This window comes from Streptomyces sp. NPDC002734, assembly GCF_040295685.1.
In the GTDB taxonomy this organism is placed as follows: domain Bacteria; phylum Actinomycetota; class Actinomycetes; order Streptomycetales; family Streptomycetaceae; genus Streptomyces.
The window spans coordinates 25,236-78,481 of the sequence record NZ_JBEOVU010000011.1; the positions used below are offsets into that span (position 1 = coordinate 25,236).

General features: G+C 72.8%; 60 protein-coding genes and 3 pseudogenes (1 of these 63 only partly in view). 26 read left to right on the forward strand and 37 right to left on the reverse strand.

Annotated elements, in window-relative coordinates:
- Both ABT026_RS12120 and glxA read left to right on the forward strand, forming a co-directional pair.
- Positions 1-360, forward strand: a pseudogene (locus tag ABT026_RS12120) (hypothetical protein); the annotation flags it as partial.
- Positions 357-2,321: a radical copper oxidase GlxA gene (glxA, locus tag ABT026_RS12125; protein WP_351114100.1), complete on the forward strand. Its 1,965-nt coding sequence runs from the start codon at positions 357-359 to the stop codon at positions 2,319-2,321. The pseudogene ABT026_RS12120 and the gene glxA, both read left to right, overlap by 4 nt.
- 128 nt (positions 2,322-2,449) lie before the next feature.
- Here glxA and ABT026_RS12130 read toward each other — a convergent pair whose 3' ends face one another.
- The 5 genes from ABT026_RS12130 to ABT026_RS12150 all read right to left on the reverse strand — a co-directional run bounded on the left by ABT026_RS12130 (position 2,450) and on the right by ABT026_RS12150 (position 6,691).
- Entirely contained in the window at positions 2,450-3,472 is a 1,023-nt protein-coding gene (locus tag ABT026_RS12130; RefSeq protein WP_351114102.1) for a glycoside hydrolase family 6 protein, read from the reverse strand.
- Between the two features lie 114 nt (positions 3,473-3,586).
- A complete protein-coding gene (locus tag ABT026_RS12135; RefSeq protein ID WP_351114103.1) occupies positions 3,587-4,249 on the reverse strand; it encodes a class F sortase in 663 nt (220 codons plus the stop codon).
- Positions 4,246-4,839 carry a hypothetical protein gene (locus ABT026_RS12140; RefSeq protein ID WP_351114105.1) on the reverse strand — a complete coding sequence of 198 codons (594 nt, stop codon included), beginning with the start codon at positions 4,837-4,839 and terminating at the stop codon, positions 4,246-4,248. The genes ABT026_RS12135 and ABT026_RS12140 overlap by 4 nt, the downstream gene beginning before the upstream one ends.
- A gap of 126 nt (positions 4,840-4,965) precedes the next feature.
- Positions 4,966-5,745, reverse strand: coding sequence for an HAD-IIA family hydrolase (locus tag ABT026_RS12145; protein ID WP_351114107.1), 780 nt, complete (start codon positions 5,743-5,745; stop codon positions 4,966-4,968).
- A gap of 214 nt (positions 5,746-5,959) precedes the next feature.
- Positions 5,960-6,691 carry a hypothetical protein gene (locus ABT026_RS12150; RefSeq protein ID WP_351114108.1) on the reverse strand — a complete coding sequence of 244 codons (732 nt, stop codon included), beginning with the start codon at positions 6,689-6,691 and terminating at the stop codon, positions 5,960-5,962.
- Positions 6,692-6,832: 141 nt separating this feature from the next.
- Between ABT026_RS12150 and ABT026_RS12155 the strand changes: the two genes are divergently transcribed.
- Both ABT026_RS12155 and ABT026_RS12160 read left to right on the forward strand, forming a co-directional pair.
- Positions 6,833-7,912, forward strand: a complete 1,080-nt coding sequence (locus tag ABT026_RS12155) for a Gfo/Idh/MocA family protein (protein WP_351114109.1) — start codon at positions 6,833-6,835, stop codon at positions 7,910-7,912.
- The gene (locus ABT026_RS12160; RefSeq protein ID WP_351114110.1) at positions 7,909-8,400 is read left to right on the forward strand and encodes a heme-degrading domain-containing protein; all 492 of its coding nucleotides are present in this window, start codon (positions 7,909-7,911) and stop codon (positions 8,398-8,400) included. Before ABT026_RS12155 ends, ABT026_RS12160 begins: the two co-directional genes overlap by 4 nt.
- 74 nt (positions 8,401-8,474) lie before the next feature.
- Here the strand turns inward: ABT026_RS12160 and ABT026_RS12165 are convergent, their stop codons facing one another.
- On the reverse strand, positions 8,475-9,401 hold the full coding sequence (locus ABT026_RS12165) for a hypothetical protein (RefSeq protein WP_351114112.1): 927 nt from the start codon (positions 9,399-9,401) through the stop codon (positions 8,475-8,477).
- Positions 9,402-9,629: 228 nt separating this feature from the next.
- On the opposite strand from ABT026_RS12165, the gene ABT026_RS12170 reads away from it, so the two are divergent.
- The 3 genes from ABT026_RS12170 (at position 9,630) to ABT026_RS12180 (ending at position 12,073) form a co-directional block, all read left to right on the forward strand.
- On the forward strand, positions 9,630-10,229 hold the full coding sequence (locus ABT026_RS12170; RefSeq protein WP_351114113.1) for a hypothetical protein: 600 nt from the start codon (positions 9,630-9,632) through the stop codon (positions 10,227-10,229).
- A 221-nt stretch (positions 10,230-10,450) separates the two neighbouring features.
- The gene (locus tag ABT026_RS12175; protein WP_351114114.1) at positions 10,451-11,476 is read left to right on the forward strand and encodes an SEC-C domain-containing protein; all 1,026 of its coding nucleotides are present in this window, start codon (positions 10,451-10,453) and stop codon (positions 11,474-11,476) included.
- A 93-nt stretch (positions 11,477-11,569) separates the two neighbouring features.
- Positions 11,570-12,073 (forward strand): lamin tail domain-containing protein, encoded by a 504-nt coding sequence (locus ABT026_RS12180; protein ID WP_351114115.1) that lies wholly within the window; start codon positions 11,570-11,572, stop codon positions 12,071-12,073.
- Positions 12,074-12,130: 57 nt separating this feature from the next.
- Here ABT026_RS12180 and ABT026_RS12185 read toward each other — a convergent pair whose 3' ends face one another.
- The 3 genes from ABT026_RS12185 to ABT026_RS12195 all read right to left on the reverse strand — a co-directional run bounded on the left by ABT026_RS12185 (position 12,131) and on the right by ABT026_RS12195 (position 13,989).
- Positions 12,131-12,709, reverse strand: coding sequence for a L,D-transpeptidase family protein (locus ABT026_RS12185; protein WP_351114117.1), 579 nt, complete (start codon positions 12,707-12,709; stop codon positions 12,131-12,133).
- Positions 12,710-12,974: 265 nt separating this feature from the next.
- On the reverse strand, positions 12,975-13,445 hold the full coding sequence (locus ABT026_RS12190; protein ID WP_351114118.1) for a lamin tail domain-containing protein: 471 nt from the start codon (positions 13,443-13,445) through the stop codon (positions 12,975-12,977).
- A 418-nt stretch (positions 13,446-13,863) separates the two neighbouring features.
- The gene (locus ABT026_RS12195; protein WP_351114119.1) at positions 13,864-13,989 is read right to left on the reverse strand and encodes a hypothetical protein; all 126 of its coding nucleotides are present in this window, start codon (positions 13,987-13,989) and stop codon (positions 13,864-13,866) included.
- A 273-nt stretch (positions 13,990-14,262) separates the two neighbouring features.
- Here ABT026_RS12195 and ABT026_RS12200 point away from each other — a divergent pair, with 273 nt between their 5' ends.
- Positions 14,263-14,877 (forward strand): TetR/AcrR family transcriptional regulator, encoded by a 615-nt coding sequence (locus ABT026_RS12200; RefSeq protein ID WP_351114120.1) that lies wholly within the window; start codon positions 14,263-14,265, stop codon positions 14,875-14,877.
- A gap of 38 nt (positions 14,878-14,915) precedes the next feature.
- Complete coding sequence (locus tag ABT026_RS12205; protein WP_351114274.1) at positions 14,916-15,935, forward strand: DMT family transporter; 1,020 nt, start codon at positions 14,916-14,918, stop codon at positions 15,933-15,935.
- A gap of 30 nt (positions 15,936-15,965) precedes the next feature.
- Here ABT026_RS12205 and ABT026_RS12210 read toward each other — a convergent pair whose 3' ends face one another.
- Entirely contained in the window at positions 15,966-16,607 is a 642-nt protein-coding gene (locus tag ABT026_RS12210; RefSeq protein ID WP_351114121.1) for an HAD-IA family hydrolase, read from the reverse strand.
- A gap of 355 nt (positions 16,608-16,962) precedes the next feature.
- Here ABT026_RS12210 and ABT026_RS12215 point away from each other — a divergent pair, with 355 nt between their 5' ends.
- Positions 16,963-17,145 (forward strand): hypothetical protein, encoded by a 183-nt coding sequence (locus tag ABT026_RS12215; protein ID WP_351114122.1) that lies wholly within the window; start codon positions 16,963-16,965, stop codon positions 17,143-17,145.
- 289 nt (positions 17,146-17,434) lie between these two features.
- Positions 17,435-17,782, forward strand: a complete 348-nt coding sequence (locus tag ABT026_RS12220; RefSeq protein WP_351114123.1) for an alpha-amylase inhibitor — start codon at positions 17,435-17,437, stop codon at positions 17,780-17,782.
- A 183-nt stretch (positions 17,783-17,965) separates the two neighbouring features.
- Here ABT026_RS12220 and ABT026_RS12225 read toward each other — a convergent pair whose 3' ends face one another.
- The gene (locus tag ABT026_RS12225) at positions 17,966-19,144 is read right to left on the reverse strand and encodes a CDP-alcohol phosphatidyltransferase family protein (RefSeq protein ID WP_351114124.1); all 1,179 of its coding nucleotides are present in this window, start codon (positions 19,142-19,144) and stop codon (positions 17,966-17,968) included.
- 644 nt (positions 19,145-19,788) lie between these two features.
- Positions 19,789-20,911 (reverse strand): annotated as a pseudogene (locus ABT026_RS32150) (helix-turn-helix transcriptional regulator).
- Positions 20,912-21,076: 165 nt separating this feature from the next.
- On the opposite strand from ABT026_RS32150, the gene ABT026_RS12240 reads away from it, so the two are divergent.
- On the forward strand, positions 21,077-21,583 hold the full coding sequence (locus tag ABT026_RS12240) for a hypothetical protein (protein WP_351114126.1): 507 nt from the start codon (positions 21,077-21,079) through the stop codon (positions 21,581-21,583).
- A 45-nt stretch (positions 21,584-21,628) separates the two neighbouring features.
- On the opposite strand, the gene ABT026_RS12245 is transcribed toward ABT026_RS12240, so the two are convergent.
- Positions 21,629-22,786: an NADP-dependent oxidoreductase gene (locus ABT026_RS12245; RefSeq protein ID WP_351114127.1), complete on the reverse strand. Its 1,158-nt coding sequence runs from the start codon at positions 22,784-22,786 to the stop codon at positions 21,629-21,631.
- An 80-nt stretch (positions 22,787-22,866) separates the two neighbouring features.
- On the opposite strand from ABT026_RS12245, the gene ABT026_RS12250 reads away from it, so the two are divergent.
- On the forward strand, positions 22,867-23,823 hold the full coding sequence (locus ABT026_RS12250; RefSeq protein ID WP_502967958.1) for a LysR family transcriptional regulator: 957 nt from the start codon (positions 22,867-22,869) through the stop codon (positions 23,821-23,823).
- 72 nt (positions 23,824-23,895) lie between these two features.
- Here the strand turns inward: ABT026_RS12250 and ABT026_RS12255 are convergent, their stop codons facing one another.
- The 3 genes from ABT026_RS12255 to ABT026_RS12265 form a co-directional block, all read right to left on the reverse strand.
- Positions 23,896-24,267: a hypothetical protein gene (locus ABT026_RS12255; RefSeq protein ID WP_351114129.1), complete on the reverse strand. Its 372-nt coding sequence runs from the start codon at positions 24,265-24,267 to the stop codon at positions 23,896-23,898.
- 1 nt (position 24,268) lies between these two features.
- Complete coding sequence (locus ABT026_RS12260; protein ID WP_351114130.1) at positions 24,269-24,754, reverse strand: TetR/AcrR family transcriptional regulator; 486 nt, start codon at positions 24,752-24,754, stop codon at positions 24,269-24,271.
- Positions 24,755-24,832: 78 nt separating this feature from the next.
- Positions 24,833-25,882: a zinc-binding dehydrogenase gene (locus ABT026_RS12265; protein WP_351114131.1), complete on the reverse strand. Its 1,050-nt coding sequence runs from the start codon at positions 25,880-25,882 to the stop codon at positions 24,833-24,835.
- A 277-nt stretch (positions 25,883-26,159) separates the two neighbouring features.
- On the opposite strand from ABT026_RS12265, the gene ABT026_RS12270 reads away from it, so the two are divergent.
- Together ABT026_RS12270 and ABT026_RS12275 are read left to right on the forward strand one after the other, a co-directional pair.
- The gene (locus tag ABT026_RS12270) at positions 26,160-26,612 is read left to right on the forward strand and encodes a DUF5958 family protein (RefSeq protein ID WP_351114132.1); all 453 of its coding nucleotides are present in this window, start codon (positions 26,160-26,162) and stop codon (positions 26,610-26,612) included.
- Between the two features lie 107 nt (positions 26,613-26,719).
- Entirely contained in the window at positions 26,720-26,983 is a 264-nt protein-coding gene (locus ABT026_RS12275; protein ID WP_351114133.1) for a hypothetical protein, read from the forward strand.
- A gap of 102 nt (positions 26,984-27,085) precedes the next feature.
- Here the strand turns inward: ABT026_RS12275 and ABT026_RS12280 are convergent, their stop codons facing one another.
- From ABT026_RS12280 to ABT026_RS12290, 3 genes are all read right to left on the reverse strand, one after another.
- Complete coding sequence (locus tag ABT026_RS12280) at positions 27,086-27,436, reverse strand: SCO0607 family lipoprotein (RefSeq protein WP_351114135.1); 351 nt, start codon at positions 27,434-27,436, stop codon at positions 27,086-27,088.
- A gap of 130 nt (positions 27,437-27,566) precedes the next feature.
- The gene (locus ABT026_RS12285) at positions 27,567-28,079 is read right to left on the reverse strand and encodes a DUF6584 family protein (protein WP_351114136.1); all 513 of its coding nucleotides are present in this window, start codon (positions 28,077-28,079) and stop codon (positions 27,567-27,569) included.
- Between the two features lie 126 nt (positions 28,080-28,205).
- A complete protein-coding gene (locus ABT026_RS12290; RefSeq protein WP_351114137.1) occupies positions 28,206-28,550 on the reverse strand; it encodes an SCO4225 family membrane protein in 345 nt (114 codons plus the stop codon).
- A gap of 285 nt (positions 28,551-28,835) precedes the next feature.
- Here ABT026_RS12290 and ABT026_RS12295 point away from each other — a divergent pair, with 285 nt between their 5' ends.
- Positions 28,836-29,636 carry a GNAT family N-acetyltransferase gene (locus ABT026_RS12295; RefSeq protein WP_351114138.1) on the forward strand — a complete coding sequence of 267 codons (801 nt, stop codon included), beginning with the start codon at positions 28,836-28,838 and terminating at the stop codon, positions 29,634-29,636.
- Between the two features lie 25 nt (positions 29,637-29,661).
- Here ABT026_RS12295 and ABT026_RS12300 read toward each other — a convergent pair whose 3' ends face one another.
- The 3 genes from ABT026_RS12300 to ABT026_RS12310 all read right to left on the reverse strand — a co-directional run bounded on the left by ABT026_RS12300 (position 29,662) and on the right by ABT026_RS12310 (position 31,953).
- The gene (locus tag ABT026_RS12300; protein ID WP_351114139.1) at positions 29,662-30,066 is read right to left on the reverse strand and encodes a hypothetical protein; all 405 of its coding nucleotides are present in this window, start codon (positions 30,064-30,066) and stop codon (positions 29,662-29,664) included.
- 78 nt (positions 30,067-30,144) lie between these two features.
- Positions 30,145-31,125 carry a DMT family transporter gene (locus ABT026_RS12305; RefSeq protein ID WP_351114140.1) on the reverse strand — a complete coding sequence of 327 codons (981 nt, stop codon included), beginning with the start codon at positions 31,123-31,125 and terminating at the stop codon, positions 30,145-30,147.
- A 351-nt stretch (positions 31,126-31,476) separates the two neighbouring features.
- On the reverse strand, positions 31,477-31,953 hold the full coding sequence (locus ABT026_RS12310; RefSeq protein WP_351114275.1) for a macro domain-containing protein: 477 nt from the start codon (positions 31,951-31,953) through the stop codon (positions 31,477-31,479).
- A gap of 77 nt (positions 31,954-32,030) precedes the next feature.
- Here ABT026_RS12310 and ABT026_RS12315 point away from each other — a divergent pair, with 77 nt between their 5' ends.
- Positions 32,031-32,909 carry a GNAT family N-acetyltransferase gene (locus ABT026_RS12315; RefSeq protein WP_351114141.1) on the forward strand — a complete coding sequence of 293 codons (879 nt, stop codon included), beginning with the start codon at positions 32,031-32,033 and terminating at the stop codon, positions 32,907-32,909.
- A 117-nt stretch (positions 32,910-33,026) separates the two neighbouring features.
- Here the strand turns inward: ABT026_RS12315 and ABT026_RS12320 are convergent, their stop codons facing one another.
- A complete protein-coding gene (locus ABT026_RS12320; RefSeq protein WP_351114142.1) occupies positions 33,027-33,404 on the reverse strand; it encodes an ASCH domain-containing protein in 378 nt (125 codons plus the stop codon).
- Positions 33,405-33,828: 424 nt separating this feature from the next.
- On the opposite strand from ABT026_RS12320, the gene ABT026_RS12325 reads away from it, so the two are divergent.
- The 3 genes from ABT026_RS12325 (at position 33,829) to ABT026_RS12335 (ending at position 35,920) form a co-directional block, all read left to right on the forward strand.
- Positions 33,829-35,013, forward strand: a complete 1,185-nt coding sequence (locus tag ABT026_RS12325) for a winged helix DNA-binding domain-containing protein (RefSeq protein WP_351114144.1) — start codon at positions 33,829-33,831, stop codon at positions 35,011-35,013.
- A 161-nt stretch (positions 35,014-35,174) separates the two neighbouring features.
- Positions 35,175-35,510, forward strand: coding sequence for a hypothetical protein (locus ABT026_RS12330; protein ID WP_351114145.1), 336 nt, complete (start codon positions 35,175-35,177; stop codon positions 35,508-35,510).
- Complete coding sequence (locus ABT026_RS12335) at positions 35,507-35,920, forward strand: hypothetical protein (RefSeq protein ID WP_351114146.1); 414 nt, start codon at positions 35,507-35,509, stop codon at positions 35,918-35,920. Before ABT026_RS12330 ends, ABT026_RS12335 begins: the two co-directional genes overlap by 4 nt.
- A gap of 33 nt (positions 35,921-35,953) precedes the next feature.
- Here the strand turns inward: ABT026_RS12335 and ABT026_RS12340 are convergent, their stop codons facing one another.
- Together ABT026_RS12340 and ABT026_RS12345 are read right to left on the reverse strand one after the other, a co-directional pair.
- Complete coding sequence (locus ABT026_RS12340; RefSeq protein ID WP_351114147.1) at positions 35,954-36,631, reverse strand: class I SAM-dependent methyltransferase; 678 nt, start codon at positions 36,629-36,631, stop codon at positions 35,954-35,956.
- 138 nt (positions 36,632-36,769) lie between these two features.
- On the reverse strand, positions 36,770-37,597 hold the full coding sequence (locus ABT026_RS12345; RefSeq protein WP_351114148.1) for a helix-turn-helix domain-containing protein: 828 nt from the start codon (positions 37,595-37,597) through the stop codon (positions 36,770-36,772).
- Positions 37,598-37,842: 245 nt separating this feature from the next.
- On the opposite strand from ABT026_RS12345, the gene ABT026_RS12350 reads away from it, so the two are divergent.
- The 3 genes from ABT026_RS12350 to ABT026_RS12360 all read left to right on the forward strand — a co-directional run bounded on the left by ABT026_RS12350 (position 37,843) and on the right by ABT026_RS12360 (position 39,396).
- Positions 37,843-38,304 carry a nuclear transport factor 2 family protein gene (locus tag ABT026_RS12350; protein WP_351114149.1) on the forward strand — a complete coding sequence of 154 codons (462 nt, stop codon included), beginning with the start codon at positions 37,843-37,845 and terminating at the stop codon, positions 38,302-38,304.
- Between the two features lie 98 nt (positions 38,305-38,402).
- Complete coding sequence (locus ABT026_RS12355) at positions 38,403-38,861, forward strand: hypothetical protein (RefSeq protein WP_351114150.1); 459 nt, start codon at positions 38,403-38,405, stop codon at positions 38,859-38,861.
- 154 nt (positions 38,862-39,015) lie between these two features.
- On the forward strand, positions 39,016-39,396 hold the full coding sequence (locus tag ABT026_RS12360; protein ID WP_351114151.1) for an antibiotic biosynthesis monooxygenase family protein: 381 nt from the start codon (positions 39,016-39,018) through the stop codon (positions 39,394-39,396).
- Here the strand turns inward: ABT026_RS12360 and ABT026_RS12365 are convergent.
- The 12 genes and pseudogenes from ABT026_RS12365 to ABT026_RS12420 all read right to left on the reverse strand — a co-directional run bounded on the left by ABT026_RS12365 (position 39,385) and on the right by ABT026_RS12420 (position 51,137).
- Complete coding sequence (locus ABT026_RS12365) at positions 39,385-40,401, reverse strand: RNA-binding protein (RefSeq protein ID WP_351114152.1); 1,017 nt, start codon at positions 40,399-40,401, stop codon at positions 39,385-39,387. The two genes, ABT026_RS12360 and ABT026_RS12365, sit on opposite strands and share 12 nt — an antisense overlap.
- Positions 40,402-40,434: 33 nt before the next feature.
- Positions 40,435-41,430, reverse strand: a complete 996-nt coding sequence (locus ABT026_RS12370) for a hypothetical protein (protein ID WP_351114154.1) — start codon at positions 41,428-41,430, stop codon at positions 40,435-40,437.
- Between the two features lie 95 nt (positions 41,431-41,525).
- Positions 41,526-41,906: a hypothetical protein gene (locus ABT026_RS12375; protein ID WP_351114155.1), complete on the reverse strand. Its 381-nt coding sequence runs from the start codon at positions 41,904-41,906 to the stop codon at positions 41,526-41,528.
- Positions 41,907-42,102: 196 nt separating this feature from the next.
- The gene (locus tag ABT026_RS12380; RefSeq protein WP_351114156.1) at positions 42,103-42,732 is read right to left on the reverse strand and encodes a hypothetical protein; all 630 of its coding nucleotides are present in this window, start codon (positions 42,730-42,732) and stop codon (positions 42,103-42,105) included.
- Positions 42,733-42,812: 80 nt separating this feature from the next.
- Positions 42,813-45,170: a hypothetical protein gene (locus tag ABT026_RS12385; protein ID WP_351114157.1), complete on the reverse strand. Its 2,358-nt coding sequence runs from the start codon at positions 45,168-45,170 to the stop codon at positions 42,813-42,815.
- A 20-nt stretch (positions 45,171-45,190) separates the two neighbouring features.
- A complete protein-coding gene (locus ABT026_RS12390) occupies positions 45,191-45,634 on the reverse strand; it encodes a hypothetical protein (protein ID WP_351114158.1) in 444 nt (147 codons plus the stop codon).
- Between the two features lie 360 nt (positions 45,635-45,994).
- The gene (locus ABT026_RS12395; protein ID WP_351114159.1) at positions 45,995-46,867 is read right to left on the reverse strand and encodes a hypothetical protein; all 873 of its coding nucleotides are present in this window, start codon (positions 46,865-46,867) and stop codon (positions 45,995-45,997) included.
- Positions 46,864-48,093, reverse strand: coding sequence for a hypothetical protein (locus ABT026_RS12400; RefSeq protein ID WP_351114160.1), 1,230 nt, complete (start codon positions 48,091-48,093; stop codon positions 46,864-46,866). The genes ABT026_RS12395 and ABT026_RS12400 overlap by 4 nt, the downstream gene beginning before the upstream one ends.
- Positions 48,090-48,368, reverse strand: coding sequence for a hypothetical protein (locus tag ABT026_RS12405; RefSeq protein ID WP_351114161.1), 279 nt, complete (start codon positions 48,366-48,368; stop codon positions 48,090-48,092). Before ABT026_RS12405 ends, ABT026_RS12400 begins: the two co-directional genes overlap by 4 nt.
- 534 nt (positions 48,369-48,902) lie before the next feature.
- Positions 48,903-49,460: pseudogene (locus tag ABT026_RS12410) on the reverse strand (DUF1963 domain-containing protein); the annotation flags it as partial.
- Between the two features lie 282 nt (positions 49,461-49,742).
- Complete coding sequence (locus ABT026_RS12415) at positions 49,743-50,375, reverse strand: MBL fold metallo-hydrolase (RefSeq protein WP_351114162.1); 633 nt, start codon at positions 50,373-50,375, stop codon at positions 49,743-49,745.
- A gap of 204 nt (positions 50,376-50,579) precedes the next feature.
- Entirely contained in the window at positions 50,580-51,137 is a 558-nt protein-coding gene (locus ABT026_RS12420; protein ID WP_351114163.1) for a hypothetical protein, read from the reverse strand.
- A gap of 277 nt (positions 51,138-51,414) precedes the next feature.
- Here ABT026_RS12420 and ABT026_RS12425 point away from each other — a divergent pair, with 277 nt between their 5' ends.
- The 3 genes from ABT026_RS12425 to ABT026_RS12435 all read left to right on the forward strand — a co-directional run.
- Positions 51,415-51,798, forward strand: a complete 384-nt coding sequence (locus ABT026_RS12425; protein WP_351114276.1) for a very short patch repair endonuclease — start codon at positions 51,415-51,417, stop codon at positions 51,796-51,798.
- A 77-nt stretch (positions 51,799-51,875) separates the two neighbouring features.
- Entirely contained in the window at positions 51,876-52,847 is a 972-nt protein-coding gene (locus ABT026_RS12430; RefSeq protein WP_351114165.1) for a DNA cytosine methyltransferase, read from the forward strand.
- Positions 52,848-52,904: 57 nt separating this feature from the next.
- On the forward strand, positions 52,905-53,246 hold the 5' end (the start) of the coding sequence (locus ABT026_RS12435) for a DNA cytosine methyltransferase (protein ID WP_351114166.1). The gene runs 993 nt beyond the window's last position; only the first 342 of its 1,335 coding nucleotides appear in the window; it begins with the start codon at positions 52,905-52,907; the stop codon falls past the right edge of the window.

The window sequence follows — 53,246 nt, forward strand, 5'->3', positions numbered from 1 at the left end:
GACGCGGAGCCTGTGGACGCGAAGCCCACCGACGCCAAGCCCGCGAACGCCGGTCCCGCCGGTGTCGAGCCCGAGGACGCGGAGCCCAGGGACGCGGAACCTGTGGACGCGGAGCCTGTGGACGCGAAGCCCACCGACGCCAAGCCCGCGAACGCCGGTCCCGCCGGTGTCGAGCCCGAGGACGCGGAGCCCAGGGACGCGAAGCCGAGGGACACGGAACCCGCGGACGCGAAGCCCACCCGCGCGCGGACCGTCCGCGCGGAGGCCGCCGGCCGTGGTGAAGCGGACGCGGGGCTCGGCCACGCCGCACCCGTCGGCACCGGTCACGCGGCCACCGCCGAGGAGGGACCGCGGGCATGACGCCTCGTCGGACGAGCCCTTCGCGGCGCAAGGCCCGCCGCATCGCCCTGGTGACGGCCGTGGTGCTGGCCCTGGCCGGCGCCAACGGCCCCTGGCTGTACCGCTTCGGCACGGAGAAGTACCACGCCTACGCGATCGACCGCCCCGAGTACAAGGCGGGCAACGGCCGCTGGGAGATCGTCGAGTTCCCCGAGGGGTACCGGCAGAACACCATCCACGCCGCCCTGCTCCGCACCGGCAAGGTGCTGCTGGTCGCCGGTTCCGGCAACGACCGGAGGAACTTCGACGCCAAGCGGTTCGACACCCGCGTGTGGGACCCGGTGAAGGGGACGATCAAGAAGGTCCCCACGCCCAGCGACCTGTTCTGCACCGGCCACACCCAGCTCGCCGACGGCAACCTGCTCGTCGCCGGCGGCACCCAGCGCTACGAGCGGCTGAAGGGCGACGTCACCAAGGCGGGCGGCCTGATGGTCGTCCACAACGAGAACCCCGACAAGCCGATGACCATCAAGGAGGGGACCCGCTTCACCGGGAAGAAGAACGGAAAGACCTTCGTCGCCCAGGACCCGGTGCTGGTCCCGCGGGCCACCAAGAAGTTCGACCCGGCGACCGGCAAGTTCCTCGGCAACGACGCCGGTCTGGGCCGCGTGTACGTCGAGGCGGCCCGGAACGGTGCCCGCTACCGGACCGGCGCCGAGGACAACTACCGCATCGAGGGTCTGAAGGGCGCGGACGCCCGCAACACCTACGGCATCGCGCAGAAGCTCGCGCTGGACAAGCGGGACTTCCAGGGGATCCGCGACGCCTACGAGTTCGACCCGGTGGCCGAGCGGTACATCAAGGTCGACCCGATGAACGAGGCGCGCTGGTACCCGACGCTCACCACGCTCTCCGACGGCAAGGTGCTGTCCGTCTCGGGCCTGGACGAGGTCGGCCAGCTGGTGCCGGGCAAGAACGAGGTGTACGACCCGCGGACCAGGAAGTGGTCGTACACCCGGAAGGAGCGTCAGTTCCCCACCTACCCGGCCCTGTTCCTCACACAGAGCGGCAAGGTCTTCTACTCGGGTTCCAACGCCGGGTACGGACCCGCGGACGTGGGCCGCGACCCGGGGATCTGGGACGTGGAGACCGACCGGTTCACCCGCATCCCCGGGATGAGCGACCCCGACCGGCTGGAGACCTCGGGCACCGTGCTGCTGCCGCCGGCGCAGGAGGAGAAGTACCTGGTGATCGGCGGCGGCGGCATCGGCGAGTCGCGCCGGTCGAGCGAGCGGACGCGGCTGGTCGACCTGAAGGCGAAGAAGCCGCGCTTCACCGACGGCCCGTCGCTCGGGCGCGGCACCCGGTACCCGCAGGCGTCGATCCTGCCGGACGACACCGTGCTGGTGTCGGGCGGCTCGCAGGACTACCGGGGGCGGTCCGGCTCCGACATCCTCGAGGCGCGCCTGTACGACCCGGAGAAGAACTCCTTCCGCCGCGTCGCCGACCCGCTGGTGGGCCGCAACTACCACTCCGGGTCGCTGCTGCTGCCCGACGGACGGGTGATGTTCTTCGGCTCCGACCCGCTCTACGCCGACCCGGCCAACTCCACACCGGGCGTGTTCGAGCAGCGCATCGAGATCTACACCCCGCCGTACCTGTTCCGCGGCGAGCGGCCGGTGGTGGAGGACGGGCCCGGGACCCTTCGCCGGGGCGGTGAAGCCACCTTCCGCACCCCGGACGCCGGCCGTCTCGCGACGGCGCGGCTGATCCGGCCCAGCGCCTCCACCCATGTCACGGACGTGGACCAGCGCTCGATCGCCCTCGGGCTGAGGAGGACGCCGGGCAGGGCGGGCAAGGCCGGTGCGGTGACGGTGACCGTTCCGGAGAACCGGAACCTGGTGCAGCCGGGCTGGTACATGCTCTTCCTCACCGACCGGGACGGGGTGCCCGCGACGGCACGGTGGGTGAAGGTCTCCTGAGCCCGCCCGGGTGGGTGGCGGTCCGGGTCACCGGACCGCCACCCGCGTACCTCGGCCCGACGCCTACGCCGCCGTCACCACCGCCGCCGCCGTCACCACCACGGCCGCCGTCGCCGCTTCCCGCACCGTCACCGGGAGGCCCGTGCGAGCTCCAGGGCGTACTCCGGCCACCACTCGCCGGCCTTGGGGCCGCCCTTGCAGGTGCCGTCGGACTCCCCGGGCCGCTTGGCCCACACGTAGGCGTCGACGAGCGGGTCGGCCGTCCGCGTCGTCGGCCTCTCGCCCAGCGCGCGGCCCGGCGGGTTGCACCACCGCTCGCCCGGGTCGCCCTCCTGGTAGGGCCCGTTGCCGTTGCGGCTGGTGTCGACGACGAAGTGCTTGCCGCCGATCTTCTCGGAGAGCGTCCTGCCGTAGGCGATGGAGTCCTCGGTGGAGTAGAAGTTGGAGACGTTGACGGCGAAGCCGTCGGCCTTCTCCACCCCGGCCCGCCGCAGCGGCTCCCAGATCTGCTCCGGCCGGCCCCAGCCCGCGTTCCCCGCGTCGACGTACACCCGGGTGTTCTTCAGCTGCTTCAGCCGGGCCACCGCCTCGCCGAGCAGCGCGTAGCGCTCCTCGTGGAACTCGGCTGGCGTGCACCCGTCGACCAGGTGCAGCACGGCGTCGGGCTCGAGGACGACCGTCGCCGGGCGGTCGCCGATGCCGCGGGTCACGCCTTCCAGCCAGGCCCGGTAGGCGTCGCCGTCCGCGGCGCCGCCGCCGCTGTAGTTGCCGCAGTCGCGGTGCGGGATGTTGTAGAGCACCAGCAGCGCCCTGCGGCCGTCCGCGACGGCGGCCTCGGTGAGCCCGCGGGCCTCGCCCTCAGGGTTCTCGGTGCCGATCCACTCCCCCACCGGCTGTTCCGCTATGCGCCGGATCGCCTCGGCCTCGGCCTCCCGGCCCTCCTGTTCGTAGGCATGGACCTGCCGGGCCGCGTTGCCGTCCGGGTTGACCCAGAACGGCGCCCCCTTCGCGGCCGGCGCGCCTCGCTCCCTGAGCTTCTGCTGCCGCTCCTCCTTGTCGTCGGAGCAGCCCACGGCGGTGAGCAGCAGTGCCGTGCCGAGCGCCGCCGCGCAGAGCCGTCTGCCGACCCCGGTCCGCCTGTTGACGTCCATCCGTTTCCCCCTCGCTGTCCCCCCTGGGCGCACTGTCGTCCTCATTCTCAGTCCTGACATTTCAGTTGTCACCCACGCGAATGCAACGTGTAGTGACAACACGGAAGTTCCGGATCATCGTCCACCCGATCCGGTGAGGTAGGCGGAGACCACCACGTTGGCGGTGTAGGCCCGCGCCGCCTCGTCCCAGGCCCCGGCGCAGGTGATCAGCCGCAGTTCCGCGCGACCCGGCCGGCGGGGGCCGTAGGCGATGCGGGCGTCGAAGCCGGCGCGGCGCAGGGTCCGCACCTCCTCCACGGTGAAGCGGGCCGCCCGGCCGTCGCTGCGGTAGACGTCGATCGCGTCGCCGGGCCGCAGATCGCCGAGCCGGTGGAAGACGGCGGCCCGGCTGCCGGTGTCCCGGTGGCCGGCCAGCAGGGCCGGGCCCGCGGCTCCGGGGGTGGGGCCCCGCTGCCACCAGCCGACCGCGCCCGCCATCTCCATGGGGGGAGTCCCGGGAGCCCCCGAGGGGTCGAGCGGCCGGGGCACCACCGGGGCGCTCAGCCCGAGCGAGGGCACGTCGATCCGCCGGGGCTCGGCCGCGGGCAGCGGCCGGCGGGCGGGGGGAAGCCGGACGCCCGGGCCGGGAGCGGCGGGCGGGGCGGCGTTCGCCGGGGGGTGCCGGCGCTGCTCGGCCGGCGGGTCGAGGTCGGTGATTTCCGCGGCCCAGACGAGGGTCGCCGCGAACAGCGTCAGCCAGGTCAGGGCGGGCAGCAGGCGGGAGCCGCGGGCCGTCATCGTCGCCCCGCACGTCGCCTCCGGGCGGTCCGGGCGGTCCGCGGCAGGAACACCACCACGGCGGCGGCCACCCCCGCCAGCACCACTCCGGTGACCGTCTGCGCGGCGCCCGGGGCGGCCGCCTCGGCCTCGGCCTCCGCACGGGCCCTCGCCTCGGCCTCCGCACGGGCGAGCCCGCCGCCGCCGGCCGGGACCGGGGCGGTCGGCGAGGCGGGGCGGCCCGGGACGACGGCGTCGCCGCGGGAGTCGGCGACCCGCACCTCGGTGAAGCGTTCGGGCACGCCGTCGCAGCGCACCCGGACCCGGTACGCGCCCGGCCGGACGCCGGTGCGGACGCGGGTCTCGCCGGTGAGCGCGCCGTCGGTCCCGGTGCCGGTCAGCCTGGCCTCGGCCACGAAGGCGTCGGACGCGGCGGTGCCGGTGCGGCCGCCGCAGCCGTTCACGGTCACCCGTACGTCGGTGCCGGGACGCGGCGCGACCGGGGCCACAGCCACGTCGCCGTCCCCCGTGAGGGAGGCGCCGGCCACCGGGGTGAGCGCGACGGCCACCGCGGCGCCCGCACAGCTGAGCGTCGTACGTAGTGCACCCATCACGAACCTCCCGTTACCAGGAGGCTCCCCCGGACCGCGCCGTCCCGCATCGGGGGCGGGCCGGGTATGCCACGAACGAACGGGTGCGCGCCGCCCGTTCGGAGCAGCGCGCGCCCGGCGGCGGCCTCAGACGAGGTCGACGATGTCCGCGATCGAGGCGACGACCTCCGAGGGGCGGAACGGGTAGTTCTCCACCTGGTCCTTGCCGGTCGAGCCGGTGAGCACCAGGAACGTGCGCAGCCCGGCCTCCATGCCGGCCAGCACGTCGGTGTCCATCCGGTCGCCGATCATCGCGGAGCTCTCCGAGTGCGCGCCGAGGCGGTTGAGGCCGGTGCGCATCATCAGCGGGTTGGGCTTGCCGGCGAAGTACGGCTGCTTGCCGGTGGCCCGGGTGATCAGCGCGGCCACCGAGCCGGTGGCGGGCAGCGGGCCCTCGGTGGAGGGGCCGGTCTCGTCGGGGTTGGTGGCGATGAACCGCGCGCCCGCGTTGATCAGCCGGACGGCCTTGGTCATCGCCTCGAAGGAGTAGGTGCGGGTCTCGCCGAGGACCACGTAGTCGGGGTCGTGGTCGGTGAGCACGTAGCCGATGTCGTGCAGCGCCGTGGTCAGGCCGGCCTCGCCGATCGCGTAGGCGGTGCCGCCGGGGCGCTGGTCGTCGAGGAACTGGGCGGTGGCCAGCGCGGACGTCCAGATGTTCTCCACCGGCACGTCCAGGCCCATCCTGCGCAGGCGGGCCTGGAGGTCGCGGGGCGTGTAGATGGAGTTGTTGGTGAGGACCAGGAACGGGCGGTCCTTGTCCTTCAGCCGCTTGATGAACTCCTCGGCACCGGGGATCGGGACGCCCTCATGGATCAGCACGCCGTCCATGTCCGTGAGCCACGACTCGATGGGCTTGCGCTCGGACATCCACAGCCTCCTGAACCTCTCCTGCCACCGGGGCCCCAGCCTATGCGCCCCCTGCCACCCCCAGCCAGGTCCCGGGGCCCTGTATTCCCCCCGGCCCGCACCTGTCCGACCTGCGGACACACCCCGTTCGGGCCGGGGACGTCCGCGGAGCCGTGCCCTCGCCCGGGGGCGGCCGGTGCGGAGGTCCTCGGAGGAGCCGGCAGGCGGGTCGCCCTCAGGAACGGCGGCGGCGGAGGGCCCAGGCCGCGGCGGCGGTGAGGGAGAGCGCGAGCGTGCCGGCGGCGAGCGGCGCCCAGGGGAAGGCGGGGTCGCGTTCGGCCGAGGGGCCGGCGGCCCCGCGCACGGGGGGCGCGGCCGCCGGGCTGATGCGGAACCGGTAGGGGTCCTCGGACCGCCCCACCCACTCCCCGTCCGCCCCGCCCCGCCCGGTGCGCCGCACCACGACCGCCTCCGCGGCCACCTCGTTGGCGCGGGCGTCGGACGCGACCGCCAGCAGCACCCGCACCCGCAGGGTCTGCCGGGCCTTCACCGTGAACCCCTCGAAGCCGCCCTTACGCCGCTTCCCGTCCTCGCCGAACACGCCCACCAGCTCGTCGCGTTCGGTGCCCTCGAAGTCGACCGCCCGGGGCCGCTCCCCGTCGAAGAAGAACAGGGCCGCCTGCGCGGGCAGCAGCGCACGCCGCTCGTCGGTGAGCACCACCACCGGGTGCAGCCCCGCGCACACCCGCGCCGACCGGTTCGTCAGCTCCAGCGTCCACGCCTGCGGCACGTCACCGGCCCGGTACACCCGCGGCCCCCGCAGCCGGGCCACCACCGGAAAGTCCCGCTTCCCCTTCCCCACCCCCTCGCGCCCCTGCCCCGCCGCGGGCGCCGCGAGGTCCCCGGCCGCCGCCGGGGCCACCCCCGCCGGCGCCGCCGAACCCACCGCGGCCGCGGCCAGAGCCACGGCAGCCGCCCACCGTCGCATGCCGGGTGAACTTCCCCGCACCCCGCCCGCGATCCCCGACACGCTGTCGCACCACTCGAACGGCCGCGGGGAACCCCCCGCCCGGACCAGCACGGGAACCCTCCGTGCCAGAGTGTTCGTATGACTACTGCACCGCTGCGTGTGGCCCTGGTCGGCTACGGCCTGGCCGGGTCCGTGTTCCACGCGCCGATGATCGCCGCCGCCGAGGGCCTGACCCTCGACACCGTGGTCACCTCCAACCCCGAGCGGGCCGCCCAGGCCCGCGCCGAGTACCCCGACGTGCGGATCGCCGCCTCGGCGGACGAACTGTGGCCCCGCGCCGGCGAGCTGGACCTGGTGGTCGTCGCCTCCCCCAACCGGACGCACGTCCCGCTGGCCACCGAGGCGCTGCGCCAGGGCCTCCACGTGGTCGTGGACAAGCCGGTCGCCGGCACCGCCGCCGAGGCCCGCGAACTGGCCGCGCTGGCCGAGGAGCGGGGCCTGCTGCTCTCCGTGTTCCAGAACCGCCGCTGGGACGGCGACTTCCTCACCCTGCGCAAGCTGCTCGACGACGGCGCGCTGGGCGAGGTCCAGCGGTTCGAGTCCCGCTTCGAGCGCTGGCGCCCCCGGCCCAAGGGCGGCTGGCGCGAGTCGGCCGACCCGGCGGAGCTCGGCGGGCTCCTGTACGACCTCGGCAGCCACGTCGTCGACCAGGCGCTGCACCTGTTCGGCCCGGCCGAGTCCGTCTACGCGGAGGTCGACACCCGCCGCCAGGGCGCGCAGGTCGACGACGACGTCTTCATCGCCGTCACCCACACCGGTGGCGTCCGCTCCCACCTGTACGCGTCGGCGACGACCGCGCAGCTCGGCCCGCGCTTCCGGGTCCTGGGCTCGAAGGCGGGTTACGTGAAGTACGGCCTGGACCCGCAGGAGAACGCCCTGCGCGAGGGCCTGCGCCCGGCCGCCGAGGGCGAGCGCTGGGGCCACGAGCCCAAGGAGCTGTGGGGCGCGATCGGCGCGGGCGAGTCCCCGCTGACGGGCGGCGGCGAGCCGGTGCCCACGCTGCCCGGCGACTACCCCTCGTACTACCGCGCGGTGGCCGCCGCGGTGAGCGGTGGCGGGCGCAACCCGGTGACCGCGCTGGAGGCGGCGGACGCGCTGGCGGTGCTGGAGGCGGCGGCGGGGTCCGCCCGTGACGGCGGGACGGTGAAGCCGGCATGACCAGGATGACTCCGGAACTCTCCCCCACCGTCGAGGAACTCGAGGCGCAGGAGCGCCGCCTGGTCCTCCCCCGCTTCAGCAACGAGGACGCCTGGGAGCTGGGCTCGCTGCTGGTGGCGCTGGCCCGGGAGCGGCAGGCCCCGGTCGCGGTCGACATCCACCGGGCCGGCCAGCAGCTCTTCCACGCGGCGCTGGAGGGGTCCGCGCCGGAGAACGACGCGTGGATCGACCGCAAGCGCCGCGTGGTGATGCGGTACGGGCACGCCTCCTTCCTGGTCGGCACCCGGTTCCGGGCCAAGGGCCAGAACTTCGACGAGTCCTCCCGCCTCGACCCGGACGTCTACGCGGCGCACGGCGGCTCGTTCCCGCTGCGGGTCGACGGGGTCGGCGTGATCGGCGCGGTCACCGTCTCCGGGCTCCCGCAGGCGCAGGACCACGCCCTGGTCGTCGAGGCACTGGAACGCTTCCTGGGCCTCACCCTCGACTGACCCGCCCCCGCACCGCACCCGGCGCCCGGCGCCCGGCAGGACCCTCACGGTGCTGCCGGGCGTCGCGTCAGGGCTCAGCTCGGGTGGGGTGAGGCGGGGCTGGTCGGGGCGACCGGGCAGACCGGCGGCGCCTGCACCCGCGTGTCCTGTGCGTCCCCGAGCGTCACCGCGGCGGTCAGCACCATCCCCGCCGCCGCGGCCGCCGCGGCGGTGACCGCCGCCGACCAGCGCCGCCACCGCAGATCCTGCTCGGTCACCAGGGGGAGCGGAACGCCCGCCGCCCCCGCCGCCGGGGCGACCCCGGTCACGGCCCCGCGCGCCGGCCCGGTCACCGCTCCGGCCTCCGTCCGGGGACGCGGCACCGGAAGCGGAGCCGGAACCGGGCCCGTGTCCGGGCCCGGCACGGCGGCCGCCGGTGCGAACGGGGCTCCGGCGCCGGCCGTGGCACCCTCCCCGGCACCCGCGGACGCCCTCGTCCCGGCGCCCACCGAGGCCGGGACCGGCTGCGGAGCCGGATGCGGGACCGGATGCGAAGCCGGGGACGCCGCCCCCGCGCTCCCGCCGCCGGAAGCACCGACCGGCCCCGCACCGGTGGCCGCCCCACGGCCTCCGGCCGGACCGAGGCCCGCGCCGGGCCCGGTCCCGGTACCGGTCCCGGTGCCGGTGCCGGTCCCCGCACCGATTCCCGCGTCGTCCCCCCGCGCCGCCGCGAGGAGTTCCAGCGCCTCCTCCAGCTCCGCGTCCCCGCGCTCCAGCACCGCGTGCAGCGCCCGGACGACGTCCGGGCGGGCCACGGTGGGCCGGGTGCGGTGCAGGTACCGCGAGAGCATCTCCTGACTGGTCTTCACTCCCCGCTCGCCCAGCTTCCGCGCCAGCGACGACTGCGTGGCCCGGCCCGGATCCTCCTGCCACCAACTCCGCAGGAGCGCCGCCAGCTTCAGCCGCGCCGCGCTCCCACCCTTCGCGAACTCCTCACAACTCCGGCCGGATTCCTCACGCATTTGATGCGCCTCCCCCACGCTTCCATGCATGATCGCTGGTCAGCCGCGTGCATAGAAGCCGATTTGTGCATGAATCAACTGACCCGCCGGAAGTATAGAACTGGCCGGATTTGCCGGGGCAGGGTTGAGACGTCCAACCCACCCGGTCGAGCGTCTTCGGCCGGGTGAAACCACCGTCGTCAGCGATCCACGACGCGACCACGACGGCAGTCGAAAGGACCCGCATCCGTGCGTAACGCCACCGAGCAGCTCGCCCCGGCCACCGAGGCCGCCTCCTCCGCCACGCCGGCCCGCCGGCGCAAGGGGGCCGTCGCCGCCCTCCTCGCCACCGCCCTGGCCGGCGGCCTGATGGCCTTCGCCCCGGTCGCCTCCGCCGCCCCCACCGCGGCCGACTCCGTCGCCTCGCGGCCCGGTGAGCGCCTCAGCGACCGCCAGGCGGACCGCATCCTCGACCGTGCGGGCGTGCGCCGTGTCTCGCCGGGCGACTGCCACAACGTCAACCGCTCCCGCTGCACCAGTTACCAGGGCATCCAGGAGGACACCGTCCGCGGCCTGGTGAAGCTCAAGCGCGACAGCCGCTGCAACGTGGTCGTCGTCAACGGCACCGAGGTCGGCAACGACTGGGACAACCGCCGCGGGCGCTACACCCACGCGAACGGCTACAAGGTCGACCTGCGTGAGAACCGCTGCCTGGACAGGTACATCCGCGACACCGCGGACCGCGTCCGCGGCTCGCGCGGCGACGTCGTCTACCGCGACAGCCACCGCGGCCGCGCGTACGTCCAGTACGAGTTCGAGCGCGGTGTCCTGGACGTCACCTACTTCTGACGTCCACCGATCGGCAGGCGCCCGGACCCGACCCGGGTACGGCTCCCCGCCCGGGCGCCTGCTCCGGACCGCTCCGCCCCTCACACCCACGCCACCCGGCGGCTCCCTGCGGCCGCCGGGTGGCGTGCGAGCGGCGGGCCTGCGCCTGCTCCACCGTGACGCTGCCGACACCGTGACCCCACTCCCCCCACCGCGTCGGACCCCGGCGCTACCGTGAGGACATGCGTCCCGACATGCCTGCAGAGAACGCCGTCGACCACACCGAAGAAGCGGCCCGCCTGGAGCGCGCCGCCGCTCTCTACCCGGCGGACGCCGAGGCCCTGCTGCTGCGGGCCGCCGCGCACCGCGAGCTGGCCGGTGACCGGCCCGCGGCCACCGCCCTGTACGACCGGCTGCTCGCCGCGCCCGCCGAGCTGGACGACCCGCAGCTGGTCCGCGCGCTGAAGGCGTCCAACCTGTGGCGGTACGACCACGTCGCGGAGGCCCGCGCGATCATCGACGGCGTGCGGGCGGCGGCGCCCCGGACGCCGGAGGCGTGGGTGGTCGTCGCGGAGGCCCTGGAGACCCACGACGAGCTGGCGCTGGCCGAGGAGACGTTCACCGACGGGGCCCGGCTGCTGATCGGCGACTCGCAGGAGCCCACGTCGGCGACCCGCCCGCTCCTCTACGGCCGGCACCGGGTGCGCCGCATGCTCGGCGCCGACCACGACGCCTGGGACTCGCTGGCCGACCGCCTGCACGACTCCTCCTCGGCCGTCCGCCTCGACGAGCTGCACGACCCCAAGCGGGTCTGGTCCCTCGGCTCCTCCGACCCGGGCGAGCTGTCCGCGGAGATCGCCCGCCTGCGGGCCGAGCTCGGAGCCTTCCGCCGCGAGATCTCCCGCCCGTTCCCGGTGGCGGTCCTGCACTGGCCGGAGCGGGAGCTGGAGGAACTGCTGGCCGCCTACCCGGGGCTGTCGGCGGAGTACCCCTCGCACGCCGAGCACGTCGCCGCGATAGAGGCCAGCCTGCGCGAGCTCGCCGCCTCCGGCACCCCCAACCTGGGCATCGTCTCCGGCACGGTCCCCTCCTACGAGGCCTTCGCCGCCTCGGAGGCCGCCTCCCCCGAGGACGCCACCCTGCTCCCGCAGTACGCCACCACCCTCGCCGCCCGGGGCCGGGCCCTGCCCTGGCCGCCGGAGCCCACCGCCGCGTGCTGGTGCGGGTCGGGAAGCCAGTACCACGCCTGCCACGGCCGGCGCTCGTGACAGACCTAAAACATCCATAATCTCGTCACACAATATTCACGGACGTAGACTTCCCCCCTCGCTCCACCCGTACGACCGAGGGGGGAAATCCTCATGCGCAAGTCCACCGTGGGCGCGGCCCTGCTGGCCGCCGTCTCCACCGTCAGCCTGGGCGTTCTGACCGCCGCCCCGGCGCAGGCCGCCGAGTACACGTCCGCGCTCAAGATCCGGGGCGTCCAGTACGACGCGCCGGGCACCGACCGCAACAGCTGCACGTCGGGCAACACCAGCCAGGAGTACCTGACGCTGAAGAACTACTCGAAGACCGCGACGATCAACCTGCGGGGTTACGTCGTGGAGGACGCGGCCGGCAACTCGTTCACCTTCACCGCGTCCCACTCGCTTCAGCCCGGTGACTACATCCGCCTGCGCGGCGGCAACGGCTCGGACTCCGACGCCAAGAACGTGGTCTACCGCGACAACTGCAACTTCCTGTGGAACAACGACCGGGACACCATCTACCTCTACAAGCCGTCCGGGTCGGGCTCGGACACCCACGCGTACAGCAAGTCCGCGAACGACCGCGACGGCAACGGGTACATCGGCTTCCACGGCTGATCACCGCTTCCCGCCACCGCACCTGCGCGCGGGCGCGCTCCCTTCGGGGCGCGCCCGTCACGGGACCACCCGCAGCCGCTCCGGCCAGCCGAGCGCGTCGAGCCTGCGGAAGAGGTCCTTGATGTCCTCCGGCCGCAGCTTCACGCATCCGTCGGAGAGGTAGTCGGCCTCGCCGTCCCAGCGGCGCGGCTCGGTGTCCCCCTGGCTGCCGTCGCGGTGCATCTCGGAGTGGACGAACATGCCGGTCCGCGTCACCTCGCCCCCGGCGCACCTCATGTCGCCCAGCTGGATCCCGTAGCCGCGGACCTTGCCGCCCTTGAACCGCCGGTCCTTGAGCACGATGCGCCACTGTCCGTCCGGCAGCCACCCCCGCCCGGCGGCACAGTCGTCGGTGCTCCCGTCGCCGGAGCCCGCCCGGTAGCGGGCCTGCCGCTCACCGCCGCGGCGCAGGGTCAGGGTGGACCGGTCCGGGTGCTGCGGATTCTTGTCGAACACCAGGGTCACCTCGGGCCGCGCCGCGATCGAGGCCCCCGCCGTCCCCAGCACCCCCGCCGCCACGGCCAGGGCGACCGCCGCCCCGCACGCGCCCCGCGCCCACCACGTTCTCGTCGCCCACCACGTTCTGGTCGCCGCCACCGCGCTCCCGCCTTCCACCCGTTCGGTCCGGCCGGCCGTCCGGCCTTCCGTCGGCAGCATCGACAGCGCGGGGCGGGCCGGGGAAGCCCTGGCCGACAGCAGCCACCCGAACGGCAGGAGCGCACCCTGGTCGCGCGCCCCCCGCGCCCGCGGCGAGCCCTTCGGTTCCGCCGGTCCGGGCACGCCGAGACGCCGGCCTTTCCCCGAGAGGTGCGGTACGGGGAAGGCCGGCGCTTCAGCGTTCAGGACAAGGAGGGGTCACCGCTCAACGGCGGCTCCCACCACGGCCGTAGTGGGCCGCGTCCACGAACTCGCCCCGCGCGTTCCGGAGGGTGGCCGTCTCGCCGTGGTTGTCCCACACGTAGTTGTGGCGGCCCTGGTAGACATGGCCGCGGCCGTCGTAGCCACGTCCGCTGTGCACGAGGACCGACTGACGGGGCGCCAGACGCACGTTGCCCCTGAAGGTGTAGACGTTGTGGTCCTGGTCCCGCAGGGTCCACCCCCGCAGGCTGACGCTGTGACGGCCCTTGTTCGTCACCTGGACCCACTCGCCGTTCAGGGAGCGGTTCGACCGGGTCTCCGGGCCGGGCGAGTCGGCCTGGACGGCGGTGATCTCGACCGAGCCACGGCGGTCACGGTCGCCGTGATGGTGGTCCGCGGAGGCCGGCAGGGCCGTCGCGCCGATGGCGGAGCCGGCGACGAGAGCGGCGGCGATGAAGCGCTTGATGGGAGACATGCGGTCCCTTTCGTGCGGCCCCGACCGGCCCACGTGGGCAGTGGGCCGGCTGAGGCGATGTGCAGGTCCCGGCGGGCTGCCGAGGGGTCGAACTCTGCCGCCGCCGACCCGGCGAAAGGGATGCGAATCAGGCGCTGTTACGAATCACGGACATTGGCGTTACTTCCCTATATGCCGCTCAATGTCACTCACTCGGGTGCAACCCACGGTTAACTTCCATATGCACCCATCCCGGTATTCGGGGCCGGGAGCACCGTCCGCGTCCAAACCTCCCCTCTCCAGAACTCCTTCACATCTCGCCCCGGGGCCGTTACGCATCCGCCACGCCCTGTCGAACGTTCATGCCGGTCAATGCCGTCGGGCGAACATCTGCGCGCCACCACGCCTCGCCGCGACCCCTGGACGCACACCGACACACTCAGCCGTCCCAGACCTCCGAGCGTGGGTTGACCCATGCCGTGGACGTCACCCTCCACCGCCTCGCCCCGAACACCGCGCCCGCCGCCAGCCCGACCGTCAGCCGCAGGAACGTCCCTCGCGTCATCAGCACTGTCCTTCCAGGTGAGGGCCCCTCCGGATCGATCAACAGGGCCCGTTCCCCGCAGGATCAGCACGGCTCGGCGCCCCGCACATACCTCTCTCCGTCCGTTCACCCGGACGGCCGGAGCCCACCTCCTTCGCGCGCCGCCTCTCGGCCCCGTCCTCTCCGGCGAACGCGCCGCGTGAGCCCCGCGCGGGAGGTGTCCAGGAAAGCGGATGCGCTGCCACCCGACCGTATAGGTAGACTGACCTACCTAATTAAGGAAGGAAGGGCCGGATGGGCGAGAGCACCGGACCGGTGGAGGCGGCACGTCCCGGCAGGCGGCGCGGAGCCGCCCGGGAACGGTTGCTGGCCGCGGCGGCCCGCCGTTTCTACGCGGACGGCGTGGCGGCGACCGGCATCGACACGATCACCGCCGAGGCGGGCGTGGCGAAGATGAGCCTGTACAACAACTTCTCCTCCAAGTCCGACCTGGTGATGGCCTACCTCGACGCCCGGCACGAGGAGTGGCTCGGTCTCTACCGGCGGCGGCTGGAGGCGGCCCACGACGCGCGCGGCCGGGTCCTCGCGGTCTTCGACGCCTACGCCGACCATGCCGCCTTCGCCTACGACCGGGGCTTCCGCGGCTGCGGCCTGCTGAACGCGGCCGCCGAGCTGCCCGCCGGGGACGAGGGCCGGGAGGTGGTGCGCCGGCACAAGGAGGAGGTCGAGGGCCTGCTCGCCGGGCATCTCGACGCGTTGCTCCCCGGTCGTCCGGAGCGGGCGCGGGCGACGGCGGAACATCTTTCCTTCCTGCTGGAGGGCGCGATGGCCCGGGCCGGCCTGGAAGGCGCCGGCACCCGGCTGGAGCGGGCCCGGGCGATGGCCTCCGACCTGCTGGACCGGCTGTGAGGCGGCCCGGCGGCCGCGCGGACGGCCCCTCGGAGGGCTTGCGGCAGGGCGTCGGGCGCTCGGCGGGCGTCGGGGCCGTGTGCGTCCTGCTGGCCTCGGTGCTGTGGGGCACCACCGGCACCGCCGCCACCTTCGCCCCGGCGGTGGGACCGCTGGCGATCGGCGCCGTCGCGATGGGCCTGGGCGGCCTGCTCCAGGCGCTCGTCGCCGCGCCTCGCATCCGCCGGGAGTCCGCGGACCTGCGCCGTCACCGGGGGGTGGTGCTGCTCGGGGCGCTCTCGGTCGGGGCCTACCCGCTGGCCTTCTACACCTCCATGCACCTGGCCGGGGTCGCCGTCGGCACCGTGGTGTCGATCGGTTCCGCCCCGCTCGCCTCGGCCCTGGTCGAACGTGTCGCGGACGGCCGCCGCCTGACCCGTCGTTGGACGGCCGCGGCCGCGCTGGGCCTGTCCGGCACGGTCCTGCTCTGCGCCGTCCAGGCCGCCGGTTCCGGTCCCGGCCGCGCGGGGGCGGGTTCCACCGGGGCGACGGTGCTCGGCATCGGTCTCGGCCTGGCCGCCGGTCTCACCTACGCCCTGTACTCCTGGGCCGCCCACCGCCTGATCAGCCGCGGCGTCACCTCGGGCGCGGCCATGGGCGCCGTCTTCGGCCTGGGCGGGCTGCTGCTGATGCCGGTCCTGCTGGCCACCGGCGCCCCGCTGCTGGCCTCCTGGTCCAACGCCGCCGTCGGCACGTACATGGCGCTGGTGCCCATGTTCCTGGGCTACGTCCTCTTCGGCCGGGGTCTCTCCCATGTGCCGGCGAGCACCGCGACCACGCTCTCGCTCCTGGAGCCCGCGGTCGCGGCGCTGCTGGCCGTCCTGGTGGTCGGCGAACGCCTGCCGGCACCGGGCTGGACCGGCATCCTCCTGGTCGTCGCCTGCCTCGCCGTCCTGACCACACCGGCGCGCGCCCCGCGTGGACGCCGGACCGCCCCGGCCGGCCCCGTGGCGGCCGTCGACGCGGAGGATCCGGTCACCGTTCCAGGACCGGGCGGGGGCGTCGGCTCGCGCGGGTGAAGCGGGCTCGTCCCGGGCCGGACGACCGGTTCAGGCGGCCCCGCCGTCGCCGAGCAGGGGTGCGAGCGCCGTGCGCAGGTCGGCGACCCGACGATGGTGCAGCGCGGTCATCCCGGTCTCCCGGGCGGCCAGCACGTGGGCCTCCGTGTCGTCGACGAACAGGCAGCGCCCGACCGGCACGCCGAGTCGCTCGGCGGCATGGCGGACGACGCGCGGGTCGGGCTTCGCCACCCCGATCCGCGCGGTGTTGACCACCACGTCGGCGAGGCCGTCGAGTCCCTGCCGCTCCAGGTCCCGCTCCAGCCGGGTGGTCGCGTTGGTGACCAGGGCGACGGCGGCGACCTCGCGGACCCGCCGGAGCAGGGCGACGACGTCCTCGTCGACCACCGGCAGAACGGCCGACCAGTCCGCGACCAAGGCCTCGGCCCTGCGCCTGGACCCGTGACGCGCGGCGAGGTCGTCGGTGACGGCCGCACGCCACTGCTCGTCGGTGACCTCGCCGGTGACGGCGGGGTGCAGCCGGGCCGGGGCGAAGGCCGCGGCGGCCAGGGCGCCGACGGGAAGGCCGTTGGCCAGCTCCAGGGCGTCGGCGGACGGCCAGTGGCGTATGACGCCGTCGAGGTCGCAGAGCACGGCGTCGAAGGGGCGCGGGCGCGCGGAAGTCGTGGACATGCCGCGCATTCTCGTGCAGTGAGAGGCGCGCTCACCCCTCCGCGTCGGAGGTCGGCGTCTTCGCGCAGCCGTCACGCGCCCGGGGGCTCGCCCCTCGTCACCCTGTCGTCGACCCGTCGTCGCCCGGTCCTGACGGGCCTGCCGGGGACGAGGGCCGGGAAGGGCTCAGGTCGGTGGCGTCACGGGCACACCGGTGGTCCGGTCGCACCTCGGGATGGGTCCGATGGGTGAACGGTGGGCGCGACACGGGGCCGGCGGCGGCTCCGGACGGCTTGCGGCTGGTGCCATGGGTCCACCGGACGCGAAAACCCGCCCGACCGTTCCGCGTCCGGGGACCGATCCCTGAGGAGGAACCATGCGCGTTCGCCGCGCCACCGCCACCGTTCTGGCCGCCTTCGCCATCGCCGCCGCCGGCCTCGGCGCCGGGACGGCCGTCGCCCACGACGACGACGACCACTCGCCGAACATCTTCTCCGGCACCCAGTGGACCTCCGAGGAGGGCAACTACGGCACCGCCAACGCCGGTCACGACGACTGACGGTTCCGGCTGCTCCGCAGGTCCTGCCTGTCTGTTCGACCGTTCTGCCGTGACGTCGCCGACGATGCCGACGTCGCGTCTTCTCCGCCCCGCACCCCCGCGGGCCCCGCGTCCGGCGACGCGACGGCCCCGGGGGTGCGGCGCGTTCCCGCAGGCCCTGTGACGACGGAGGTGTATCCGCAGGTCAGGAGCGTGCGTGTCACCCGTTCCGCCCAGCGCGGATGCCGCCGTCCGGGGGCGGCCGGAGGATGGAGCCACCTCGACCGCCTCCCAGGAAGCGAGCGTGCCCATGTCCCCCACGCAGCCCAGCGAGCGCACCGTGCGGCTGACGGCCCGTCGGACCGCCGTGATCGCCGCCGCCACCCTCACCGTCGGAGCCACCGCCGCCGCCCTCTGGCCCTCCGACCCGGCCGCGGCCGCCGCCCGCACCGCTCCGGCCTGCGTGCAGCCCTACGTCAACCCGACCCACGAGGGGTTCGACGTCGACCTCGCCAACGAGTGCGGGAGCGCGATGCGGGTCAGGGTCGTGGTGGACGACTCCGGCGACAGCCCTTGCTACGCGCTGGCGCCGGGGGCTTCCGTGATCTACGCGCACGAGTCGATCACCGGCGCCTACGAGCGCACGGTCACCTGCTGACCGGGCCGGCGGGCGGGTCGCCCGGACGGCCCCGCGGACGTGCGGGGGGCGGCGCGCGCTGGTGGGATCGTCACGTCGGCCCCGCGCCGTCCAGGCGGCCAGAGCCGAGCGGGGCCGACACTCCCGTCCCCTGGCGCGCCACGGGCCTCGGGCGCCGCGGAACCGGGGTACGGCCCGCCCGGGTCAGGACGCCGAGGTCGGCGACTTCTCCGAGCGGTCCTGCTGCCGCGGCAGCTCGACGGACCCGGCGGGTCCCGCGCCGTCCGCCAGGACCGGTACCGGCGGCACGTAGTTCTTGTACGCCTCCGGCACGATCACGCCGGCGTTGCTGTCCGCGCCGGGGGCCAGCTCGGCCATGACCCGGTCGAAGTCCTTCGTGGAGAGCCAGAACTTGTACATGATCAGCAGCTCGAAGGAGAGCATCAGCGCCGCCGCCACGGCCGTGGTCCACAGGAGCTGACCGATCAGCGGGCCCACGATGAAGACGAACATCTGGAACTCGATGCCGCTGACCAGGTGCGGCCGGACCCGGCGGTCCACCAGCGCCCGGCGGACCCGGGTGTACCAGGGGAACTTGGCGTGGAATCCGGTGTGGAGATCGATGACCTGTCGGTTGTTCGCGCCGAGCACCCCGGCCCGCAGTTCCGCGGCGCGTGCCTCCGACTCGTTCTCCCCCTCGGCCTCGCCCTCGCGGAGCAGGTCCTCCATGAAGACGACGTTCTCGTCCGAGGCGGCCCCGGGGCCGACGGCCGCGGCGGCGGCCAGCGTGTCGGCGACGTCCTCGCCCAGCTCCGCCGCGGCGAGAGCGGACGCGGCGGCCTCGGCACGGGCCTCGGCGGCGCGGCGCGCCTTCAGCGTCTTCCTGATCTTGCCGCGCATCCCGGCGCGCATCTTGTAGATCTGCAGCGCGTCCAGGTACCGGAGGCTGTCCAGGAAGACCACGAGCAGTCCCGCGGCAAGGTACATGCCCTCACCGGTGTGCAGGTACTGACCGCCCATCAGGCCGAAGGCGCAGGCCAGCACGCGGATGCGGTCGAAGACGTAGTCCAGCCAGCCGCCGAACAGCGATCCGTTGTTCTTCAGCCGTGCCAGCTTCCCGTCGATGCAGTCGAGCACGAAGCTGAAGTGGTAGACGACCGCGCCGACGACCAGCAGGACCGGGTCCGCGGTCAGGAAGAGCCCGGCCGACGCCAGACCGAGGACAAGGGCGGCCCAGGTCACCCCGTTGGGGGTGATGAACCGGAACTTCGCCATGACCAGCAGCAGGCGGGTGGCCAGCGGGTCGACGAGGAACACCGTCCACCAGGCGTCCCTCTTCTTACAGGTGAGATGCTGCACGGCTTTCAGCGAAAGTTGGCTCATAACTCCTCGTCACACGGGACGTCTCAACAAATGCGCGTCGCTCCGTCGGCGACCCGACGATCACCCCGACCGAGAAGGCGAAATCAAGATCACGCCTCGTGGGGAATTCGGACTGTAGCAATCCACGACGCGCCGGCCACCCGAACTTCACCTTCCGTATGGGCGGGGTTTGTCACAGACATCGCCCTACAACCTTGCGCCTTCTCAGCCGTCCTTGTCACTGAATGATGAAATCCCGTCACAAGCGGATGGGGCCGTACAACCTTTTTCTCTCTCAGTTGTCCCACCAGTCGCACACGCCGCGGATATCGATTTGATTTCGGCGTACAACCTTCCCTTTTCTCAGCCGTCCTTGTTCCTGTGCGCCGGCGTCCGGGCCTTTGGTTACGGCTCCGTGGAGGAAATGCGCGGTGCCGGGCAGAGTTTCCGGGCGTGAATGCCGTGGCGCACCATCGTCGGGTGAGCAGCCACTGGATGTCCTCCGAGCAGGCGGCCGCGGCCCTGCGGGTGCGGCTGTCGACGCTGTACGCCTACGTGTCGCGCGGGTTGATCGCAAGCCCTCTTCGTGGCCGCCCTCGACGGCACTCCCTTAGCCCTGGCCGACGGCCACTGCACCGTCCTGGCCCTCCCCTGACCCGGCCGCCTCATCCCCCGGGCGTGCGTGCGGTGTCCGCGCCGCCGGAGGCCCGGTAGACGTCCGCCAGGGCGGTGACCGTCCGGACCATGCGGGCCCGCAGGTCAGGGGGCGACACGACTTCGGCCCCGGCGCCGAGCCGCAGCAGCACCCCGACGGCGTTGTCGGCCGACTCGACGGGGACGACGACCCGGACACGGCCGTCGGGGTCCGGCGGACCGGCGCTGTCGCGTGCGGCACGGGCCACCGCCGGCTCCACCAGGTCCGGCAACCGATCCAGGACCGCCGGCGTCAGCAGGAGCACCGCCTCACCGTGGCGGCGCCGGGCGTCGAAGTCGTCCAGCGACGCCTGCCAGTGCGCGGCCAGGTCGAAGCCGGCGGGCCGCTCGAAGTGGCCGGGCAGCACCTGCGCGCGGAGGATCTGGGACACCCGGTACGTCCGGGCCGCCCGGATGTCCCGGTCCGCCTCCCGCCCCGTGGCGCCCTGCTCACCACCGTCCTCCCCACCGCCCTCCGCACCGTCTTCGGCGCTCCTCTCGGCGCTCCCTTCCGTGCTCCCCCCCGGCGCGGCTCGCCACCAGGTACCAGCGGCCCGACTTGAGCACCAACCCGTACGGCTCCAGCGTCCGGCCGACCTCCTGCGGGGCCTGCCACCGCCGGTAGCGGATCCGCAGCCGTCGCTGTCGCCACACCGCGTCGGTGACCGCGGCCAGGTGCGGCGTGGGCTCCGCCTCGGCGTACCAGCCGGCGGTGTCCAGATGGAACCGTTGCCGTATCCCGTCGGCGCGCTCCCGCAGTTCCTCGGGCAGCGCGGCGTCCAGCTTGAGCCGGGCGGTGGCCAGCACGGCTCCGAGCCCCATGTCCGCCGCCGGACCCGGCAGGCCGGCCAGGGTCAGGGCCTCCGCCTCCTCACCGGTCAGTCCGGTGAGCCGGGTCCGGTAACCGTCCACCAGCCGGTACCCGCCGTCGTGTCCGGCCTCGCCGTAGACCGGGACCCCGGCCGCGGCGAGCGCCTCCATGTCGCGGTACACCGTGCGGAGGGACACCTCCAGCGCGTCCGCCAGCTGCTGGGCGGTCATCCGGCCTCGGGTCTGGAGCAGCAACAGCACGGACAGCAGTCGACTCGCACGCATGGACGGAAGTCTGCCGGGCTCTCCTGACAGTGGGTGTCAGTGAAGTGGGACTAGCTTGCCGATCACTCACCGCACGGGGCCCCGGCACGTGCACCGGGCCCCGTCGCACCGCACCGCGCACCAGCGACGCGACGTCGCGCCGCACCACGGAGGATGGACAGGCACATGGCCGCTCACACCGCCGCCCGCAAGCCCGGCATCGGCGACTTCGACTTCCTGGTCGGCACCTGGGACGTGACCAACCGGCGACTGCTCTCCCCGCTGACCGGCAGCGACGAGTGGGAGGAGTTCCCGGCCACGACGGTGTGCCACGGCATCGCCTTCGCCGGGGCCGCCAACGTCGACGAGATCACCTTCCCGACGAAGGGCTTCAGCGGCCTGACACTGCGCCTCTTCGACCCGGTCGGCGAGCAGTGGTCGCTGAACTGGGCGAACAGCTCGACCGGGCGGCTGTTCCCTCCCGTCGTCGGCCGGTTCGACAGCGAGGGTCGTGGCGAGTTCCACGGTGACGACCACCACGAGGGCACCCCGGTCGTCTGCCGTTTCCTCTGGTCGGGCGTCACCGCCGTGTCGGCCCGCTGGGAGCAGGCGTTCTCGGCCGACGGCGGCCGAACCTGGGAGACCAACTGGACCATGGACTTCCGTCGCCGACCGGACGCGGAAGCCGTCTGATCCCGGTCGGCGTGAACCCCGGTCGGCGTGAACCCCGGGCGGCCGTCACGCTCCGGCCGGAACCTCCGAACGGTCACGGACGACGATCTTGCCGACGTTGCGGCCGTGCAGCATGCCCAGGAACGCGTCCACGAGGTGCTCGAACCCGTCGACCACCGTCTCGTCCGGCACGAGCCGGCCGCTCCGCAGATGCGGCACCGCGAAGTCGTGCAACTCCTGCTGCATGTCCCGGTAGTTGCGGACGAGGAAGCCCTCGATGCGGAGGCTCTTCTCCACGACGTCCTCGTGCACCAACAGCGGCGGCGGCGCGTCGGGGGTGTTGTACCGGCTGATCGTGCCGACCCGCACGATCCGCCCGAACTCCCGCAAGCCCCCGACGGCGGCAGCCAGTTGCTCGCCGCCGACGTTGTCGACGAACACGTCGATCCCGTCCGGGGCGACCTTGCCGAGCAGGTCGGCGGCGGGCCCGTCGTGGTAGTCGAAGGCGGCGTCGTAGCCGACCTCGCGCACCAGGTGGTCCACCTTCGCCGCCGAGCCCGCGCTGCCGACGATCCGCCCCGCGCCGAGCAGCCGGGCGAACCGGCCGGTGGCCGTGCCGACCCCGCCCGCGGCGCCCGACACGAAGAGGTCCTCGCCCTGCTGGAGCCGGGCGATGCGGGTCAGGCCCACGTAGGCGGTCAGGCCGGTGCCGCCCAGGATGCTCAGGTGCACGCTCGGCGGTACGCCGTCGACGCGGGGCAGCCGCCGGGTCTCCTCTGGCGTGACCACGGCGTGCGTGCGCCACCCCTGCCGGTGGAGCACGATCTCCCCCTCGGCCAGCGCGGGCGTCCGCGAGGCCACGACCCGTCCTACGGTGCGGCCCTCCAGCGGAACGCCGAGGCCGAAGCCGCCGGGCAGGTCGTCCATCATTTCGCGGTGGTAGGGGTCGACGGACCAGTAGAGGTTCCGCACCAGGGCTCTGCCGGGCGCGGGTTCGGGGATCGGGGACTCGACGAAGGCGAAGTCCGCGGCCGTGGGGAACCCGTGGGGGTGGGCGGTCTGGTGGACGGTCACCGCGACGTCCGGGTCGGTACCGGTACCGGTGCTGGTCCTGGTCCCGGTCCTGGTCCCCGTCGCCGCCGCCCTGTCGTTGGCGTCGCGGCCGTTGGCGTCGCGGCCGTGGTTGTCGTGGTCTTGGTTGTCGTGGTCTTGGTTGTCGTTCATGCGCGGACCGTAGGACGGGAATGCGGCCGCCCGGCAGCCTGTGGGGCTCATGGGGGCGTACCGTCCCATGAGCAGTTCTCATGGAACGAGGTGAGCGACCTGTGACCCCCACACCCGAGGCCCGCGCGGCGGCCGGTTCCGACCTCGCGCCGCACGAGCTGCGCATCCTGGTGGCGGTGGCGGACACCGGTGGCTTCTCGGCGGCTGCCGTCGCGCTGGGTCTGACCCAGTCCGCCGTCTCCCACTCGGTCCGCGGCAGCGAACGGAAGGTCGGCGCCGTCCTCTTCGACCGTGACCGCACCGGCGCCCGCCCCACGCCGGCGGGCGAGAGGGCCGTCGCCCACGCCCGTCGCGTCCTGCGCCTGCTGGACGTCCTGGTCACCGAGGCGCGCGCCGCGGCGGGCACGGGGGCAGGGCCGGACGGTCCGGTGGGGCCGCTGCGCATCGCCGCCTTCCGCAGCGCGGCGCTCCACCTGCTGCCGCCCGTCCTGCGACGGCTGCGCGACCGGCACCCCGGGATCGAGGCACGGGTGCGGATCGTCCGCGAGGTGGGGGCGGGCACGGCCGGCGAAGTGGCGGCCGGGCGTGCGGACGTGGGGATCGCCACCCTGGGCGGCAGTACTCCGCCGCCCTCCGGGCTCACCACGGCCGTGCTCTTCAGCGAGCCGTACTCCTTGGTGCACCCGGCGGGCCACTCCGCCCCGCGGTCGCTCCCGTTGGTCGACTGGGCCGAGAACTGCGGCTCGTACACGCGCGGTTGGTGGGCCTCGCAGGACTGGATCCCTGCGGCGACCGTCGAGGCCGAGGACGACGGAGCAGTGCTCTCACTGGTGAGCAGTGGTCACGGTATGGCGGTCATGCCCGCACTGTCCCTGACCGGAGCACCGCACTCGGTCGGGATCACCGCTCTCGGTTCCGACCGCCCCTTCCGGCAGGTCGGTTACGTGACCACACCCGAACTGGCCGGCACGGCCACGGTCCGCGCCCTGGTGAGGGAACTGCGGGGCACGATCCCCCCGGGCTGCGACCGCCCGTAACCGGCCGCGCCCGCCGCACCGGACCCGGTCACGGCGGTCGCGGTCACGGCTGACGCAGGCGGAGTCGCGGCCTCAGGCGTCGCGCCGCCCGAGGGCTCCCTCGATGAGCGCGACGGCCGCCCGCGGGTCCTCCACCTCGACCACCAGGCGGTCGTACGACTCCTCGTCCGCGAGCTCGACGACGACCGTCTTCTCGGGGTTCTTCACGTCCCAGAACACCCACTCCCCGTCACGGCGGAAGCGCCCGGCCGTGATGACGCCGGGGAAGTACGTGCCGCCGACCCGGACACCCTTCGGCTCGTGCGCGATCCCGGGGTCATGGGTGGCGCCCCGCACGTGGGCGAGGGGGATCTCCAGGCGGCTCTTGAGCGCCCAGAGCTTGTCGAGACCCTGCATCTCCGCGATCAGCAGGTTTCTCTCACGGTCGATGGAGAGCAAGGCCATGTCAGTACTCCTTGGGGTCGGCCGGCCGGGCCCGCAGGCGCAGACGGGCACCGAGAACGGTGGAGGCGAGCTGGGCGGCGGCGTCACCGTGGCTGGGACGCAGCGCGTCCTCCAGTGCGGTGACGCCTTCCTCGACGAGCGCGGCCACCTCGGGATCGTGGGGGGCGCGTTCGGCGGCGGCGAGGAGCAGGAAGCCGGCGGCGGGGCCGTCGTCGAACGTGGCGACGGCCCTCTCCAGCGCCTGCTCGGGATCGGTGATCGCGGCGACGGCCTCGACGGCCGGCCGGACCTCGCCCTCGAGGTGGGCGCGCAGGGCGGTCAGGTGCAGGCTCCGCTTGGAGCCGAACACCTTGTACAGGCTGCCCCTGTGGACGCCGGTGGCGGTGACGAGGTCGTCGACCGAGGTGCCCTCGAAGCCGTGGGCGGCGAAGAGGACCGCCGCGGCGGCGACGGCCTGGTCGGTGTCGAAGGCACGAGGTCTTCCCATGCCGATGATCGTACGAGATATGAGAACGATCAGTCAAGAACGACCGTTCTTATACGGACACCAGCCGCGGCCCGCGCCTCAGGGGTGCAGCACGAGCTTCCCCACGTGCCCCCTGCGGGCCAGCTCCTCCTGCGCCGTCGCGGCCTGCTCCAGCGGGAACGCACCGGCGATCACGGGCTCGACCTCGCCCCTGCGGGCCATCTCCATGAGCTGGTCGAACAGCCTCGGCGTGTGCATCGCCGAACCGATCACCTGCGCGTTGTGCAGGTACAGGCGGCGCACGTCGAAGACCACGTCGTAGCCGCCGAGCGCCCCGGCCACCACCCACCGACCCCCTTCACGCAGCCACGGCAGCCCGTCGCCCAGCAGGTCGCCGGCCACCACGTCGAGCGCCACGTCGACGCCCTCCGGTGCGAGCGCGCGCACCTGCTCTGCGATGTCCTGTGCCCGGTCGACGACGTCGTGCGCGCCGGCCCGGCGTACCGCGTCGAACTTGTACACGCTGCTGAGGGCGAGCACCCGCGCGCCGCGGGCCCGCGCGATCTGCACCAGGGCCAGTCCGACGCCGCCGGACGCCCCCGACACCAGGGCGGTCTCCCCCTTCCGCAGCCGGCCCCGCTCGACCATGCCGAGCGCCGTGCCGTAGGCGGTCGGCAGGGCGGCGAGCTGGTCGTCGGTGAGCGGGGAGGCGGTCACGTCGTGCGCCCGCTCCGCCGGTGCGGTCACGTACTCGGCGTAGCCGCCGTCGCGTTCGCTGCCCATCAGACCCACCGGGTTGGCGTCGGGCCCTTCGGTCTCGTAGACGGCCGGGTCCACCACCACCCGGCGTCCGACCACTGCCTCGTCCACGCCCGGGCCGACCGCCACGACCCGTCCGGCGACGTCGGCGCCCTGGATGCGGGGGAAGTCGATCGGGCCCCGCCAGCCCGACAGCGCCCGTGGATCCCCAGGACGGCCGTACGCGCCGTCCCGGGTCCACAGGTCCGTGTTGTTCAGCGCCACCGCCGCGACCTGGACCAGCACCTCCCCGGCACGCGGCACGGGCACGGCCACCTCCGTGGCCTCCAGTACCTCCGGCCCTCCGTGCCGCGTGATCCGCACCGCGCGCATGGTCCCGGGCACCACCATGGATCGACCTCTCGCGAACTCTCGACGCACCGGCCGGCCGCCGTCCAGGCGACGCCACCGGCCTCCGACCCACCCCGCGTACCGCGCCACGGGCCCCGGAAACAACCCTCGCCGACCGACATGGCGCGGGAGGGCTTCCGGCGACCACGCGCTGCGTCCCGTGCCGTCCGGTCCCGTCCGTCACGTCCCACCCCGTTGCGGGCGGAGCACCCGAGGCCCCACACTCGCCCTCCGGCCGTACCCGGCGGCCGGCCACCCGACCCCGGAGGTGCCGCGGTTGTACGAGCACGAACGCATCCTCAACGAGCTGGCCCAGGGCCTGCGGCCGTTCCCCGACGGCCTCGCCTGGTTCGAGGCACTGGACGAGGAGAAGCAGTCCGTCGTGCTGCGCCACCTCGGCCACTTCTGCTACCAGTCCCATCCCACCCGTGAGGAGGCCGTCGAGGCGGTCCGCCTCTCAGGGCTCCGGCCCACCCACACACCCTGCGTCCTGATCCTCCGGGGCCGGGCCGACGAGCAGGCGGGGCGCGTCGCCACCCTGCGGCCGCGACACGAGCGGATCAAGGCCTTCCGGCTCCTGGTGCGTCTCCTCGCCGTCGCCGACGCGCGCCGTCGGCGGTTCTGCGGCGGCAGGTGCTCCCATGCCTGGCACCGCCTCCCGGACCCGACCGGTGAGGCGGAGCCGACCGGTGAGGCGGCGGCGTCCCGTTCCCCCGGCGACGGGGCGTGAGCCGGTTCGCACGGTCGTGCCCCTGCCTGTCCGCCTGTCGGTGGGGCCGCCCCGCCGCGTAGGGTGCAGCGACGCCGCACCGCATGCCGAGAGGGAGGTCAGGGCGGGTGAACACGACCCGGTACCGGATCGAGGACCTGGACACGCTGCCGCCGGCGTTCGCCACGGCCATGGGCATCGTCCTGCTGGGCATCCTCGTCCTGGTGGCGTGGGGCCTGTGGAAGATCCCCGACCACACCAAGCTCAGGAGCCCCGCCGCGCGGGAGCGGGCCGAGCGCCGCAAGGAGAGCCAGAAGCGGCAGAAGGCGCTGCGCTCTCGCCGCGAGGCCCTGCAACGCAAGGCGGGGCGGCGCCGCGACGGGGCCGCCTGACCGCCCCTCCGCGCACACCGCCCCACCCGGGCCCAACCCGCCGGCCTCGGACCCACCCCCCGTGGGCTCAGGCCTCGGCCCCCCCCAGCCCCGACCCTCGGCCTACGGCGCCTCGACGACGTTGCCGTCCTTGTCGAGCATGTGGGTGCGCCAGTACGTGTCCCACTTGTCGTCAACCTTCTTCGGCTCCTTGCCCTCGGGGTACCGCGCCATCCCCTTCGGCGGCTCCTCGCCGTTCGTGACGCACGCGCTGCCCGTGTCGCCCACGGCCAGCACCGGGTACTCGCCGTCGCCGCAGATGTTCTCCTCGTACCCGAGGCCGGAGCACCCGGTCAGGGCCACCGCCGCCGCCACGCCCACGAGGACGGCCACCACTCGTCCGCGGCGTCCCCCGCCGGCCGAGCCGCTCCCCGCGCCGCCGTCACCCTTGCCACCCTTGAGGCCCCTGCGCATGACTCCCCCTGCTTCCGGTCTTCGGTCGTTCGCTGTGCCTCAACTGTCGCCGCGGAGGGCCCGCGCCTCCTGAGTACCGCTACTCATCACCGGGCGCGCGGTTACTCAACTCGCCCTGTGTGTGCGGTCCTCAGTCGAACAGGGCGACCAGGCCGTTCACCCAGATCGCGAGGAACGCGAGGACCGCCACCAGGCACCCGATGCCGGCCAGGGCGCCTCCGACGCCACCGCGCCCGCTCTCCGCTTCCGTCTCGTCCGCGGACGGCAGCGCGTCCCAGTCGACCGGACGCCCCAACTCGTCGGAGCACCGCTTGCGGAGGGCGGCCAGTTGCTCGCGGGCGAAGGCCGTCGCGGCCCGGGACTCCGGCCCCCGCCAGGCCAGGGCCCGCATCCGCCGCAGAGCGGTGCGGTGCCTCGCCTCGAACGCCGCGACCTCCGCGGCGTCCCGGTCCTGCTCGAGGTACATCCACCGGCCTGCCTCGGCGGGCTCCCCGTACAGCCGGTACACCTCCGCCAGACGGCGACGGAGGGCCAGGTCGTCCGGGTAGGAGGACACCAGCCCGCGCAGTCGTTGGCGCGCGACGGGGATCCGGCCGGCGGCCAGGTCCGCGTCGATCCGGGCGAGGGAGTCGTTCAGGGGCATGTGCGCATGGTGGAGCACCACGACCGGCCCCGTCGATCGATTTCCGACCACCCCGGATTCCCGGCCACCTCGGATTCCGACCACCCCGGATTGGCCACCTCGGACCGGCCGGCCCCGCCGTAACGGTCAGGCGTGGGCCGGCCGCCCCGCCGCCTCGTCGCTCCGCCGCACCCGGTCCGCCACCCAGCCGATCAGGGCGGCCTGCACCAGCGCGGACACCACGAGGGTGACGTCGGAGGCGGCCATCGCGGTCGTCCCCGTCATGTCGGCGGTCACCAGGTACTCCACCGGATCCAGCACCAGCCGCACCGGGGACGTCAGGGCGGTGAGCCACATGTCGAGCGCCGCGGCGAACCGGTCCGAGACCTCGCTGACCACCTTCAACGTCACCAGCCCGCCCAGGTAGACCCGCGAGGCGGTGCTCCCGAAGGTCAGCCCCAGAACTCTGCGCGACAGTGCCTTGGTCCGCATGGTTTCCCCTGGTCCCGTTCGCCGTAGGGCCGACGTGCGTACCGGCCCGTTTCGGTCACTCTCCCGTTCCCGTCGCGCCGGCTCGTGAGCACCGCTACTCAACCGCGTCGGTTCTCGTACACAGACCACAGGGCACCGTGCCCACCACCCGTCCTCCGGCGATCGCCGGCGATCCGCCCGTGGCCTCGTACGCGGTCGGGGCGTTGTACCGGTGGGCTGTCCGCGGCCACGCCCGGGCCATAGCCTTCCGAGTGGCCGACCTCCGAGGCGAAGGGTTGCCGTGAGATGACGGATCTGGCGGACGCGACCGAATCGATGGACCAACTCCGCGCCGCGTGGCGGACCATGGTGCTTGACCGCACCCCCGACGCGGACGTGCGTGACCTCCCCGGGATCGCCATCCGGTGGGCCGACTGCCGATTCCCGTTCTGGAACGCCGTCACCCTCACCGAGGTCGGCGTGGACGCGGCGCTCCTCGACGAGCGCCTGCGGCAGGCCGCGGAGGTGATGCGGGCCAAGGAACAGCCCGGGTTCCTCTGGCTCTTCGAGGACCTGCTCGACGACGGCGCCTTGGCCGAGCTCCCCTCGGCGGCGGAACGGGCGGGCCTGACGTACGCGTTCCCCGGCACCGGCATGGCCGGAGACCTGCTGCCCCTCCCCGAACCGAAGCACCCCGACCTCACGTTCCTCCGCGTCACCACCGACGACCAGTTGACGGCCTACGCGGACCTCAACTCCCGTGCGTACGGCTTCGATCCGACCGCCGGCCGGGACGGCATCGCGGGCTCCGCGCTGTGGAAGACGGAGGTCTTCGCCTACCTCGGTCTGCGCGACGGCGTGCCCGTGACCTGCGCGGCGACCGTCGAGGCGGACGGTCGCCTCTTCGTCGCCCTGGTGGCCACAGCGCCCGAGTACCAGCGCCGCGGTTACGGCGAGGCCGTCACCCGCATGGCCCTCCACGAGGGCGCCCGCGCCACCGGCCTCACCCGCGCCACCCTGCACGCGACCGAGGCCGGCGCGCCGGTCTACCCGCGGATCGGCTTCCGGCCGAACTCCCCGATCCGGTTCTACGCCCTGCGGCCGTGACCCGGCCGGGTCCGCCCGGTACCCCTCAGGCGGAGTGACCGCCGTCCTCCTCCCTCAGGAAGACGGAAACGGTGTGCGGACGCGGTACGCCCTGTACGCGTACCCGCGTCCTCCACCGTCCCGCACGGGGAAGCCGGACCGTCTCGCTGTCCGGGTCCACCGGGTCGGCGACGGACACGATCCCGGAGACGAACTCCATCTCCGCGTCGAGGACTTCTCGACCGTGCCCGGGCTCGGGGTCCCCCAGCCACAGCTCGACCCGGACGTCCCCGTCGGTGTCGGAGCGCGTGGCCACATACGTCTTCCCGGGGGAGGAGATCACCTCCTCCTCCCCCGTCGCGGCCACCGGATTGTCCGTGGTCCCGAAGTCCCGGATCGAGATGAGCCCGTACTGAGCGCTGAAGTGGTCGGCCCACAGAAGTCGTCGCATGGTGACAGCCTGCGCCGTCCCGGTCAGCAAGGGCGACCCACAGCGAGGAGCATCGCGGCGGCAGGGCCGGCCATGCGCTCACGAAGAGCTGGTCGCCCCGGTCCGCGTCCTTGTCCGGGTCTCCGTCCGGGTCCCCGTCCGCGTCCGCGTTCCCGTCTGCGTTCCCGTCTGGGCGAGGACGATCGCGGCCAGGACCAGGACGATTCCCAGGGACTGGGTCCCGTCAAGGCGGTCGTGCCCCCACAGCACCGCGAGCAGCGTGGCGGTGAGGGGCTCGAGCAGGACGGCGGCGACCCCGGCGGCGGTGCCGGCCCGGTGCAGGCCGGCGAAGTAGCTGGTGTAGGCGACGGCTGTGGGCACCAGCCCGAGGAAGAGCACGGTTCCGACCGTGTCGACCTCGGGTGCCAAGGCCATCCCGGACGCCAGTCCGGCCGGCAGGAGCATGAGACCTCCCGCCAGGAAGCCCAGCCCGGTCATGGCGCCCCGGTCCGTGCCGGGCAGCGGTGACGGGCGGTCCAGCGTGAGCGCGGCGAACCCGAGCGCGGAGAGCAGGGCCAGGCCGGTGCCCAGGAGGCGATGGCCGCCGGCGCCGGCCGGGGAACCGAGCAGCAGCACCAGCCCGGTGACGGCGAGCACGATCGCCCCGACCGCCCGGGGCGAGGGCCGGCGCCGGTCGAGGACGGCGGAGCCGACGGTGACCAGGACGGGCATGGCGACCATCGTGGTCAGCGTCGCCAGACTGACCGAAGTGGCCGCCACCGCAGCGAAGTACGCGGTCTGGAACAAGGCCAGCAGGCCCCCGGTGACCGCCACCCGGGCCGCCGTCGCGCGGGTGCACCGTCCCGTCCGGAACGTGCCCACGGCGACGGCGTAGGCGGTGGTGAGGGCGCCGCCGACCAGCAGACGGTAGGCGGCGACGGCGACCGGCTGGAGGCCGGCACGAGAGGCGAGGACCGAACCGGCGAGGCCGCCGGTTCCCCACAGCACTCCGGCCAGGAACAGCAGGGCGGTGCCCGACCGCCGGGAGGGGGCAGGGGCGTACGACAAGGGTGTGGACATGGAAAAGCTCCGGCTTCGACGTGGTGAGGAAGGACGTCGTCGGAGCGGGGGCGGTCAGCGGATCATCGGCGGCTCAGGGCCACGCCGAAGCGGGGCCTCGGCCTGTACGTCGGCCGGGCCCGGGCAGCACCCCGCTCAGGAGCGAGGCGGCGGGCAGGTGATCCGGTACGGCTGCATGGCACGGAGCCTAGCCGCGGCGGGCTCGCGGGCCGTCCTGATTTTTCGCGGCCGCCGGTGCCGAGGTCCCGGCCGACACCGGAGTACGGTCCGACACCGACACCGACACCGCGGTGCGGCTGACACCGTGGTGCGCCGACGCCGCGGCGGTGCGACTGAAGCCACCGTGCGCGCTCAGCCGTGGTCGTAGACGGTGACGTCGATGTCCCGGGCGCACAGGGCGGTGACGACGAGGGGCTCGACGCGCTCCCACCGGCCGCCCGCGAGGCCGCAGCCGATGCGGGGCATGTGCACGGACGCCTGGTGGGCGAGGGCGTGCCCGGCCAGCGCGTTCAGGCAGCGCTCCAGGGCGTCGTAGCGGATGGGCGGGCCCCCGCTGCCGGTCCTGATGCCCCGCTGCCCGACCATGTTGGCGACCTGGACGTCAGGCCGGACCGGCACCAACTGCACCGCCCCGAGGGCGAAGTCGTTGCCGGCCCGCTCCCGGTGCCAGCGGCGGTAGGCCCGCTCCGGCTCCGGCCAACGGCGGGAGACCGCCAGGACGAAGCCCTTGCCCCACGCGCCCAGGTCGTTGCAGACGTGCGCGATGATCTTCGGACCCTTGGCCTGGGGGTTGGTCGCGTCGCCCGCGACGATGTTCAGCGGCTTCACCGCAGCATCCTCGCCCGGCCAGGTCACCAGGTCCAGCGCCTTGTTCCGCTCGCCACGGCCCCGGGGGATCATGAGGCATGCTCCCGGACGACTGGCACCTCACCGACGACGTCGACGACTTCCTCGCCGAGGCAGGCGGCTTCCTCCGCTCCCGGCCCGGCCGTCACGTCATGCAGCTGACCTGGGCCGAACGGATCCGTGCCCGCGGAGCCGGAGCCGGGGCCGCGGCCGGGGCGTCCGGCGCGGACGCCCCCTCCTTCGGGATCCTGGTACGGGCGGGCGAGGTGTGCGGCACCTTCTACCGCCTGGGCAGCCTCGGCCTCTCCCCCTTCACCCCCGAGCAGGCCGACTCCCTCGCCGTCCGCCTGGCCGCCCTCGGTCACGAACTTCCCCGCGTGAGCGCCGACCACGACACGGCCACCGCCTTCGCCGAGGCGTGGCAGCGGCACACCGGCGCGACGCCGAAGCTCCGCGACACCCGGCTCAACCTGTACGGCCTGCACGCCCTCACCCCGCCTCGGCCGCAGCCCGCCGGGCGGGCCCGCCTGCTGGGCGACAGCGGCGCCGACCTCGACGAAGCCGTGCGCTGGTGCGCCGAGTTCGCCGAGGCCGTCGGCGAGGACGTGACCGTCGACGCCGCCACCTGGCCGTCCACCCGTTACGCCGACAAGCGCTACACCCTCTGGGAGTCCCCCGACGGCGTCCCCGTCTCCGTCGCCGGCATGAACCCGCTGATCGGCGGCCAGATCCAGATCGACATCGTGTACACCCCCGCCCACCTGCGCGGACACGGTTACGCGGCCGCGGTGACCGCGGCGGTCACCCGCACCGCCCTGGCCGCGGGGGCGCGGGACGTCGTCCTGTTCGCGGACGCCGGCAACCCCACCAGCAACGCGCTGTACCGGCGCCTCGGGTACCGGGTGCTCACCGGGTGGTCGGTGTACGACTTCTCGTGAGGCCGGCGGCACCCGCGGGGTGACGCTCACCCGCGCCGTGCCGGGCGCCGTAGGTTGCCCGGTCCACGCACGCGCGGCTCTGGAGTGCGGAACCCACGAAGCGGTACGCCGGTGTCGCTACGCCGGCGTGACGACCCGGAACCGCAGGCACACCAGCGGGGTGTCGTCCTGCACCGGCGTGCCGATGTCCTCCCAGAAACGCTGGTGCCCGGTGCGCCATTCGTCCAGCGACCGGTCGCCCTCACCCTCTGCGGCGGCGTGCTCCCACGTGACACCGCCGAAGGGAGCCTGCTCCACACCGGTGATCTCGATCGTGGCGACGTGGTCACCGTCGTTCCCGAGGAGCGCCAGACGCTCACCCACGAACTCCAGGCCCTCCGTCTCCTCCACGTACTCGGCCAGCAGCCCGGTGGTGGCGACCTTCCTCCCGGCCAGGACGAGGGCGTTGAGCCGCTCCCTCATCTCACCGACCGTGCCGAGTTCCAACGCCCGCATGCCGTTGCTCCGTGGCCACACGCTCCCACCACTCCCTTTCCACACCCTTGTCTTCCGCCACGGCCCCTGAAGGTCCCCCACCGTGGGGCGGCGGGCGACAACTCCCCCACCGGCGCGGTAGCAGCCTACCCACCAGTACGAGACGGCCGTCCGGTCAGCCCGGGCCCACACGAGCACCAGGACGGCGGGCCGGCAGCTCGGCATCGGAATGGCCGGGGCGGGAGGCCGGAGCGGGAGGCCGGGCGCGCTGCAGGCAACCGCCCAGCGCCTCGCGGTCCCGCGCCTCCGGGTCCTGCGCCTTCTCGTCCTGCGCCTCCGGGTCCTGCGGCTCCCCGTCCCGCGCCCCGAGGTCCGGCCCGCTTCGCGGGCTGCCGCCTCCCCGTCACTCAGCTCCCCGGCCCCGCCGCCACGGCATAATCCGCGCATGGTCCTCACTCCGCGGCAGCTGGCCCTGGCCACCCTGGAGCGTCAGTTCCTGCTGGAACGCCGGCGTCTCGACGTGGCGGAGGCGGTCCGCCGGGTGTGCGCGGTGCAGGCGCAGGAGCCGGCCTCCCCCTACCTGGCGCTGTGGAACCGGGTGCGGGACTTCGCGCCCGAGGACCTCGATGCGGCGTTCGCCGAGGGCCGGGTCGTGAAGGCGTCGCTCATGCGGATCACCCTGCACGCCGTCCACGCCGAGGACTACGCGCACCACCACGCCGCCATGCTGAGCACCCTGCGCGCATCGCGGCTCTACGACCGCCGCTTCGGCGCCACCGGGCTGTCCCCCGAGGAGGTGGACGCCCTGTTCCCGGAACTCGCCGCGTTCCTGGCGGAGCCCCGCACCGGCGTCGAGGTGCGGGACGAGCTGGCCGGCCGGTTCGGCGAGCACGCGGACCGGGTGTGGTGGGCGCTGCGCACGTACGGCACCGTGCACCACGCGCCGACCGGCGGCCCCTGGTCGTTCACCCGGCGCAACGCCTACCGCGCCGCCACCCCCACCGCGTCACGCTCGGGCACGGGCACGGGCACGGGCACGGGCGTGGGTCCGAGCGTGGATCCGGGCGAGGGCGTGCGACGGCTGCTGCTCTCCTACCTGGGCGCGTTCGGGCCCGCGACCGCCCAGGACTTCGCCCGGTTCACGCTGCTCACGAGTCCTGTGATCAAGCAGGCGCTCGGCGAACTCGACGCGGACGGGCGGGTGGTGCGGGTGGCCGGCCCCGGCCGCGCCCCGCTGTTCGACCTGCCGGACGCCACCGTGCCCGCCGAGGACACCCCGGCCCCGCCGCGGCTGCTGCCGATGTGGGACAGCACCCTGCTGGCCCACACCGGTCCCGGCCGGCTGATGCCCGTGGAGTACCGGCCGCTGGTCGTACGGCGCAACGGCGACGTGCTGCCCTGCCTGCTCGTCGACGGGCAGGTCGCCGGCGTGTGGCGGGCCCGCGAGGGCGCGCTGGAGCTCACGGCGTTCCGAGCGCTCGACGCGGCCGCGTGGGCCGGACTAGCCGAGGAGGGCGAGCGGCTGCTGGGCCTGCTCGCCGGCCGCGAACCGGAGGTGTACCGCCGCTACTGGCACTGGTGGGACAAGGGTCTGCCCCCCGGCGCCGAGACACGGACGGTCAACGCCTGACCTTCCGACCGCCCCGGAGCGCAGGCGCCCGCGCCTGACGCCCGCGCGAGCAGCAGCCCGACGCCCCCGATAGGGTCCGTCACCATGATCGCAACACAGCTCGCACAAAGCCGAGTTGGACTCCGCCTCACCCTCGGCCACGTTCGGCGAGGCAGCTGCCGATGAGCACCTCCCGGCGGATCACGCCCCGCCGCCTCGGAGTCGCCGCCGCCGTGTACGGGGTGTTCGTCGCGGGCTGGTACCTGGGGCAGCCCGTCTCCCCCGAGTGCCAGGTCGACGAGGCCGCCCGCGACCGGCTCGCCGAGGAGTACGGGCAGCCCGAGCCGTCCCCCACCCTCACTCCGACGGAGATGGCTCCCCCTTCGGCGCACGACCCGTCCTCGACCACCGACTCGTCGCTGGTGGCGATCACCATCGCTACCTACGTCCTCCCTTGCACCAATGACATGACCAAACTCCCCCGCCTCGAGAAGTGGTTGACAGGGGGCACGGGGTGAAGGGAGATCGACCCGCGTCGTGGGACACGCCGCTGCCGCCCGCCTGGATCACCGCGCGGGGCCTGCGTGCCGCCACCGCGCTGTACGCCGTGTTCCTGGCCGGGTGGTGGCTGGGCAAGCCGGTGCTGTCCGACGCCTGCTTCGAGGACCTGCCCGCAGCCGGGGCCGGCAACCGTCCCGCGTCGATGGAACCGGCCGCGCCCGGACGGTACTTCGGGAACGTCGACCTGGATATCGGGTTCCTCGACCTGCTCGACGGTCTGGACGGTTCCGTCGACGGCGAGTACGGCCCCAGCGACTGGGCGTACGGACCGCGGATCGGGGAGGCCGCATCCGGTGCCGGCCACGACATCTGCCCGCACAGGAAGCGGGCCCGGCTGGTCGCGTGGGTCAACGGCGACTGGCGCTGACCTCACGAAGAGGCCCACGCGGCCAGGTCCGGGCTACGGGCGGCGGCCCAGCAGATGGACGTCGAGGTAACCGCGCTCGCCGCCCGGGTCGTTGACCAGCCGCGCCTGGTCGACCAGCCCGGCCCCGGTCAGCAGCCCGGCGAACCGGTCCACCGGCCAGCTCCACGCGGGCGCCACCTTGTGGTCGAAGCTCACCGGCTCCGCCCCGTCGCCCCCGGCCGTGAGCGGGGACCAGGACCCGGTGCCCGTCCCGGTCCCGAGTCCGAAGAAGGAGACGAGCAGCAGGCCCCCGGGCGCCAGGACCCGCACCTGTTCGGCGAGCACCGCGGGCAGTTCCTCGGGCGGCGTGTGGATCATCGAGTAGTGGGCCAGCACACCCCCGAGGGCGCCGTCCTCGACCGGCAGGGCCTCCATCCGCGCCTCCTCGAACCGCAGCTCGGGGTGCGCCCGCCGAGCGTGCGCGACCATCCCCGGGGAGAGGTCGATCCCGAAGGCGTCCAGCCCCAGCTCATGCAGCATGGCCGTCAGGTGCCCGGGGCCGCAGCCCACGTCGGCCGTGCGCAGGTTGCCGGTGCCGCGCACCAGCTCGGCGAAGGTCGCGATCATGTTCCGCGCGAACGGCTGCGTCTCCAGCCGGTCGGCGAACAGCGACGCGTACAACTCGACGACCTCGTCGTAGGCCGCCCTGGTCCTGTCCCGATGTCCCGTCACGGGCAGGCAACCTAACAGCCGCTGCGCGACCCGCACACCACGCACGCCCTTCGGGCCGGCGCCGCACAGCGCCCCGCGCGGGAGACGCATCATCCGCGTCGCGGCGGGCCCTGTCGTCCCGAGCGGCGATGAAAACCGTCAGTCCGGTCCCCCGACGGCCTCCGTCGCCGCCCGCAGCAGCGCCGCCGTCTCCTCGTCGGCCGGGAAGAACGTCTCGACGGCGATCTCGTCCAGCGTCACGTCCCGTGGTGAGCCGAAGACGGTGACCGTGTACAGCAGCGAGAGGTCACCGTGCGGGGACGACAGCCGCAGCGGCGTGACCAGGTCGCACTCCGGTCCCTGCCCCTCGCGGGCGGATCCTGCCTCGGCCCCCGCCTCGGCGGACGCGGGGTATCCCTCGAGTTCCGCGAGCAGCTCGGCCAGAGCGGGATCCGCCGTCCGCTGCAGCTGACGGCGCACCCTCCGCAGCAGGTGCCCCCGCCACTGGTCCAGGTTCCGGATCCGGCCCGCCAGGCCGTCGGGGTGCAGCGTGGCCCGCAGCACGTTGAACGGGGCGCGGGCCGGCTCCCCGGTGATGTCGCCGAGGAACGCGCGGGCCGCCGGGTTCGCGGCCAGCAGCTCCCAGCGGGCGTTGACGGCGAGGGCCGGATTCGGCGCGTGCCCGGCCAGCACCGCTTCCACGGCGGCGCGCGCGGCGCCCAGGTCGGCGAGCGGGCGCTCGGGGTGCACGGGGGCGAACCCGGCGGCCAGGTAGAACGCGTTGCGCTCCCGCAGCGGGACGTCCAGCTCATCGCACAGCCGCCGGACCATCTCCCGGCTCGGGTTCGCCCGGCCGGTCTCGAGGCAGCTGAGGTGCCGGGTGGACAGCTCGGCGGCCAGCGACACGTCCATCTGCGAACGCCGGCGACGCTCACGCCACCGTCGCAGCAGCACGCCGACCGGCTCACCGTGGATCGTCGTCGTCATGGGCCCAGCCTGCGGCGCGACAGGGGGCGTGGCAATGACCTCGCAGGTCATCGACATGCCGCGCGGCGGGTCGCAGGGTCGAAAGCAGGAACCGGGCCGACGTGAACCACTCCGGCGACGTGAACCACTCCGCCGACGTAGGACTCGGCGGAGGTGCACGACTCGGCCCACGCGACCGAACCACGCGGACGCGCCGCCCAACCGGCTCGCCCCGTCGACCGACCCACCGGAAGGAACGATCCGCCATGACCGACACGACGACCGCACAGTCCATTCCCGCCGCCTCCCCCGCACCCCGCGCCGGCGCCACCCCTGAGAGCGCCGCCCTGCTGGATCCCTACCTGCGCTTCTGGAACGCCCCCTCCCCGGACGACGCGAACCGGCTCGCGCAGCAGGTGTTCGCCCCCGGCGTCGAGTACCGCGCGCACATCGGCGTCCTCCAGGGGGCGCAGGCGCTGCTGGACTTCCGGGAGCAGTTCCTCTCCCACATGGGCGACATCGCGCTGCGGATGCGTGAGCAGCCCCAGCTCCACCACGACCGGGCCCGCCTCGAGTGGGAGCTCCTGACCGGGGACGCGGGCGACGCCGGCACGCCCTTCGCCACGGGCACGGACGTGATCGCCCTCGACGAGGACGGCCGGATCAGCTCCGTCACCGTGTTCCTCGACCGGGCCCCCGAGGGGTTCGGCACGGCGGCGCACGACTGAGCACCTCCCTCCCCTCGGCCCGCCTCGCCCTCCTCGGCCCGCCTCGGCCCGCCTCGGCGACAATGCGAGACGGGTCGTAGGAGAGGCGGACAGGCTCGATGAACAGTGATCTGCGGCGTGCGGTCGTAGTGACGCTCGGCGCACTCGGGCGGAGCGGCGACTGGCGCGACCGGGCGGACGCCGGGCACGGCCTGGCAGGGTTCGCCGAGATCCCGGAGGCCGTCGAGCCGCTGCTGGACCTGCTGCTCCACGGCGACACCTTCGCCACCCAGCACACCGCGGAGGCCCTGCTCCGGCGCATCGACAGGACCGGTCTGGCGATCGTCGCGTCCGCGATGGCGGTCGTCGACGACGACCACGTCGATCACCTCCACGCCGCTGTCTTCCACGTCTTCAGCATCTTCGAGCGGGACCTGGACGAGGCGCTCCGGATCTGCGGGGAGCTGAAGGGCGATGCCGACCCCCGCGTCGCCCGGGGAGTCCGTCTGCTGCACGCGACGCTGGCCGAGATCGACCCCGTCCTTCGCCCCGTGCCGCCGGACTCGACGCCCTCGTGAGGGCCGTCCCCCCGACGGCGGAGGCCGAGCACGACCTCGGCTCGGTCCCACGACGGGTGTCGCAGGCGTCCCTCGGTAAAGACTCGGATCCCTTCCCCCTCCCGTTGGGAAAAGACGCTGGATGACGGGGGAATCCGCCCCTAGCGTGACCCCCATGAGCGATCACCAGGACGCCCCCGTCACCCCCGTCGAAGCCTTCGAACCCCCCTACTACGTAGCCGTCTTAACCTCGGTCCGCACCGCCGACGAGGACGGGTACGGCGAGACCAGCGCACGCATGGAGGAACTGGTGAAGGAGGTCCCCGGCTTCCTCGGCATGGACCACGCGAAGACCCCCGGCGGGCTGAGCATCACCGTCGGGTACTTCCGCGACGCAGACGCCCTTACCCAGTGGCGCTCCAACGCCGAGCACCACGCGGCGCAGCAGCGCGGGCGCGCCGAGTGGTACGAGAACTACACGCTGCACGTCGCGAAGGTGGAGCGGAGCCACGCGTTCACGCGGACCGAGACCTCCCGGGCGCCGTCAGCCGGCTGAGTCCTTCCGGGTCTCGCGACGGAGGGCCCACAGCCGGTCGTCCGGCGTGGGCGTCGTCCGCCAGCGGGCCCGCAGGACGCCGTCGTCGTCGGGCATGACGGCGGTCATCAGCGGCATCCGCTCGTCGACAACGATGGACACCACCGCGGCCGCCCGCGCCCGGGACATCTCTGCGACGAGCTGCGGGAAGGACTCCTCGTCGACGAACGCGCTGTGGAGGCGACCGGCGTCGTCCTGCCAGACCCCTTCGGCGTAATCCTCGGCCGACAGCCCTTTCAGCACCGACGTGACGTGGGTCGACAGCGGCGGCCACACCTCCACGCGGGCGCGCGATGCCAGCCCGGCGCGGACCGTGGCGAGGCTGTCCGAAGTGAGCCGGTGCCATCGGGTTGCGTTGTCGACGTACGTCTCCTCCAGCACCCCGGCCTCACCGGCGCACACGGCCCGGCGCAGGCAGGACCAGAACTCGTCGTCCCCGGGCCGTTGGACGCCCTCGTCGTCGTCCTCGAACGCGTAGGGCGAGGAGTGAAGCGGCTCGGGGAAGAGGCCGAGCTCGCACGTCCGGGCCACGGCCTCCGAGCACGGCACGTTGCTGCTGACGTAGAGGTACTGGTCCCACCCCACATGCACGGCGAAGACGTCGTCGACCTCCAGCCTGCACCAGGCGCCGTTGTCCCGGAGCATGGCCCGCACCAGTTCCAGACCGGTGTCGAGCGACACCTCGACGCCGTCGTGGAAGTCCTCCAGCCCGGACGGGAAGAGTCCGTCCAGTCCGTAGCCCTCCACCACCGGTTCGAGGCCGAAGTGCACGTAGGACGCGACCTGCGGCTCGCGCACGACGAGCCGCCCGACGCCGGTGTCCTCGGCGAACGCGGCGACCGCCCGGAGGTATGCCGCCTCCACCTCGCCGTGGTCGCTGTCCGTGTCCTCCGGGCCCTCGTAGCTCCCGTGCTCGTCGCGGTCGGCGGGGTCGTACTTCGTGACGCGGTAAACGTAGCTCGGCATGCGCACATCCTTCAGTGAGCCCGCAACGGCTGCCTAGGTGAGCACCCATCGCGGCGGGTGTCCGGGGTCGGACGGGCAGGTGAAGACGTGCAGGTCACGGTCCCGGCCGAAGCGGAGCCGGGTGGGTTGGGCCACGGACTGACCGCCCCGGATAGAGGCGATGCCGTGCAGGTCCGGATCGCGATCCTCCAGCGGCACCCAACTGTGCGAGCCCGCGTCCATCTCCTCGCCCCCGGCGGTCAGCAGCAGTTCCATCGGTGCCGCGCAGGACGCGCAGTCGATGGTCATCGGGCCCGTCGACGCCCAACTGGGGTAGCCGCCGACCCGCCAACCGGGCGGGATCGACAGGTCGTCCTGGTAGCTGAGGGCCTCGGAGCCGAGTGCCTCCGCCTGGGCGTCGTCCCACGCGTCGATGCGTGCGATCAGCGGGGCGGGCAGGGTGTCGTCCTCCGCCCAGGGGTAGGTGTCCACCTCCTCGGGGTACAGGACACACGGCTCGGGAAGCTCGTCCTGCCACCGCAGCTGAGGCACCTCGGGCGGCGCGGCGAGGAAGCGCTCCGCGCTCTCGGCCTCCGCGGCCCGCCGCCACCGAAGGCGGTAGCGCCGCTCCAGGTAGGGACCGTGGGTGAACGGACACCGGAAGAGCTGCACCAGGTCGGCGCCGTCCGGCCCGGACCCCAGGCCCGGGATGTCCCGGCGGAACAACTGGGCGAGTCCCACAAAGGGCACCGGCCCGTCCGCCCCCGGCGCTCCGGCACCACGCCACGGCCGACTCTGCGGCCACGCTCCCGCGGCCCGCGCGGCACGGATCTCGTCCGGGGCGTACCCCTCGGTCTCGGGCTGGTGAGGCTCGTGGCAGACCGGCCACGGTTCGGCGTCCGGCCACAGCATCGGCCCGCCGACATGGCTGTCGCGCATGCCGGGCCGCCCCGGCCTCGGATGCAGCCGTGTCGTACGACCGCGGTAGGCGGCCAGCTCGGGGAACACGGCCTCCACGGACACAGGCCTGGTCGGCGTCGTCCTCGTCATGCGCAGACGGTACGCGGGCGTGAAAAGGCCACGCGAACGGATTGTCGCGGACCGGCCCTCAGGAAGCCAGGGACGGACGAAGGTGCTGCATCAGTTCACCGGTGCCCGCGATGATCTCGCCGTAGGTGCCGACGCACTCGGTCACCTTGAGGGACGTGGTCGAGTCGGCGGTCGTCGGGCACCGTGGCGCACATCTGGCTGAAGTACCGGTCGTAGCCCGAGGTGATCGTTTCGGCGATGCTGGCCGTCTTCCCGTAACGGGCCTTGTCGGCACGAGACTCCACGTCGTCGACCACCTGCTCGGTAACCGTGTTGAGCGCGGCCGCGTGGTGCTCGCACCCACCCCCGACGCCGGCGCGGCAGTCCTCGGGCCTGGCATCGATCGCCTCGGAGAGCATCGGGTACCACTTCTCCTCCAGCTCCAGGTCGGCGTTGCCTCCGTCGCCGCCGGAGCCCGAGCACGCGCTTCCGGTCACTGCGGTCACTGCGGTCACTGCGGTCACGCACACCAGCAGCGCGGTCAGCGCCCGTCCCGTACCGCTCCTCGCACCCACCGCACGCCACGCCCGACCGCCGTCTTCCCCGACCGGGTCGGCCGGGGCGCCGAGAGCGTAGCGCGACCCCTGCGGCAGCATGTGCAGTAGCTGGGCCGTGCCGGAGGCGGCACGCGCGTCACGCGGGCTCCAGCACCGGCCGCTCGGGCAGTCCGCCGTTCTTCTCGCACCGCAGTTCCTTCGCCATGGCCAAGGCGACGGAGTGAGTCACGGTCGCGTAGGCATCCCTCAGCGCATCGAGGTCGCCCTCGGGCTCCACCGGCATGCCCCATCGCTCCACACCGATGCCGACATGAGATGCCTTCGTCGCGTTGGGCAACCGGTCGGTGAGACATGCGAATTGGATGAACCCCGCGTCCGGCGCAGCCAGGGCCTGCTCCCCCATCGCCAGCTTGCTGAATTCCGGGTCCGGGGTTCCCTCCGGGGGACCGCCTTCGAGACCCCAGGTGATTCTGAGAGCGAAATCCGGCTCGCCGGAGGCCGTATAGACACGGCACACATCATCGCGCCCCCCTGTCGGGTACGGCCAGGTTTCGACGAGTTCTGCCGCAGCCTGCGCGACGGTGGACTTCTCCCCTGTGGTTCCGAACCGCGACGAGCCCGTGATCACTTCCAGCGCCCTGGACGCCTCGGCGGTGACGGCTTTGCCGCCGCAGAGTTCGGTCCCCTTGAGAGAATCGGCGACCGGAGTATCGGCCTCATCCTCTCCACAGCTGCCCGCCCCGACGAACAGCGAGCCGACCACCATCGTAGCGAGAAGGCCCCGACGTACCGGTCCACGACTGATCACTGTCCACATCCTCATGTCAGCCAACTCCCCCACGCGCTTCAGCCCGTCTGCGGGGCGTTGCCCTGCTGGTCCTGCCGGTCGTTGCCAACCCCGTACCCGAGCATCATCGAATCGGCCAGATCCCGCCCGAACCTGTCCTTCTCGGCCACGCCGTGCCGCAGCATGAACTCCTCCATCGGGGCCTCCGCCATCCGTTCACCGGCAGAGAAGACTGCCCGCCTCTCCTCATCCGTGAGCTCGTCCACCTTCTCCTTGTGCTCATCCACCGAATCACCGGAGATGTCGCCGATCATCTGGCCGATGACCTGCTCGACCGCGCCACTGGCGGTATCAGTCGCCAGCGGGATGAGCACCGCGGCCGTTCCCACAGCGGCGGTCGCGGGGAGGAATGCGACGCCCGCCGCGACCCCCGCCCCGGCCCCGAACGCGACCCAGCCCGCCCGCTTCTCGACCGCCTGCTTGTACTCCTCGTGTGTCTTGAGGTTCGTCGCCTCCACCTGGTCGGCGCGGGACTGGTCGAGCATGCCCTGCACCTCGGCGCCCACGAGCACGGCAGCCCTGGCGGCACCCTGGTGGATCGTGCCGTCCGAGTCCACGGTCCCTTCCAGCACGCTGCGGGTGTAGACCTGCTCCGCAACCGATACCGTCGCGTAGGCGTCCGGGTGCTGGCCCAGGGTGCTGAGGAATCCGCGGACGACGCTCCGCCCGTCGTTGTCCCCGTCCTCGGTCTGCGCGAAGTAGATGTGCCCGTCCGGGTTCTTGCCCGGCGCGAACACGCTTTGCGTGTCGTTCTTCTCCAGCGCCCAGTTGATGTCGTCGATATAGCCGGCGGCCATGACGCCCAGGCTGTCGGTCAGCGCCTCGTGATGTTCCTTGAGGAGCCCCGGGTCGTCGGCGTACTTCTCCATGACCCTCTGCATCACCGCGGCGTTGTCCGCGTCCCGCACCACACTGCCGTCGGGGTGTCCGGCCGGGTAGCCCAGGGTCGCCGCCTCCAGGGCATGGCCGAGGGCGTCGGGCATGTGGTCGGCGGACGCCTTGCGCTCCTTGTCGTCGCCGGAGTTGACGTCGGCGAAGGACTCCCACTCCTCGTCGCTGAAGAAGTCGAGGTAGTTCCGGATTGCGTCGCCGTCCTTGTTCTCACCGAGATCGACCTGCGCGTCGCGGTTGACCGTGCCGTCCTCGTTGTACGGGGTCGGGGGGTCGGTGAAGAACTTCTTCGCCGCTTCCGGGCTGTTGCCCAGCGCCTCCAGCATGGCGATGGTCGGGTCGTATCCCGCCCCGTTTACGCCGGAGGGGTTGAACGGGTTCTTGAACGGGCCGTTGTGCTGCCTGTTGGCGGCGAACAAGTCGGGGTTCTTCTGGTGCAACTGCGCGACGTGCTCAGCGATCGGGTTGAGGAACTTGGCGTCGTAGTTCCCGTACCGCATGATCCCGCCGAGCAGCTGATAGCCGAACGGCCCGCCGTAGTCGTTCTTCGTCAGCGGAACGCGCTCCGTACCGAGCTTGCGCAGTTCCGGCCCCCACTTCTCGGTGAAGTCCTTGTCGTGGGAGGCGGTGGCCAGGTTGAGGCCCAGGTTTCTCTGCAGCTCCTGGACGTCCTTGAGCCGCTGTGCGTCGAGCTTGCCGCTCGGTTCGTACGTGTCCGTGGAGAGCTGGCCGAAGAAGGCGAGCGCCTTCTCGGGGCCGAGCTTCTCGTAGAAGTCCTTGGCGAACTCTTCCGACTTGGCGTTGTCCTTCAGAAGTTCGTTGAGCGCCTGCAGTTCCGCATGGGTGAGGTCCCGGCCCTTGGCTGCCAGAGCAGCGGCGCGCGCGGCTTCCTCCTGGTCCAGCTTCGTGTACGTCGGTGCGCTGAAGTCCTTGCGGTCGGTGACGTTGGCCTGAAGGGCGTTCTTCAGGGCGAGGTCGGTGTCGTTGCAGTTGTCGACGATGAGGTCGATCCGCTTCTGCCACGACTCCAGGTTCTGCCTCTCCTCCCGCAGCAGGTCGTCGTAGTCGGCCTCGTGCCGTGCCGCATGGTCCTTGGAGATCGGCTTCAGCGCGGAGACCTTGCCGATCGCGCTCACGTGGACTCCCGCCGCGGGTGCCTCCTTGTCCCGGATGTGGATCAGATCGGCCTTGGCCTTCTTGATGGCCGCACAACCGTCCTCCAGGATCAGCTTCACCCCCTTGGCCTCGGCCGCGGCGTCCTCCAACTCCTTGGCCGTCCTGCCGATGAACGCCTTGGTGACACCCGCGTTGACGCCTTCCCAGGACGCGCTGTCCGCCTTGGCCTTCATCCCGTCAGCGGCGTCCGTGGCGAGTTCGTCCAGCTTCTTGGCCATCTCCGACCAGTCGTCGACGGCGGCCGTCAGCTTTCCCACCGGCGCGTCGACGATGTCCTCGTACTTCAGCATGGCGCACGCTCCCCCGAGCCTTACTTCATGTACTTCGTCAGCACGGACACACGCGTCAGGTCACCCTCGACCTTCGCCTCGTCCTTCGCGCTCTGTGCCTTGCTGAAATCGAGGTGGTTCGAGATCTGCGCACAGGAATCGAGCAGCGTCATCAGGTGAGAGTCCCAGAGATCCCGCACCTTCAGCAGGGCGGGCCCGCTCTCGAAGTTCCCGCTGGACAGTGCCGTCGCCGCGTCCGACGTGGAGGTGCGGGCGAGGTCGCCCACCTTCCCCAGCCGGCCCAGCAGGTCGTACGCGTCATTGCCGATGGCACCGAGATCATCCCGGTTGACGACCAGGTCGTCCCCACCGCCACCACCGCCGCCCCCACCCCCGTCAGTGGTGGCCGGAATGCTGATCAGCCGCATCCCCGCCCGCTCGGCCGCAGCCGCGCGTAATCCTGCCCATTCCTGCTCGAACGCCATGAATTCCCCCGAATTCATTCGGGCGACCGCTCCGCCGTATGCACGCGGCCACCGACCCGAGAACCCGAACACCCGTTGCGCATCATCGCCCTCACGCTGGAGCATCGACAGCGGGAATGGCCGAAGCCGTCCGAGGGCGTCCGAAAGCCAGTGGCTCGGGGTTCGCGAACCGCAGAGCATGGGAAGCGCGGTGGCCCACGTCAGGCCCTGACCGTCGACGCGGTCAGCGGTACAAGGGGCGGGACCCGCACATGGCGATGACCGGCCGACGATGGCCTGAACCAGCCGCTCTGTCTCAACTGGACAGGTCCGACGAAACCGTCCGCGGGGCTCGGCCACCTCCTCACACCCGCGCTGCCCTCACCCCTCGCCCAGCCCCTCCCCCCGCGGCTGGGCCGGCAGCCGGCCACCCCCGCTTCCGGCGCCCCCAGCACCACCGGCATCACCGGCGCCCCCAGCACCACCGGTTCCGCCGACGCCTCCCGCGCCGCCTCCGTCGCCCCGTCCGCCGTCCGGGCCGCCCGGCGTGCGCTTGCGATGGCCGGGGCCGCCGCTGAGGAGGGCCCGGACCCGGTCGGCGAACCCGGGTTCCGGGACCGGCAGGTCGAACGCGGGATACCGCGCATGCCCGGGGGCGATCGCGTCCGGGACGTACTCGAGCAGCGCCTCGATCACCTCGCCCCGGTCCCGGTCCCGCTCACCGTTCCGGGGCCTGAGCCCGGCGAGGATTTCGAGCAGTTCGGGGAAGTTGAGGTCGAAGGCGAGGCGGACGTCCCGGGGGCGGCCGCCGAGACCGTTCCACCGGTCGACCCGGCTGCGGTCGAGCCACCACTTCGCCAGATCCCCTTCCCCGTCCTTGCGGTGCTGGAGATGGAGGCAGTACGGCGACAGTTCGTCCTCGGCCCCTGCCGCGTACTGCCACCACGCGCGGGCACCGTCCTCGTCGTCGGCCAATTGCAGGATGCAGCCGACCAGCCGGGCGCCGACCGGTTCCGGGAGCCGGTCGGTGAGGAAGGAGCGGAGTTCGGTGTACGCGTAGCGGGCAAGCAACATCTCGCAGAGCGCGACGAGTTGCCCGCCGGCGCGCTGCTCGGCCGCGTCCTGCTGCGGGTCGCGCAGCGGGTCACGGACCCGGGGCACGCCCGGGCCGCCTCCCGTCGGCACGATGTCGGGCGGCATGGCGCCCCCGTCCGGTATCCACGCTCCCGCGAGCAACTGCTGGACTCGGCTCATGTCGTCATTCCTCCCGTGGGGGTCCTGAAGTGGGGGACCTGTTCCAGTTGCTGCAGGGCTTGCTGGCCCCACAGGCCGACCATGCCGAGGTCGGTACCGAGCACGGCGGACGTCTTCAGGGCGCTGCGCCGCAACACGCAGCGCAGGATCAGCACGTCGGCGTGGCGCGGGGCGAGGCCGCATATCGCGCGGAAGAGGTCCGTCTGCTCCGTCAGCCGGACGAACTCGTCCCGGACGCCGGCCGGTTCGTTCAGGCCCGGCAGGCCGGGCGGGACGTCGGCATCGCGGTGATGGCCCGCAGGGGCCGGGGTGGACCCGGCGGGCAGGCCGGGGAGCCCGGCGAGGCCCGGCACCTCGGGAAGGTCGGGGATGTCCGGCAGGCCGCCGGGCCGGCTGAGGATCCCGGGCAGCTCGGCGAGACCGGGCAGCCCCGCCACACCCGGCAGGCCCCGCCCACCCTCGGCGCCCGGAGCGTCCTCCGCGTCCATGGCGTCCATGGCGTCTGGCACGCCCAACACGCCGAACACGCCCGGCAGACCCGGCACGTCCGCCAGACCCGGCACGGGAGAGAGGTCGTCGCGCCGCCACCGCACGGACAGCGTCCGGGACGCGGCGACGCCGTGTGCCGTCGAGAGGTCGGCCCACGCCATGACCCGCTCCCTCAGCACCCCCCACACGTCGCCGACGGCGCTGGCGCCGGCGAACACCACCTGGATGCGCGCCCACACCACGGTCAGGGCCTGGTCGACGACCCGGTCGGCGACGTCCGGCTGCAGAAAGACGCGGGCGTAGGCGCGGTACGTCCCACCGTGCACATGGTGCAGTGCTTCCAGGCTCTTGGGCAGCGGTGCACGCCAGTCGCCGTTCGCACCGTCGTTGCCCCTGATCCACTTGTCCGTCTTGCGCGCCTCCCGGGCGCCGGCGTGCCACAGGCGGCACAGCGGCGCGATCGGCAGGCCCATGGCGATGGCGACGCACCGGGTGATCTCCCAGCGCGGGTACTTGCCTCGGTAGCCCGTGAGCAGCTCGGAGATCTTGCCCTGGACGAAGTTGCTCTCGTCGCCTAGCTGGCGGACGGTGCGGCCGTCCCTGTGGTAGCCGTCGCGCAGAATGGTCACCAGGAGCCGGTGAGTGCCGGTGACCCGGGCATCGATCTCACTCAGCTTGCGGCCTCGCCTGCGCGCTCGCGCGGGCTCGCCGGTCTCCGGTACGGGCAGGTTCGTCAACTGGACCGCTCCTTGTTCGGCTCGGGCTCCGCGCCCGGCTCCGGCCCCCCGGACTGTCCCGCCCCTTCCTGCATGCGCCGGGCGGAGTCACCCTGCGTGTCGCCCCGCGCGTCACCCTGCGCGTTGCGCCGCACTCCCACGAGAGCCAGGAGGGCGGGCAGCGCCGCGGGCACCACCGCGGCCGCCACGGCGTCGTGGCCCAGCAGGACCATCACCGTGCTCCACGCGATCGTCGCCACCAGCACCACGTACGGCCAGACTTGCCTTGCGGACATTCGCTCACATCCGAAATCGTGCAAACTGATGAATCCGTCCCTTGGGCCGAACGACTGATCGGCGGTGACGGATAGTCAGCATGGGACGTGAGCGGAAGATCACGCAATGTGATCATGTGGTTCGGGGAACATTGCGCCCGCGTGCGCACGGGTATGGCACCCGACACCGGGATCCACCGGGCGTACGCCTCCGGAACGACATGGTCCAGCCGCCGCGGCGGACGCGATGGAGCCGTGGGTGACCTCTCGAACCGCCCACCGGCGCTGCGACCCCCGTCCCGCCCGGCCCTCTGTCACGGACCTCCGCGTCGGCGGGGCACTGCGGAGGCGGGTTCCCCGGTCCCGCCGCGCCGGACCTGACCGGCCCGGATCTGCGCCCGCACCGGTCGGGTGACCCCTCCGGCCGCCCCGTCTCCCCTCCGGGAGAACCCTCCCGGAGGGGAGACGACGCACCACCGCTCAGCAGCGGCGCCCTGCCGTCGCGGGTGCGTCACGGGTGTGTCGCGTGCCCGGCGCCCTCGGTGGACAGCCGCGTCACAGATCCGCGTACAGGTACACCCGGTCGAACCGAAGGGCGGCCAGATCGGAACGGCGGATCAGCCAGTGGAAGAGCCCGTACTCCAGTTGCGGACAGTTCTCACCCGCGAGCCACGATGCCAGCAGCACCCACTCGTCGCCGCGCACCGGAGGTTCGGGGCATTCGCCCTGGGCCAGGTCGAACGGGTCGTCGTTGAGCATGCCGGGGTGACCGCCCAGCTGGAACTCCCACCACGCCTGGGGGCTCATGCTCGACCAGGCGGCTTCCAGTTCCGCGATGGGCAGCGACTCCCCGCCGCCCTCCTCGTCCGCGTCTCCGTCGCCGTGGGGCCAGGTCCACTCCTCGAAGCAGAGGTCCTGGCAGACGCGGCGGTTGATCTCCTCGTCGTCCGGCTCGACCGGTTCCGCGGGCCCGAACGGTGTCCCCACCGGCACGTACCGCACGGCGTCGGCGAGCAGCTCACCGTGCGGTTCGGGCGCGGCGAAGAAGAACAGGTGGCCCGCGGTGGGCAACGGCAGCTCCGTCACCCTGGGCGGCAACGCCGCGCAGTCGAGGAACGCGACAAAGCCTCACCGGACTCCAGCGTCCCCACCGGCATCGGAGGGTTCCCGCCGAGCACCGCCACCAGCGGCCCGGTGCCACCCTGCGCGAGGAAGAGAGCCGGGCGCGCGGGCCGCAGGTACGCCTCCACGGCCCCCGCCGGCACGCCGCGCGCGGCGGCCTCCGCGAGGAAGCGGTCGGTCGTCACGGCACGCGGACGGGCACGAGGCGTTGTCCACCCGTAATCACGTGAGCCGCCGGGGCCGAGGAAGCGGGGGTGCCCTCGTTGCGCGTCCTCAGACCTCGACCTCCACGCTCTCGCCCACGCGGAGCCTTCGCATCTCGGTACCGGCCCGCTCGGCCTCCATGGCCAGGACGCCGTCCAGCACCTTCAGACCCCACTCGTTGACGAGCCCGTCGTGAACGGCATAGGTCCGCCGCGGCGCCATCAGCCGCAGGTAGCCGATCATGGCGGGCGTCGTCAGCCACGGCGCCTGCCCCGGCAGCAGCAGCGTCGGTGCCTCGGCCTCCGTCAACGCGTCGCCCGGGTGGAAGACCTCTCCGTCGACCAGGAAGCCCACGTTGTCGACCGGCGGCACATCCGGATGGCTGAGGTGGTGCTTCTCCCCTCGCACCGACACGTCGAAGCCCGCGACGGAGAACTCGTCGCCGTCCCCCACGACGTGCACCCGCTCACCGAGGGCGCCCAGATGCCGGGCCACCCCTACGCAGGTGTAGACGTCCACGCCCTCCCCGAGCTCTCGCAGGCGGTCCGGATCGAAGTGGTCGAAGTGCTCGTGCGTGACGAGGACGGCAGCCACCCCCTCCACCGCGCCCGGCTCCGGTGTCATCACGCCCGGGTCGATGACGATCGCCTGGCCGGCCTTCTCCAGTCGCACGCACGCGTGCCCGAACTTGGTGATCCTCATGGCTCCCACCCTGCCACCGTGCCGGTCCGCCCCACCCTGCGTTCGCCCACCTCGTTCACATCACGGCGTCGATGAACGCACGGCTCGGCTTCGGCCCCGCCCGCTGGGCGCCCACCTCAGCCGCGTCCACCCGGCGGACGCGTCCCACGCGGCTGCCCCATCGGTATGGAACGCACCGAGGGCACCGTTGAGCAGCCTCGTGTGCTACGTCCGGTGGTCCGTGCGCCGGACGGGCGGCTGCCAGTCACCCCAGTTCGTCTCGTGGCCAGGCCAAGGGAAGTACACCGAGCCCTCCCAGGATCGCCACTGGCGGCCCACCCACTCGCACTCCGGTATCGCGCCTTCGTAATCATCGGTGCACCGGTCGGCCCACCCCGACCCCACCACGACGGGACGGGTCACCGCCCTCCCGGCGATCTCCTGCAAGCGCAGCACCAGGCCGACGTCGTTGGATCCGGGATTTCCGCGCGGGCCGTAGGACAGACCGAGCGCTCCACACCCCTGCGCGTGCGCCAGGAAGCGCTCCACGTCGTCCGGCACGCAGGCGGTCAACCGTCGCCCCCACAGTGTGACCTGGGGACCGCTTGCCGCATCGACCGCGGCACAGTACATCCGCTCGTCGATGAAGTAGGCGTACACCGCCGGCCGCCCACGATCCGCACCGAACTCCACGCCGAGGACCCCTGGCGACCAGGGATCGGCCTGGAACCGGCGCAGCTCCGTCATGTCCGTCAGAGCCGCACCGACCTCGGTGACCCTCATGCCGAACCGCAGAGGCCCGACCCCCTCCAGAGGCACCAGCTCCCACTCGGACCGCGCCCTTCCCGTCACCGGAGCAGCCCACATCTCCGTCCTGCCATCAGGGCTCACCTCCCCCGCTCCCGGCCTTGCGCCGCGTGCATCACCCGTACCGCAGCATCGCTCCGACTTCCCTACCGGTTCAAGATCGCCCGGGGACCACGCCCCTGGTGCAGCTCTGCGCCGGCAGAATGAAGGTGTGAGTATCGCCGTCCCTTCCTCCCCTGCCGTCTCGGCCCGGATGAGCCGCCAGGGGCGCCGGGACACGGCGCCCGAGGTCGCGGTCAGACGGCTGCTGCACGCTGCCGGGCTGCGCTACCGCGTCAACGTGCCGGTCCCGGGAATGCCGCGCAGGACGATCGACATAGTCTTCTCCCGCCTCAAGATCGCCATTTTCCTCGACGGCTGCTTCTGGCACGGCTGCCCTCAGCACGCGACGCAGCCGAAGTCGAACGCCGAGTGGTGGCGCGCGAAGTTGGACAAGAACATGGCGCGCGACCTGGAGACCACCAAACACCTGGAGGCGGAGGGATGGACGGTCCTCCGCTACTGGGAACACGAGTCCCCCGGCAAGGTCGCAGACGCAGTGACGATGCAGGTACTGCACAGCCGGTCGATGCACTAACCACGCACCTGTCGCCAACCTCTGCCGCTTCGGAGCCCCCGGTGCCATGATTGCAAGATCCACTATTGGGGGGATCCATGGAGAGATTTACGTCGGTCGACGTCTGCTCGGGGGCAGGAGGCCTTGCCCTGGGCCTCGAGCGAGCCGGATTCGACCCCGTCCTGGTCCTTGACCGCCACCAGGACGCATGCAACACCCTGCGCCACAATCGACCGCGCTGGAAGACCCTTCAGGCTGACCTGCTCAACTTCGACCCGGTCGAGCATCCGGAAGCGTACGACGTCGACCTACTCTCGGCCGACCTGCCACGCGTGCGCTCCCAGGCCACGCAGAGTCGCCGTGAGACTGGTGAGGAGTTGGCTCTGATCCGAGCCACCCTGTACCTCACCCACGCTGTCCAGCCTCGAGTCCTGTTGATCGACAATGTCCCGCAGCTGGTGAATCACCCCGCCTACGAGGACATTCGCGAATTCATCGGCAAGGAGTTGATCCATCTCGGGTACGGCATCCACTACCTGGTCCTGAACGCGGTCGACTTCGGCGTACCGCAGGTGCGCCCACACGGTTTCGTGGTCGCCTTCAAGGATGCGGCCGCGGCCAGGCGATTCGAGGTGCCGAAGCCGACTGTGGCCCAGCACAACACCGTGGGTGAGGTGCTGCTCAAGTCGATGATCACCCGGGGCTGGAGCGGGGCCGCGGGATGGGCCAGGAAAGCGGACCGGCCGGGCCCGACCCTCGTAGGCGGCTCCGACAAGCGCGGCGGTGCGGATCTCGGCCCGTCGAGGAGCAAGAAAATCTGGGCGACGATGGGTATCAACGGAAAATCTCTGGCTGATGTGGTTCCGGGGCCGGACGGCGGACAAGGGAAAGATCCGATCGGTGAGCTGAAGAAGATCACCGTCGACCAAGCCGCGACCCTCCAGGGGTTCCCATCAGACTGGGTGATCACGGGTCGCAAGACAGTCCGGTATCGGCAGGTCGGCCACGCCACTCCGCCTCCCGTCGGCGAGGCCTTGGGCAAGGCCATCGCCTCGGCCCTTCGAGGCTGAGGTCTCGGCCGGCGCTCCGGGAAGTCGATCTTGGAGCGCCGGCTACACTTCAACGTCATGACCAGCCCGGAACCGCATGCCACCACTCGCACCTCAAACAGCGAGGACGAGTATGACATTTTGGACCTTTTTGCCGGTCCTGGCGGGCTGGACGTTGCCGCGCACTTCCTCGGACGGAAGGCGATCGGCATCGAGTGGGACGCCAACGCCTGTGAGACTCGTTACTCGGCGGGACTGGCCACCATCCACGCAGACGTCTGCGATATGCGACGGGACCCTGGTCAATACCGTGATCTCCTGAAGAACATCAGGGTGCTCGCCGGGGGCCCTCCGTGCCAGACCTTCTCGGTGGCGGGCTCCGGCACAGGGCGGCAGGCGCTCGACGAGGTCTCGAGCTTC

Excerpts from the sequence above, each read along its gene's own strand:
- ABT026_RS12140 (WP_351114105.1), bottom strand. The coding sequence starts at position 4,839 with ATGGGTGCACTACGTACGACGCTCAGCTGTGCGGGCGCCGCGGTGGCC.
- ABT026_RS12190 (WP_351114118.1), bottom strand. The coding sequence starts at position 13,445 with ATGTCTCCCATCAAGCGCTTCATCGCCGCCGCTCTCGTCGCCGGCTCC.
- ABT026_RS12210 (WP_351114121.1), bottom strand. The coding sequence starts at position 16,607 with ATGTCCACGACTTCCGCGCGCCCGCGCCCCTTCGACGCCGTGCTCTGC.
- ABT026_RS12280 (WP_351114135.1), bottom strand. The coding sequence starts at position 27,436 with ATGCGCAGGGGCCTCAAGGGTGGCAAGGGTGACGGCGGCGCGGGGAGC.
- ABT026_RS12135 (WP_351114103.1), bottom strand. The coding sequence starts at position 4,249 with ATGACGGCCCGCGGCTCCCGCCTGCTGCCCGCCCTGACCTGGCTGACG.
- ABT026_RS12360 (WP_351114151.1), top strand. The coding sequence starts at position 39,016 with ATGAGCGATCACCAGGACGCCCCCGTCACCCCCGTCGAAGCCTTCGAA.
- ABT026_RS12405 (WP_351114161.1), bottom strand. The coding sequence starts at position 48,368 with ATGTCCGCAAGGCAAGTCTGGCCGTACGTGGTGCTGGTGGCGACGATC.
- ABT026_RS12290 (WP_351114137.1), bottom strand. The coding sequence starts at position 28,550 with ATGCGGACCAAGGCACTGTCGCGCAGAGTTCTGGGGCTGACCTTCGGG.
- ABT026_RS12430 (WP_351114165.1), top strand. The coding sequence starts at position 51,876 with ATGGAGAGATTTACGTCGGTCGACGTCTGCTCGGGGGCAGGAGGCCTT.
- ABT026_RS12395 (WP_351114159.1), bottom strand. The coding sequence starts at position 46,867 with ATGAGCCGAGTCCAGCAGTTGCTCGCGGGAGCGTGGATACCGGACGGG.
- ABT026_RS12285 (WP_351114136.1), bottom strand. The coding sequence starts at position 28,079 with ATGCCCCTGAACGACTCCCTCGCCCGGATCGACGCGGACCTGGCCGCC.
- ABT026_RS12390 (WP_351114158.1), bottom strand. The coding sequence starts at position 45,634 with ATGGCGTTCGAGCAGGAATGGGCAGGATTACGCGCGGCTGCGGCCGAG.
- ABT026_RS12175 (WP_351114114.1), top strand. The coding sequence starts at position 10,451 with ATGCGTCCCGACATGCCTGCAGAGAACGCCGTCGACCACACCGAAGAA.
- ABT026_RS12240 (WP_351114126.1), top strand. The coding sequence starts at position 21,077 with ATGGCCGCTCACACCGCCGCCCGCAAGCCCGGCATCGGCGACTTCGAC.
- ABT026_RS12220 (WP_351114123.1), top strand. The coding sequence starts at position 17,435 with ATGTCCCCCACGCAGCCCAGCGAGCGCACCGTGCGGCTGACGGCCCGT.
- ABT026_RS12420 (WP_351114163.1), bottom strand. The coding sequence starts at position 51,137 with ATGAGGGTCACCGAGGTCGGTGCGGCTCTGACGGACATGACGGAGCTG.
- ABT026_RS12415 (WP_351114162.1), bottom strand. The coding sequence starts at position 50,375 with ATGAGGATCACCAAGTTCGGGCACGCGTGCGTGCGACTGGAGAAGGCC.
- ABT026_RS12215 (WP_351114122.1), top strand. The coding sequence starts at position 16,963 with ATGCGCGTTCGCCGCGCCACCGCCACCGTTCTGGCCGCCTTCGCCATC.
- ABT026_RS12265 (WP_351114131.1), bottom strand. The coding sequence starts at position 25,882 with ATGGTGGTGCCCGGGACCATGCGCGCGGTGCGGATCACGCGGCACGGA.
- ABT026_RS12345 (WP_351114148.1), bottom strand. The coding sequence starts at position 37,597 with ATGACGACGACGATCCACGGTGAGCCGGTCGGCGTGCTGCTGCGACGG.
- ABT026_RS12325 (WP_351114144.1), top strand. The coding sequence starts at position 33,829 with ATGGTCCTCACTCCGCGGCAGCTGGCCCTGGCCACCCTGGAGCGTCAG.
- ABT026_RS12355 (WP_351114150.1), top strand. The coding sequence starts at position 38,403 with ATGAACAGTGATCTGCGGCGTGCGGTCGTAGTGACGCTCGGCGCACTC.
- ABT026_RS12365 (WP_351114152.1), bottom strand. The coding sequence starts at position 40,401 with ATGCCGAGCTACGTTTACCGCGTCACGAAGTACGACCCCGCCGACCGC.
- ABT026_RS12260 (WP_351114130.1), bottom strand. The coding sequence starts at position 24,754 with ATGGGAAGACCTCGTGCCTTCGACACCGACCAGGCCGTCGCCGCCGCG.
- ABT026_RS12145 (WP_351114107.1), bottom strand. The coding sequence starts at position 5,745 with ATGTCCGAGCGCAAGCCCATCGAGTCGTGGCTCACGGACATGGACGGC.
- ABT026_RS12295 (WP_351114138.1), top strand. The coding sequence starts at position 28,836 with ATGACGGATCTGGCGGACGCGACCGAATCGATGGACCAACTCCGCGCC.
- ABT026_RS12200 (WP_351114120.1), top strand. The coding sequence starts at position 14,263 with ATGGGCGAGAGCACCGGACCGGTGGAGGCGGCACGTCCCGGCAGGCGG.
- ABT026_RS12195 (WP_351114119.1), bottom strand. The coding sequence starts at position 13,989 with ATGACGCGAGGGACGTTCCTGCGGCTGACGGTCGGGCTGGCGGCGGGC.
- ABT026_RS12155 (WP_351114109.1), top strand. The coding sequence starts at position 6,833 with ATGACTACTGCACCGCTGCGTGTGGCCCTGGTCGGCTACGGCCTGGCC.
- ABT026_RS12255 (WP_351114129.1), bottom strand. The coding sequence starts at position 24,267 with ATGGCCTTGCTCTCCATCGACCGTGAGAGAAACCTGCTGATCGCGGAG.
- ABT026_RS12160 (WP_351114110.1), top strand. The coding sequence starts at position 7,909 with ATGACCAGGATGACTCCGGAACTCTCCCCCACCGTCGAGGAACTCGAG.
- ABT026_RS12330 (WP_351114145.1), top strand. The coding sequence starts at position 35,175 with ATGAGCACCTCCCGGCGGATCACGCCCCGCCGCCTCGGAGTCGCCGCC.
- ABT026_RS12315 (WP_351114141.1), top strand. The coding sequence starts at position 32,031 with ATGCTCCCGGACGACTGGCACCTCACCGACGACGTCGACGACTTCCTC.
- ABT026_RS12245 (WP_351114127.1), bottom strand. The coding sequence starts at position 22,786 with ATGAACGACAACCAAGACCACGACAACCAAGACCACGACAACCACGGC.
- ABT026_RS12305 (WP_351114140.1), bottom strand. The coding sequence starts at position 31,125 with ATGTCCACACCCTTGTCGTACGCCCCTGCCCCCTCCCGGCGGTCGGGC.
- ABT026_RS12130 (WP_351114102.1), bottom strand. The coding sequence starts at position 3,472 with ATGGACGTCAACAGGCGGACCGGGGTCGGCAGACGGCTCTGCGCGGCG.
- ABT026_RS12250 (WP_502967958.1), top strand. The coding sequence starts at position 22,867 with ATGGAACGAGGTGAGCGACCTGTGACCCCCACACCCGAGGCCCGCGCG.
- ABT026_RS12300 (WP_351114139.1), bottom strand. The coding sequence starts at position 30,066 with ATGCGACGACTTCTGTGGGCCGACCACTTCAGCGCTCAGTACGGGCTC.
- ABT026_RS12180 (WP_351114115.1), top strand. The coding sequence starts at position 11,570 with ATGCGCAAGTCCACCGTGGGCGCGGCCCTGCTGGCCGCCGTCTCCACC.
- ABT026_RS12380 (WP_351114156.1), bottom strand. The coding sequence starts at position 42,732 with ATGGTGGTCGGCTCGCTGTTCGTCGGGGCGGGCAGCTGTGGAGAGGAT.
- ABT026_RS12385 (WP_351114157.1), bottom strand. The coding sequence starts at position 45,170 with ATGCTGAAGTACGAGGACATCGTCGACGCGCCGGTGGGAAAGCTGACG.
- glxA (WP_351114100.1), top strand. The coding sequence starts at position 357 with ATGACGCCTCGTCGGACGAGCCCTTCGCGGCGCAAGGCCCGCCGCATC.
- ABT026_RS12350 (WP_351114149.1), top strand. The coding sequence starts at position 37,843 with ATGACCGACACGACGACCGCACAGTCCATTCCCGCCGCCTCCCCCGCA.
- ABT026_RS12165 (WP_351114112.1), bottom strand. The coding sequence starts at position 9,401 with ATGCGTGAGGAATCCGGCCGGAGTTGTGAGGAGTTCGCGAAGGGTGGG.
- ABT026_RS12320 (WP_351114142.1), bottom strand. The coding sequence starts at position 33,404 with ATGCGGGCGTTGGAACTCGGCACGGTCGGTGAGATGAGGGAGCGGCTC.
- ABT026_RS12425 (WP_351114276.1), top strand. The coding sequence starts at position 51,415 with ATGAGCCGCCAGGGGCGCCGGGACACGGCGCCCGAGGTCGCGGTCAGA.
- ABT026_RS12370 (WP_351114154.1), bottom strand. The coding sequence starts at position 41,430 with ATGACGAGGACGACGCCGACCAGGCCTGTGTCCGTGGAGGCCGTGTTC.
- ABT026_RS12225 (WP_351114124.1), bottom strand. The coding sequence starts at position 19,144 with ATGAGCCAACTTTCGCTGAAAGCCGTGCAGCATCTCACCTGTAAGAAG.